This window comes from Pseudomonas sp. NMI760_13, assembly GCF_021283245.1.
Taxonomy (GTDB): Bacteria; Pseudomonadota; Gammaproteobacteria; order Pseudomonadales; family Pseudomonadaceae; genus Aquipseudomonas; species Aquipseudomonas peradeniyensis.
Window position 1 is genome coordinate 1 of sequence record NZ_JAJSRC010000031.1, and the last position, 56,497, is coordinate 56,497.

The window sequence follows — 56,497 nt, forward strand, 5'->3', positions numbered from 1 at the left end:
TGGTTGCGGGAGCCGGATTTGAACCGACGACCTTCGGGTTATGAGCCCGACGAGCTACCAGGCTGCTCCATCCCGCGCCTGTGAGATCGAATTCTACGGATTTCCTTCGTGGTGTCAAGTATTTAGTTCAAAAAAACCTTTTTTGTTCAAACCCTTAGCGCTTCAGATCGGGGTGCGCCTCAGTCGCGACGGGGCTTTCAGGCCGATCGTCCTGCACAGACTGTTTAGTGGTGGGGGCATGGGATACTATCTGTATGAATTTACAGTAGTGGCTGTCGTCCATGTCCCTGCGCAAGATCATCCATATTGATTGTGACTGTTTCTACGCCGCCATCGAGATGCGTGACGACCCGCGCCTGGTCGGTCGCCCCATGGCGGTGGGTGGGCAGCCGGGGCAGCGCGGGGTGATCGCCACCTGTAACTATGAAGCGCGTGCCTATGGCGTGCGTTCGGCGATGGCGTCCGGACATGCCATGAAATTGTGCCCGGACCTTGAGATCGTCAAGCCGCGCTTCGAGGCCTATCGCGAGGCGTCGCGGGAGATCCACACGATCTTTCGCGATTACACCGAGTTGATCGAGCCGTTGTCCCTGGATGAAGCGTACCTGGATGTCAGTGACAGCCAGTGGTTTGCCGGCAGCGCCACGCGGATTGCCGAGGACATTCGTCGGCGGGTGGCCCAGCAACTGCACATCACGGTGTCCGCCGGGGTGGCGCCGAACAAGTTCCTGGCCAAGATCGCCAGTGACTGGCGTAAACCCAACGGGCTGTTCGTCATCACTCCGGATCAGGTGGAAGAGTTTGTTTCCCACCTGCCGGTGGCGCGCTTGCACGGGGTTGGCAAGGTGACGGCGGACAAGCTCTCGCGCCTGGGGATCGACACCTGCCTGTCGCTGCGCGACTGGTCGCGGCTGGCGCTGGTTCGCGAGTTCGGCAGTTTCGGCGAGCGGCTGTGGGGGCTGGCGCGGGGGATCGACGAGCGTGCGGTACAGAACGACAGCCGGCGGCAGTCGGTGAGTGTCGAGAACACTTACGACCAGGACTTGCCTGATCTGAACAGCTGCCTGGAAAAACTGCCGGAGCTACTGGTCAGCCTGAACGAGCGGATAGCGCGGATGGACAGCAGCTATCGGCCCGACAAGCCCTTCGTCAAGGTCAAGTTCCATGACTTCAGCCAGACCACGATGGAGCAGGCGGGGGCGGGAAGGGATCTGGAGAGTTACCGTCAGTTGCTCAGCCAGGCGTTTGCCCGGGGTGGCAAGCCGGTGCGGTTGCTGGGGGTGGGGGTGAGGCTGCGTGATCTGCGCGGGGCGCATGAGCAGTTGGAGTTGTTCGACGATAAATAGAAGAGGGGCCGCCTTGCGGCCCATCGCGGGGCAAGCCCGCTCCTACAAAGCCAACACAGGACCTGTAGGAGCGGGCTCGCCCCGCGATGGGCTGCAAAGCAGCCCCTTTTCTGTTTACTGCACGCCTGGATCGGCTACCAGGCGCCCGGTGGCCTTGGTCAGGGTCTGCAGGAATTCCTGTTGCAGTTCCGGATCGTTGCGGGTCAGCTCGATCAGGCTCTGCTCCAGTTCACTGGCTTCTTCTTCCAGGCCCAGCTCCGACAGGCGCTTGACCCGATGCACCCACTGGCCGACATCATCGTCCTCGAGATCGTCGAAGATCAGCTCGTGAGCCTCGAGCAGCTTGCCACGCAGGTTGCCGCTGACCAGCAGGCTGGCGTCGCCGCGCACCTGGTTTTCCTCGTCGGCCACCTGCAGGTGCAGGGTGCCGATATGGTTGAGGTTCTGCTCGGAGAACGGGCTGTCGAGCAGGTTCAGGCGCAGCACACCGTTCTTGTCGGTGGTCAGCTCGTGGGTCATCTTGCCGGCTTTGACCTCAACCAGGCGCTCGTTCCACGGCAGGCTGATGGACTCCTCGCGCTTGCCCTTCTCGACCTCGTCGATACCGGCCAGGTTCTGCTGGGCGCGACCGTTGGACGGCACGTTCATGAACGGGTTGACGCCTGCCACGCCATAGCTGAGCCAGTCGTGGGTGACGCTGTCAGGCAGGTTGCCCAGGGCGAACACGTTGACCACGTTGGCGCCGATACCGGCCACCACCGCTACCGCACCAAGCGGGATCTCGTAGATCTCCCGCCAGGGTTGGTAGGGGGTGTAGCGGTCGTAGCGGCGGGTCACCTCGAACTCGGTGACCTCGAAGCGCTTGAGTTCATGGATGCGCACACGCCGTTGCGGAAGCTCCATCACCTTCGGCTCGCCGACGTCGATCTGCAGGCTGTGCTCGAGCAGCTTGCGCTCGACGCGCTCCTCATGGTCGCTGCGCTGGGACATCTGGTTGGCGCAGCCGCTGAGGAACAGGGCGCCGCACAGTGCGGCGCCCCCCAGGGTGTAGGTACTTCGCTTGGACATGATCACTCGCGTAACGGGTTATCAGCGGCGGATTTGGGCCTGCAGGAAGGACAGCGCGTCCGCGAGCGGCAGTGCCTGAGCCTCCGATTCGGTGCGGTGCTTGTACTCCAGGTTGCCTTCGGCCAGGCCGCGGTCGCTGACGACGATGCGGTGCGGGATGCCGATCAGCTCCATGTCGGCAAACTTGATGCCGGGGCTGGTCTTCTTGTCGCGGTCGTCCAGCAGCACTTCGAAGCCGGCGGCGGTCAGTTCGGCATACAGCTTGTCGGTGGCTTCGCGGACCACATCGGTTTCGTAGCGCAGCGGTACCAGAGCGATCTGGAACGGTGCCAGGGCGTCGTTCCAGATGATGCCTTTTTCGTCATAGCTCTGCTCGATGGCGGCAGCGACCACGCGGGACACGCCGATGCCGTAGCAGCCCATGGACAGCACGACAGGCTTGCCGTTCTCACCCAGCACCTGGCACTTGAGCGCCTCGCTGTACTTAGTGCCGAGCTGGAAGATATGGCCGACTTCGATGCCGCGCTTGATTACCAGGGTGCCCTGGCCGTCCGGGCTCGGGTCGCCTTCGACCACGTTGCGCAGGTCGGCAACTTGTGGAACCGGCAGGTCGCGCTCCCAGTTCACACCGAAGTAGTGCTTGTCGTCGATGTTGGCGCCGATGCCGAAGTCGCTCATCAGGGCGACCGAGCGGTCGATGATGCACTCCAGCGGCAGGTTCAGCGGGCCGAGGGAGCCTGCGCCGGCACCGATGGCGGCGCGCAGCTCGGCGTCGGACGCCATCACCAGCGGGTCGGCGACCTGCTCCAGCTTGGCGGCCTTGATCTCGTTGAGTTCGTGGTCGCCACGGACGATCAGGGCGACCAGCTTGCCTTCCTCGGCGCCATGCACGATCAGGGTCTTGACGGTCTTCTCGATCGCCAGGCCGAAGTTTTCCACCAGTTCGGCGATGGTCTTGGCATTCGGGGTGTCGACCAGGCGCAGCTCTTCGGTCGGGGCCGGGCGCACGGTTTCACGCGGGATGGCCTCGGCCTTCTCGATGTTGGCGGCGTAGTCGGAGCTGTCGCTGAAGATCACGTCGTCCTCGCCGGAGGAGGCGAGCACGTGGAATTCATGGGAGTAGCTGCCACCGATGGAGCCGGTGTCGGCCTGCACCGGACGGAAGTCCAGGCCCAGGCGGGTGAAGATGTTGGAGTACGCCAGGTGCATGCGGTCGTAGGTTTCCTGCAGGGAAGCCTGGTCGGCATGGAAGGAGTAGGCGTCCTTCATGATGAACTCGCGGCCGCGCATCAGGCCGAAGCGCGGACGGATCTCGTCACGGAACTTGGTCTGGATCTGGTACATGTTCAGCGGCAGCTGCTTGTAGCTGGACAGCTCGTTGCGCGCCAGGTCGGTGATGACCTCTTCATGGGTCGGGCCGACGCAGAAGTCGCGCTGGTGACGGTCTTTCAGGCGCAACAGCTCGGGGCCGTACTGCTCCCAGCGGCCGGATTCCTGCCACAGTTCGGCCGGCTGGATGCTCGGCATCAGCACTTCGAGGGCACCGGCGGCGTTCATTTCCTCGCGGACCACGGCTTCGACCTTGCGCATCACCCGCAGGCCCATCGGCAGCCAGGTGTACAGGCCGGAGGCCAGTTTGCGGATCATGCCGGCACGCAGCATGAGCTGGTGGCTGATGACCACTGCATCGGCCGGGGTTTCTTTCTGGGTGGCGAGCAAATATTGACTGGTGCGCATGGTGGGCCGTGTCGATTGCCTGAATGTGAAATGACCCCGCATTGTACGGGGGCGAAACGAAAGCGTACAGAATGCAGCACTGGCGCGGTTCTGTCAGCCAAGAAAAAGCCCGGCGATTGCCGGGCTTCTTCATTCGCGGAGCGATGCAAGCGCGGGCTTACAGGATGCTCAGCGGGTACTCGACGATCAGGCGCAGTTCGTCGATCGAGCTGGAGCCGTAGTAGACACCATCTGCGGAGCGGTAGGTGGCTTGACGTACGCGGAAGCTCAAGTCTTTGGCCGGGCCTTCCTGCAGGACGTATTTAACGTCGATATCGCGTTCCCATTCCGAGCCGTTATCGGTAGTGCGGGTCTTGGCGTCGGTACCGCGGGCGTAACGGGTCATGAAGGTCAGGCCTGGGATGCCGTACTCGGCAAAGTTCAGGTCGTAGCGTGCCTGCCAGGATTTCTCGTCTTCGGCGTTGAAGTCCGAACGGGCGATGGAGTTGGCCAGGAACACGGTACCGCCGCCGTCTACGCCATAGGCGTAATCGCCGTCGCCGCTGACTTTCTGGAAGGCCAGGGTGAAGGTGTGGGCGCCGATGTTGTACGCGGCCGAAAGGCTGGCGGCAATGTTGTCAAGTTTGTTGGAGCCGTCTGCCTTCTTGACCCAGGCGCCAGTCAGGTTCTGGCCAATGGACTTGGTGTCATAGATGTTGAAGTCAAACACCAGTCCTTGCTTGTCGCTGATCGGCAGTGCCCAGTTGACGTTGCCGTACCATTTACGGAAGTGATCCTCGACGTGCGAGTAGTAGACGCTGGTGCTCAGGCTATCGGTGATGGCGTAGGTGCCGCCCAGGACATCGGCTTCCTTGAGGCGGAAACTGTCACGGTTGGTTTCTGCTTGAGCGGTCAGGCTGGTGAAGCGACCGGCGTGCAGGGTGAGGCCTTTGATCTCATTGCTGGTGATCAGGCCGCCTTGAGCAATTTCGGGCAGCAGGCGGCTGTCATCGGTAGCAAACACCGGCAAGGCGGTGAACTGATCGCCGACCTTCAGCACGGTGTCGGAGATACGGAACTTGGCTGCTGCGCCAGCCTTCGAGTAGTCGTCCTGGGAGCGGCCGTCGAGAGCGGTGGGGAACAGGCCGGTGCCAGCGCGGCCTTTGCCGCTGTCCAGTTTCAGGCCAAGCATGCCGACGGCGTCGAAGCCTACGCCCACAGTGCCCTGGGTAAAGCCGGATTCGTAGGTACCGACAAAGCCCAGGCCGGTCTCTTCGGCGCGGCTCTGACGGTTACCCTCGTCATCCCGGTCGTTGTTGCGGAAGTCACGGCTGAAATACAGCATCCGGGTCTTGACGTTGAGTTTGCTGTCTTCAAGGAAGCCCTTGGACTCATCCTGCGAAGAGGCGACAGCCAGCTGCGAAGTCCCTGCCGCTACGGCCAGGGCGATCATGCTCCACTTCATCACGCGCATCGTGATTTGCTCCTTTGGTTTTTAGGAAGAGTACCGCCGCACCCGGGTATTTTAATTATGGGGCCGGCTCTTTCTTGTTATGTCGGCGAAAATGTATATCACGCGGACTATTCTTGGCGATATGGGCAGAAACAACCTTTCGGTAACTTTATGGCCATGTCGCTGTTGGTTGTCTCCATGTCGCAAATCACGCCTGTCATATAAGGGCGTACAACTCCAGCGCTGTCTCGAAACCGTCATATTTGTATAAATACAAAGTACGGCTTGTGAAACTCCCTGGTTTATCCGATGCCGCTGTTGTTATTTGTCGCGTTCACCCTGCGATGCAGGGGTCGTGCCGACTTGGCGTGAAGCGAATGCAACAAGCGTGCTCAAAATCGCGAACGCTTGATGAAATTTTCACATTTGCCTCGAAAAGACCTGGGAAACCTCCGCAAACACGGGCTGCGGCCGGTATGTCGGTGGGGTGCGATCCTCCCTTGCGTTTGCGTGTGAAGCTGCCTTCCAAGTCAAGGTGTTACCGTCGATTGTTTATCCTGGCTGTTTTATGTGAAGGATGTGTGGCGCTGGCCTGACGAGCGGCATCATTTTGGTGCGAAAAGTAGCGCAGTGTTACCGAAGCGGGGCGTTGATGTTGTCATTCGCGTGCCACAAATGCCCTGGGTCGACGTCGACGGGTGTGGCAGCGGTCGAAGCGGAGTATCCTTGCGCGCCTGTGCCCGACCGCTCGGAAGGGCTGAATCGCTTGTAAGGAGGTTTGCCGTGTTTACCCTCGATTCGCGTCTGCAGGAGGATTCCCTGGTGCTGGGCGACCTGCCGCTGTGCCGCCTGCTGCTGAGCAAGGATGCCAACTACCCCTGGTTCATCCTGGTGCCACGTCGCGCCGATATCAGCGAAGTGTTCGAGCTCGAGGACACGGACCAGCAGCAGCTATGGGTCGAGACGACTGCCTTGGCCGAAGCGCTGAAGGATGCCTTCGCCGCCGACAAGATGAATGTCGCGACCCTGGGCAACGTGGTCAGCCAGCTGCACATGCACGTGATTGTGCGTCGCCAGGGCGATGCCGCCTGGCCTGCCCCGGTGTGGGGCAAGGTGCCGGCCATCGGCTACACCCAGGAGCAGATCGACGGTATTCGCCAGCAAGTGCGCGCGCTGCTGGGCGAAAGCTTCAAGGAGGCGTGAGGATGTCGCAGGAGCTGGAAATGCGCATGATCGAGCTGGAGACCCGCCAGGCGTTCCAGGATGACAGCTTGCAGGCGCTCAATGATGTGATTGTCGAGCAGAGCCGGGCGATCGAACGCTTGCAATTGCAGATGGCGGAGCTGATCAAGCGCTACGAGGAGATGGCCGGCCAGCAGGGCGGCGGGGGAGAGGAAGCGCCGCCGCCTCATTATTGAGCACGGCGGCGGCAAAGGGTCAGCGGCGCGCGACGGCGACCACGTCTTCGGCCTGCAGGCCCTTGTCGCGGTGCATCACCGAGAACTCCACGCGCTGGCCTTCGACCAGAACCCGGTGGCCCTCGCCGCGGATGGCGCGAAAGTGCACGAAGATATCGTCACCGGAGTCGCGGGAGATGAAGCCGAAGCCCTTGGACGTGTTGAACCACTTCACGGTGCCGGTATCGCGATTGCCTGCGTCATGCGAGGTGCCCTGGGTGGAGCGGGCCTTTCGCGTGCCGCGAACGAAGCTGGCAATCAGGTGCAGGGCGCAGGCCAGGACAGCACAGGCCAGGGCTGGCAGGTTGCCCAGCTCCGGGCGGGCCAGCAGGGTGAGGGTCTGCAGCACCACGGCCAGCACCAGCAGCAGGCTGGCGGCGTGTTGCAGTTGCTGGCGCAGGCCTTTGTAGTACTGCGGCAGTACCGGGGCGATGACCAGGTTGATGAGCCCGAGCAGCGCCAGGTAGACGGCCTCGGGTTGTTGCAGGAAGGGTGTTGCGTCAGCTTTCAGGCTAGGTATGAGCGATAGCAGCAACGCCGCCAGGCCCGTCACCAGATGGACGATCTTGAACATTGGTTTGGCTCACATTGATAAGGCCGATCACAGGATGAGCTGGTCGCACGGTGCGCGTGAACGAGTAGGCGCGAAAACGTGGCGGGCCAGCCTATGCACCCGGCACTGACAATCCGCACGGGTGGCACAGTGCCTATTTAACAGCAAAGACGCAGGCTTCTCAAACCGGCTGGCACGGGCGGTCCTGTGCCGCATGCGCCAGCCGGAAACTCTTGTTAGAGTGTTTACTGCCCGCTTGATGATCAAGCCTTATGGAAAGGGGAGCTTCATGGCAATCGATATCGGTATCAGTGAAGAAGATCGCAAGTCCATCGTCGATGGGTTGTCCCGCCTGTTGTCGGATACCTACGTGCTGTATCTGAAAACCCATAACTTCCATTGGAACGTCACCGGTCCGTCGTTCCGCACCCTGCACCTGATGTTCGAAGAGCAATACAACGAGCTGGCCCTGGCGGTCGATTCGATTGCCGAGCGCATTCGCGCCCTGGGCTTCCCGGCGCCGGGTTCCTACGCCTTCTATGCCCGCCACTCCTCCATCAAGGAAGAGGAGGGGGTGCCGCCTGCCGATGAAATGATCCGCCAGCTGGTGCAGGGGCAGGAGGCGGTGGTGCGTACCGCGCGCAGCATCTTCCCGGTGGTGGACAAGGTCAGTGACGAGCCGACCGCTGACCTGCTGACCCAGCGCATGCAGGTCCACGAGAAAACGGCGTGGATGCTTCGAGTCCTGCTCGACGGGAACTGATTGCCGGTTGCTTGTCGTTCTACCCAGTGAATCCGGGCCCGATACCGCCAGCGGTATCGGGCCCGCGTGTTTGCGGGGAAGGGTTTGCCGCTGCTATCGGCCTGGCCGGTGGCGCTTCATGACGGTCATGGACCCATTCGGCTGACGAACGGGGTGTGGTTTCGTGACGATGGAGCGGTGCGATGGGCGATCCGATGCGTGGTATCGATGGTAATGCAAGGCAGGGGGGTGGCAACCCTCGTCTCGACCCGTTCAGGCGGGATTTCGACATGGCCCAGGCCGGGCCCGTGTCGCGCTCGGTGCGGCTCAACGGCTTTGCCACCTGCCTGCGCCTGGAGGTGGTCTACTGGCGCATCCTGGAGCGTATCGCCCAGGCCAACCGCTGTTCGGTGAGCGCCGTGTTGTCCTATGTGGATCGCGAGGTGCACCTGCGCCATGGCGGGGTGAGGAATTTCAGCGGCCTGGTCCGGGTGATCTGTGTCACTTGGCTGCAGGAAGCGCGAGACGCGCACTGATCGCCGGGCTGCGCTGCTCTCCTTTACCATATATAATCCCGCTCTTTGCTGCCTTGGGCAGCGTGCGATGTGGTTGACGAGAGACACCCATGCCCCTGTACGACTATCAATGTGCATCCTGCGAACACCAAATGGAGGTGTTGCAGAAGATCAGTGCCGCGCCGCTGACCGATTGCCCGGCGTGCCAGGCGCCGGCATTGAAGAAGCTGCTGTCGGTCCCCGGCTTTCGCCTGAGTGGCAACGGCTGGTACGAGACCGACTTCAAGACCGGGGCGAAAAAGAATCTGGCAGGCGGCGACAAGGCCGACTGAGTTGAATTGCACCCGCCAGGTCTTGCAGTATTAGCCCCTTGGGCGGCCAAGACCTCCACCGAACACACGAATCACGAGAAGCGAAACCACGATCATGATGCGCAGCCATTATTGCGGCCAACTGAACGAGTCCCTGGACGGCCAGGAAGTCACCCTTTGCGGCTGGGTCCATCGTCGCCGCGACCACGGCGGGGTGATTTTCCTCGACATCCGTGACCGCGAAGGCATGGCCCAGGTCGTGTTCGACCCGGATCGCGCCGAAACCTTCGCCGCCGCCGACCGCGTGCGCAGCGAATATGTCGTGCAGATCACCGGCAAGGTACGCAAGCGCCCTGACGGCGCGGTGAACGCCAACATGGCGTCCGGCGCCATCGAGATCCTCGGCTACCAGTTGAAGGTGCTCAACGAAGCGGAAACCCCGCCGTTCCCGCTGAACGAATACTCCGACGTCGGCGAGGAAACCCGCCTGCGCTATCGCTTCATCGACCTGCGTCGTCCGGAAATGGCCGACAAGCTGCGCCTGCGTTCGCGCATCACCAGCAGCATCCGTCGCTTCCTCGACGAGAACGGCTTCCTCGACGTCGAAACGCCGATCCTGACCCGTGCCACCCCTGAGGGCGCGCGTGACTACCTGGTGCCGAGCCGCACCCACGCTGGCAGCTTCTTCGCCCTGCCGCAGTCGCCGCAGCTGTTCAAACAGCTGCTGATGGTCGCCGGCTTCGACCGCTACTACCAGATCGCCAAGTGCTTCCGTGACGAAGACCTGCGCGCCGACCGCCAGCCGGAATTCACCCAGATCGACATCGAGACCAGCTTCCTCGACGAGTCCGAGATCATGGGCCTGACCGAAAGCATGATCCGCAAGCTGTTCAAGGAAGTGCTGGACCTGGAATTCGGTGAGTTCCCGCACATGACCTTCGAAGAAGCCATGCGCCGCTACGGTTCCGACAAGCCGGACCTGCGTATTCCGCTGGAACTGGTCGACGTCGCCGACCAGCTGAAGGATGTCGACTTCAAGGTCTTCGCCGGTCCCGCCAACGATCCGAAGTGCCGCGTCACCGCCCTGCGCCTGCCGGGCGGCGCCAGCATGCCGCGCAGCAAGATCGACGAGTACACCAAGTTCGTCGGTATCTACGGTGCCAAGGGCCTGGCCTACATCAAGGTCAACGAGCGCGCCAAGGGTGTCGAGGGTCTGCAGTCGCCGATCGTCAAGAACATCCCCGAGGCCAACCTCAACAACATCCTCGACCGCGTGGGCGCCGTGGATGGCGACATCGTGTTCTTCGGTGCCGACAAGTTCAAGATTGTCAGCGAGGCCCTGGGCGCGCTGCGTATCCGCCTGGGCCACGACTTCGAGCTGCTGACCTGCGAGTGGGCGCCGATGTGGGTCGTCGACTTCCCGATGTTCGAAGAGAACGAAGACGGCAGCTTCACCGCGCTGCACCACCCGTTCACCGCGCCGAAGTGCACCCCCGAAGAGCTGGAGGCCAACCCGGCCACCGCGCTGTCGCGTGCCTACGACATGGTCCTGAACGGCACCGAGTTGGGTGGCGGTTCGATCCGTATCCACCGTAAAGAGATGCAGCAAGCGGTATTCCGCCTGCTGGGCATCGAGGCGGCGGAACAGGAAGAGAAGTTCGGCTTCCTGCTCGACGCCCTGAAGTTCGGCGCGCCGCCTCACGGTGGCCTGGCCTTCGGCCTGGATCGCCTGGTCATGCTGATGACCGGCGCCCAGTCGATCCGTGAAGTGATCGCCTTCCCGAAAACCCAGAGCGCCGCGTGCGTCATGACTCAGGCCCCAGGCCTGGTCGATGCCAAGGCCCTGCGTGAGCTGCACATCCGTCTGCGCGAGCAGACCAAGGTCGAGTGATCGACCGGGGCGCCTCGGTCACGGGGTGCCCCCGCGCTTGAGGCGCAGGATTCTTCACGTTCCGCCCTTCGGGGCGGAACCTGTTTCTGTTTCAAGGATTCGGAGTCGTTATGGCTGGTCATTCCAAGTGGGCGAACATCAAGCACCGCAAAGAGCGCCAGGATGCCAAGAGAGGCAAGGTCTTCACCAAGTGGATCCGCGAACTGACCGTCGCGGCCAAGCAGGGCGGCCCTGACCCGGCCTCCAACCCGCGCCTGCGCCTGGCGCTGGACAAGGCCCTGGGGGCCAACATGAGCCGCGACATCATCGATCGCGCCGTGGCCCGTGGTGCCGGCACCAACGAAAGCGACAACGTCGAAGAGCTGAGCTACGAGGGCTATGGCCCGGGCGGCGTGGCGATCATGGTCGAGGCCATGACCGACAACCGCAACCGTACCGCCGCCGCCGTGCGTCATGCCTTCACCAAGTGCGGTGGCAACCTGGGCACCGACGGCTCGGTGGCCTACCTGTTCGAGCGCAAGGGGCAGATCAGCTTCGCCGCTGAGCTTGCGGTCGACGAGGACGCACTGATGGAAGCCGCGATGGAGGCCGACGCCGACGACGTGGTGGCCAACGACGACGGCTCCTTCGAGGTGTTCACCTCGTTCAACAGCTTTTATGCCGTGCGCAATGCGCTCGAAGAGGCTGGCTTCAAGGCCTCGGACGCCGAGATCGTGATGCAGCCGACCACCAGTGCCGAGCTGGACAAGGATGGCGCGGAGAAGGTGCTCAAGCTGATCGACATGCTCGAGGACCTGGATGACGTGCAGAACGTCTACTCCAATGCGCAGATCTCCGATGAGATCATGGAAAGCCTCGGCTAAGGTGTTCTGGCGATCCTTGCCGGTTCTTTGAATTTGTCAGCGCCTGTCCCGGCCCTTTCGCGGGTAAACCCGCTCCCACAGGTACTGCACCGACTCTGAACGTGGTGCAGTACCTGTGGGAGCGGGTTTACCCGCGAAGGGGCCGGCACAGTTTGCCGAGATGCATCAATTTTTCCACAGGCACTATGACTCTGATTCTTGGTATCGACCCCGGCTCGCGCATCACCGGCTTCGGCGTGGTCCGCCAGACCGCCCGTGGTTGCGAATATGTGGCCTCGGGCTGTATCCGCACCGGCGGCGGCGAGCTGCCCGAGCGACTGCAGATCGTCTTTCGTGGCGTGAGCGAGATCATCCGTGAGCATGGCCCGGTGACCATGGGCATCGAACGGGTGTTCATGGCGCGCAATGCCGATTCGGCGCTCAAGCTGGGCCAGGCCCGGGGCGCGGCTATCGTTGCCGCGGCCGAGGCGGGCCTGGAGATCGCCGAGTACAGCGCCAGCCAGGTCAAGCAGGCCGTGGCCGGTACCGGCGGGGCCAATAAGGAACAGGTGATGATGATGGTCATGCACCTGCTCAAGCTGACCCAGAAGCCGCAGATCGACGCCTCCGACGCCCTGGCCATCGCCCTGTGCCATGCCCATACCCGTTCCAGCCTGATTCCCCATGGGCTGGCGACGGCGCGGCGGCGCGGCGGGCGCTTGCGTCTGTAACCGCTTCATGCGCTGATACACATTTTGTCCGGGTGGCGCGCGCTCCCGGCGCATTTGCTGATAGGGTGGACCGGTTTTCGACCGGCGCCCGAGAGGAAGGAACGGAACGTGATTGGACGTTTGCGTGGCACCCTGGCGGAAAAACAGCCGCCGCACCTGATTATCGACGTCAACGGCGTGGGCTATGAGCTCGAAGTGCCGATGACCACCCTGTACCGCCTGCCCAAGGTCGGCGAGGCAGTGACCGTGCACACCCACCTGGTGGTACGCGAAGACGCCCACCTGCTCTATGGTTTCGCGGAAAAGCGCGAGCGCGAGCTGTTCCGCGAGCTTATCCGCCTGAACGGCGTAGGGCCGAAGCTGGCGCTGGCGCTGATGTCCGGCCTGGAAGTGGACGAGCTGGTGCGCTGCGTGCAGGCCCAGGATGCATCGGTCCTGGTGCGTGTGCCCGGTGTCGGCAAGAAAACCGCCGAACGCCTGCTGGTCGAGCTCAAGGACCGCTTCAAGGCGTGGGAAACCTCCCCGGCGATGTTCACCCTGGTCTCCGACGGCCCGCTGCCGGCTGCCAGTGAATCCTCGGCCGAGGCCGACGCGGTCAGTGCCCTGGTCTCCCTGGGCTACAAGCCGCAGGAAGCGAGCAAGGCGATTGCCGCGATCAAGGACAAGGCCGGTCTGAGCAGCGAGGAACTGATCCGTCGCAGCCTTAAAGGGATGATTACCAAGTGATCGAGACCGACCGCCTGATCGCCGCCAGTGGGCGCGACCGCGAAGAAGTCCAGGACCGCGCGATCCGCCCGCTGCGCCTGGACGACTACATCGGCCAGCCGGTGGTGCGCGAGCAGATGGCGCTGTTCATCCAGGCCGCGCGCGGGCGCAACGAATCCCTCGACCATACGCTGATCTTCGGCCCGCCCGGCCTGGGCAAGACCACCCTGGCCAACATCATTGCCCAGGAGATGGGCGTGTCGGTCAAGAGCACCTCGGGCCCGATCCTCGAGCGCCCGGGCGACCTCGCGGCAATGCTGACCAACCTCGAACCTCATGACGTGCTGTTCATCGACGAGATCCACAGGTTGTCGCCAGTGGTCGAGGAAGTGCTCTATCCGGCGATGGAAGACTTCCAGCTGGACATCATGATCGGCGAAGGCCCGGCCGCGCGCTCGATCAAGCTCGACCTGCCGCCGTTCACCCTGGTCGGCGCCACCACCCGCGCCGGCATGCTGACCAATCCGTTGCGTGACCGCTTCGGTATCGTCCAGCGCCTGGAGTTCTACAGCAACAAGGACCTGGCAACCATCGTCAGCCGTTCGGCTGGTATTCTCGGGCTGCCGATGGACGACAAGGGTGCCTTCGAGATCGCCCGTCGGGCGCGGGGCACGCCGCGGATCGCCAACCGCCTGCTGCGGCGGGTGCGCGACTTTGCCGAAGTGCGTGGCAAGGGCGAGATCACCAAAGCCGTGGCGGACATGGCGCTGAACCTGCTGGATGTCGACGAGCGTGGCTTCGATCACTCCGACCGGCGTCTGCTGCTGACCATGATCGAGAAGTTCGACGGCGGCCCGGTGGGGCTCGACAACATTGCCGCGGCGATCGGCGAAGAGCGCCACACCATCGAGGACGTGCTCGAGCCCTATCTGATCCAGCAGGGCTACATCATGCGTACCCCGCGAGGCCGCGTGGTGACCCGACACGCCTACCTGCATTTCGGCCTGAACATCCCCGGGCGCTTCTGCGAAGGTGGCGAATATGCCGCCCAGGACGACGAATGACAGATCGAATCGGGAATTTCGTGGTCCTAGCGCTGGCACGCCGCAGGCTCGCTGGCAATAGGACATTATTGATGAAAAAACAGTTACCGCTGCGGATTGGCAAGTTCAGGAGTAACCACTAGAGTATGCGCGCGCAAAATGGGCTGGAACCGTTCGCACACCGCTGTCGCGTCTATTACGAGGATACCGACGCCGGCGGCGTGGTGTATTACGTCAACTACCTGAAATTCATGGAGCGCGCCCGCACCGAGCGGCTGCGTCACCTGGGGTTCTCCCAGGCCCAGCTGGCGCAGGACAACCTGCTGTTCGTGGTCCATTCCAGCGAGGCGCGCTACCACGCGCCGGCCCGCCTGGACGATGAGCTGCGGGTGACCGCGCAAGTGCTTGAACTGAATCGTGCCAGCCTGCGCTTCGTGCAGCAGGTGTGGCGAACACAGGATGAAGTGCTGCTCTGCGAAGGGCAGTTCCTGGTGGCCGCTGTGCGCGCCGACACTTTCAAACCCCGGGCCATTCCCCCAGCGCTGCGCGACGCGTTCCTGGCGGACGGCACGGGTACTCAATCGAACGCAGGAGAATAAGCGTGGAAGCAAACGTCGTCGACCATACCTCCATGTGGAGCCTGGTCGCCAATGCCAGTGTCGTGGTTCAGCTGGTAATGCTGACCCTCGTGGCAGCCTCGGTGACCTCTTGGATCATGATCTTCCAGCGCAGCACCATGCTGCGCGCCGGTCGTCGTGCACTGGACGCTTTCGAAGAGCGCTTCTGGTCGGGCATCGACCTGTCCAAGCTGTACCGCCAGGCGGGTAGCAACCCCGACCCGGATTCGGGTGTCGAGCAGGTGTTCCGCGCCGGCTTCAAGGAGTTCTCGCGCCTGCGCCAGCAACCGGGCGTCGACCCGGACGCGGTCATGGAAGGTGTCGGTCGTGCCATGCGCGTGGCTATCTCCCGTGAGGAAGAAAAACTCGAGCAGAGCCTGCCGTTCCTGGCCACCGTCGGTTCCACCAGCCCGTACATCGGCCTGTTCGGTACCGTGTGGGGCATCATGAACTCGTTCCGCGGCCTGGCCAGCGCCCAACAGGCGACCCTGGCCACCGTGGCTCCCGGTATCGCCGAGGCCCTGATCGCCACCGCGATCGGCCTGTTCGCCGCGATCCCGGCCGTTATCGCCTACAACCGTTTTGCCGCGCGCAGTGAAGTGCTGATTGGCCGCTACTACACCTTCGCCGACGAGTTCCAGGCGATCCTGCACCGCAAAGTACACACCAGCGAAGAGTGATCAGGTAGAAACCCATGGCCCGAGTTCGCCACAAACGCAAGCCGGTCGCCGAGATGAACGTGGTGCCCTACATCGACGTGATGCTGGTACTGCTGGTCATCTTCATGGTGACCGCCCCCATGCTCAACCAGGGCGTGAAGGTGGATCTGCCCAAGGTTTCCAGCGAAGCCCTGCCGCAGGACAACAACGTCCAGGTCCTGACCATCTCGATCAAGGCCGACAAGACCTACTACTGGAACCTTGGTAGCGAAGTAGACACCGACAAGCAGATGGACAAGGCCATGACCTTGCCGGAAATGACCGGTGCGGTGACCAAGATCATCGCCGCCGGCCGTGACCAGGGCAAACAGACCCAGGTCTTCATCCGTGGCGACAAGGCCGTCGACTACGGCGCGGTCATGGGCGCCATGGGCGGGTTGCAGAAGGCCGGTGTCGGTAACGTTGGCCTGATTACCGAGGCGCCCTGATGCAGCAGCGAGAGCCATCCGCCTCGGAAAGCTACTTCTGGCCCAGTGTCTGGGCCATCGGCCTGCATGTGCTGGTGTTCGGCATGCTGTTCGTCAGCTTTGCCATGACGCCCGAGCTGCCGCCGTCCAAGCCCATCGTCCAGGCCACGCTCTATCAGCTCAAGTCCAAGAGCCAGGCGACCACCCAGACCAATCAGAAGATTGCCGGGGAAGCGAAGAAAACCGCCTCGCGCCAGACCGAGGTCGAGCAGCTGGAACAGAAGAAGATCGAGCAGGAGGCCGTGAAGGCCGCGGAACAAAAGAAAGCCGACGCCGCTCAAAAGGCCGAGGAGGCTCGCGAAGCCGCCGAGGCGAAGAAAGCCGAGGCCGCCGAGCAGAAGAAAGCCGCCGAGGCCAAGAAAGCCGAGGAAGCGAAGAAGGCCGCTGAAAAGCAACAGGCTGACATCGCCAAGAAGAAGGCTGAGGAAGAGGCCAAGAAACAGGCCGACGAAGAAGCCAAGAAACAAGCTGCGGAAGAGGCGAAGAAGAAAGCCGCCGAAGACGCGAAGAAAAAAGCTGCCGAGGACGCCAAGAAGAAAGCGGCGGCCGAGGACGCGAAGAAGAAGGCAGCTGAAGAGGCCAAGAAAAAGGCCGCGGCAGACGCCCAGAAGAAAAAGGCACAGGAAGCGGCCCGCAAGGCGGCGGAAGACAAGAAGGCCCAGGCGCTTGCCGAGCTGCTGTCCGACACCACCGAGCGGCAGCAGGCGCTGGCCGACGAGCAGGGTGACCAGGTGGCCGGCGACTTCGACGACCTGATCCGCATGCGCGCGGCTGAAGGTTGGGCGCGTCCGCCATCTGCGCGCAAGGGCATGACGGTAGTTCTGCAGATCAACATGCTGCCGGACGGCACCATCACCAACGTGAGTGTGGCCAAGTCCAGCGGTGACGGCCCGTTCGACAGCTCGGCCGTGGCCGCGGTGAAGAACATTGGTCGGTTGACCGAGATGCAGGGCTTGAAGCCGAGCGATTTCAATCCGTATCGTTCATTCAAGATGACATTTACACCTGAGGATCTAGCGTTGTGATTAAACGTCTGAGAGGACTCCTGGTCTTGCTCTGCTGCGTGGCAGGCATGGCCATGGCAGAGGAAAAGAACATCCTGGTCACCAGCGGTAGCGACCGGGCAACCCCCATTGCGGTAGTACCGTTCGGCGTGCAGGGCGGCAGCGTGCTGCCCGAGGACATGGCCGACATCATCAGCAACGACCTGCGCAACTCCGGCTACTATGGTCCGATCCCGCGGCAGAACATGATCAGCTTGCCAACCCAGGCCAGCGAAGTGATCTTCCGTGACTGGAAAGCCCTGGGCGCCCAGTACGTCATGGTCGGCAGCATCGTCCCGGCAGGCGGTCGCCTGCAGGTGAGCTATGCGCTGTTCAACGTCGCCACCGAGCAGCAAGTGCTGACCGGCAGCGTTGCCGGCGGCGTCGACCAGCTGCGCGACATGGCCCACTACATCGCCGACCAGTCGTTCGAGAAGCTCACCGGTATCAAGGGTGCGTTCTCGACCCGCATGCTGTATGTGACTGCCGAGCGTTTCTCGACCAACAACACCCGCTACACCCTGCAGCGTTCGGACTACGACGGTGCCCGTGCAGTGACCCTGTTGCAGTCGCGTGAACCGATCCTGTCGCCGCGTTTCGCGCCGGATGGCAAGCGTATCGCCTATGTCTCGTTCGAGCAGAAGCGCCCGCGCATCTTCATCCAGCACATCGACACCGGTCGTCGCGAGCAGATCACCAACTTCGAGGGCCTGAACGGCGCCCCGGCCTGGTCGCCTGATGGCACCCGCCTGGCGTTTGTGCTGTCCAAGGACGGCAACCCGGACATCTACGTGATGAACGTGGCTTCGCGCCAGATCACCCGCGTGACCGCAGGCCCTGGCATCAATACCGAGCCGTTCTGGGGCAAGGATGGCAACACCCTGTACTTCACCTCCGACCGTGGCGGCAAGCCGCAGATCTACAAGCAGTCGGTTGGTGGCGGTGGCGCCGAGCGCGTGACATTCGTGGGTAACTACAACGCCAACCCGAAACTGTCGGCGGACGAGAAGACCCTGGTGATGATTCATCGCCAGCAGGGTTTCACTAACTTCAAGGTGGCCGCTCAGGACCTGCAACGTGGAAGTGTAAAGATTCTCACCGAGACCAGTCTTGATGAGTCTCCCACTGTTGCGCCAAACGGCACCATGCTAATCTACGCCACCCGCCAGCAGGGCCGGGGAGTCTTGATGCTCGTGTCGCTTAACGGCCGCGTGAGGCTCCCACTTCCTACCGCTCAAGGCGAAGTCAGAGAACCGTCCTGGTCCCCTTACCTGAACTGATTGCGGCGTAACACGTTTTGCTTAACACACTGGGGTTTCATTAGGAGTTTCACGATGGAAATGCTGAAGTTTGGTAAATTCGCTGCGCTGGCTCTGGCCATGGCTGTAGCTGTAGGTTGCTCCTCGAAAGGCGGTGACAACGCTGGTGAAGGCGCTGTTGATCCGAACGCTGGCTACGGTGCCAACACTGGCGCTGTTGACGGCTCCCTGAGCGAAGAAGCCGCCCTGCGCGCAATCACCACCTTCTACTTCGAATACGACAGCTCGGACCTGAAGCCAGAAGCCATGCGCTCCCTGGACGTTCACGCCAAGGACCTGAAGTCCAACGGCAACCGCGTTGTCCTGGAAGGCAACACCGACGAGCGCGGCACCCGCGAGTACAACATGGCTCTGGGTGAGCGTCGTGCCAAGGCCGTTCAGCGCTACCTGGTTCTGCAGGGCGTTTCCCCTGCTCAGCTGGAACTGGTTTCCTACGGCGAAGAGCGTCCAGTTGCCACCGGCAACGACGAGCAGTCCTGGGCTCAAAACCGTCGCGTAGAACTGCGTAAGTAAGTTCTTATGCGTATGTGCCGTCGTGCTGTAACCGTCCTCGCACTCAGCCTGCCCCTTTCGGCGTGGGCTGCGGTTCCCGTAGTAGATGACAACGCGGGTGGCTATCCACCCGCGGGTTATGGCACGAGCGGCGCCTATGCCGGAGCAGGGGCTTCGGCCCCTGCTTCTGCAAATGGCCAGCTGTTCATGCAGCTGCAGCAGATGCAGGACCAGATTTCCCGCCAGCAAGGCATCATCGAAGAGTTGCAGAACGATGTGTCGCGCATGAAGCAGGAAAACCTCGAGCGCTACCAGGATCTCGACCGCCGCCTCAGCAGCGGTGCCGCGCCTGCCGCGACTCCAGACAATTCCTCCACCGGTGGCGCGAACAACGCAGCCACGGGTGCCGCTGCCGGCGCCAGCGCCGCGCAGCCACCGGCCGCCAGCAGCGAGCCGGGTGATCCGGCGAAAGAGAAGCTGTATTACGACGCCGCTTTCGACCTGATCAAGCAGAAGGACTTCGACAAGGCCAGCCAGGCCTTCAACGCCTTTCTGCGCAAGTACCCCAACAGCCAGTACGCCGGCAATGCCCAGTACTGGCTCGGCGAGGTCAACCTGGCCAAGGGCGACCTGCAAGGCGCCAGCCAGGCGTTCGCCGAAGTCGGCCAGAAGTACCCGAAACACAGCAAGGTGCCGGATTCGCTGTACAAACTGGCCGATGTCGAGCGCCGCATGGGCCACACCGACAAGGTCAAGGGCATCCTGCAGCAGGTCATCACCCAGTACCCCGGCACCTCCGCCGCGCAACTGGCCCAGCGCGACCTGCAGAAGCTCTGAGCGACCCGTTGATGAAGAAACCCGCGCCTGTCGCGGGTTTTTTCGTTAGAATCACTGCCCTTTTTTCTTAAACACGCTGCCGCGGATAACGCCATGTCGAGTCCGCGACAGTGCCTGACGGAGGCGGACAGCCTGTTCAGCTGTCACGCCCGTGGCGATCATGCAAGACACATTACGCATCACCGAAGTGTTTTACTCGTTGCAGGGTGAAACGCGAACGGCCGGGCTGCCCACGGTTTTCGTGCGCCTGACCGGTTGCCCCCTGCGCTGCCAGTACTGCGACAGTGCCTACGCCTTCAGTGGCGGCACTATTCGCACCCTCGACTCGATCCTCGAGCAGGTCGCCGGCTTCAAGCCGCGCTACGTCTGCGTGACCGGCGGCGAGCCGCTGGCCCAGCCCAACGCGCTGCCGTTGCTGCAGCGCCTGTGCGATGCCGGTTACGACGTGTCGCTGGAAACCAGCGGCGCCCTCGATATCAGTGGTGTCGACACCCGGGTCAGCCGCGTGGTCGACCTCAAGACCCCGGGCTCGGAAGAATCCCATCGCAATCGCTACGAGAACATCGAGCTGCTGACCGGCAATGACCAGGTCAAGTTCGTCATCTGTTCCCGCGAGGACTACGATTGGGCGGTTTCCAAGCTGATTCAGTACAACCTGGCCGAGCGCGCCGGGGAAGTGCTGTTCTCGCCCAGCCACCATCAGGTGAGCGCCACCGACCTGGCCGACTGGATCGTCGCCGACAACCTGCCCGTGCGTTTCCAGCTGCAGCTGCACAAGCTGCTGTGGAACGACGAACCCGGACGTTGAGGAGAAAAAAGACATGACTGACAAACGCGCGGTAATCCTGCTGTCCGGTGGCCTGGACTCGGCCACCGTGGTGGCCATGGCCAAGGCCGACGGCTACCAGTGCTACACCATGAGCTTCGACTACGGCCAGCGCCACCGCGCCGAGCTCAATGCCGCAGCGCGGGTGGCCCGTGACCTGGGCGTGATCGAACACAAGGTGATCGGCCTGAACCTCGACGGCATCGGTGGCTCGGCCCTGACCGACAGCAGCATCGATGTGCCCGAGGCGCCGAGCGAGGGGATTCCGGTCACCTACGTGCCGGCTCGCAACACCGTGTTCCTGTCCCTGGCCCTGGGCTGGGCGGAGGTGCTCGAAGCCCGTGACATCTTCATTGGTGTCAACGCCGTGGACTACTCCGGTTATCCGGACTGCCGCCCGGAATTCGTCGAGGCCTTCGAGCGCATGGCCAACCTGGCCACCAAGGCCGGTGTGGAAGGGCAGGGCTTCCGTATCCAGGCGCCGTTGCAGAACTTGAGCAAGGCGCAGATCGTCCAGGCGGGCATCGCCCGTGGCGTGGACTACAGCCTGACCGTTTCCTGCTACCAGGCTGATGACGACGGGCGTGCCTGCGGCAAGTGCGACAGCTGCCGTCTGCGTGCCGACGGCTTCAAGGCGGCCGGCATAAAGGACCCCACCCGGTATTTTTGAATTTTTTGCGATGGGGTGTTGATTTCCTCTGAGAAATCAGTAATATACGCGCCATCCAACGGGTCGTTAGCTCAGTTGGTAGAGCAGTTGGCTTTTAACCAATTGGTCGTAGGTTCGAATCCTACACGACCCACCATATGCAGTACGAAAGAGCCCGCCTTCATGGCGGGCTTTTTCATGCCTGTCGAAAAGTGCCCTGGCCCACTGTCAACGATTCAACCGCCGCGCATCGAAGGCATCACGCGCCTGGTAGGCAGTGTAGGTGGCCTGCGCGGCCACCAGGCCGGCCAGGCCGAAGGTACGTTCGAGGCCGAACTGGCTGAAACCGCTCGGGATCGGCAGGCGACGGGCGATGGCGTCCGCCAGCACTTCGCCAGCGACCGTGGTCGGGGCCATGCCGTGGCCGCCGAAGCCAACCGCGTGCCAGATGCCGTTGTCGTCCTGGCCGATCTGCGCCATCTGGTGGCGTCCGTAGCTCATCAGGCCGCCCCAGGAGTATTCCAGTTCCACGTCCTCGAGTTGCGGGTAGACGCTCACCAGGTCTGCCTTGAGCAGCCTGGCGATGGCCTGCGGCCCGCGATCGAGGATGGAGATGCGTCCGCCCCATAGGATCCGGGTGTCTTTTAGCGGGCGGTAGTAATCGAAGGCGAAGCGTGTGTCGTAGATGGCCGACTGGCAGTTGATGGCCTCCGACAGGCGATCGCCCAGTGGTGGGGTGGTCACCACGTAGGTGGCGATCGGCAGCACGGCGCGTTCGATCGGGGCATAAACGCCGCGGCTATAGCCCCCTCCGGAGAACACCACTTCCTCGGCATGGACTTCGCCCTGGCCGGTGCGCACGATGTAGCCGCCAGCCTTCTTCTCGATGCCGGTCACCGGCGACTGCTCAAAGATCGTCACCCCGGCCTGGGACGCGGCCTGGGCGAGGCCGCAGACGTACTTGAGCGGGTGGAAGTGGAAGGCGTTGCGCTCCAGCAACCCGCCGTAATAGCGCTCGGTCCTGAGCTGTTCCTTCAGCTCGCCGGGTGCGATGTATTCCCAGTCGACGCCATAGGCCTGCTTCATCAGCTGGCGCGGTTTCTCCAGGCGCGACGGGTCGTTGAACCAGTTGGCGAGGATCACGCCCTGGTCGACCAGGTCGCAGTCGATGGTGTAGCGGCGGGTGCGTTCGCGGATCAGGTCGACGGCGTCGAGTGTCAGCCGATACAGCTTGCGGGCCTCGTGGGCGCCCAGCGCCGATAGCAGGTCGGCGTTGCCGAGGCTGTAGCCGCCGAAGACGAAGCCGCCGTTGCGTCCCGAGGCGCCATGGCCGACACGTTGCGACTCGAGCAGGGTCACATCGCTCACTCCGCGCTCGGCAAGCCCGATCGCGGTCGACAGGCCGGCCAGGCCGCCACCCAGGATGCAGACGCGGGTATCGGTGCGGCCGCTTTGGGCGGGGTAGAAGGTTCTGCTGGCGGTGGCTTCGTAGTAGGAGTCGAAGGTGCTGTTCATCAGGGTCCCGGAGCAGTGGTGGGCGGACCGGAGCGGGTCCGCCAATGGAGTGTTCAGGCGGGCTGCTGGCTGGCCGCGAGCGCATCGCCGGCGGGCTCTGCCTTGCTGCGTTCGGCCTTGCGCATCTCGATGCTGGAGAAGTCCATTTCCCTGTAGCGCACCACCCTGGAACCTGTCATCAGCTTGTGCCCGAACCAGACCACCACGAACAGCACCAGACCGACGTAGGTGGCGAAGGCGCCGATCCAGTCGATCTGCCCGCCGATGAATGCCTGGTAGTTCTGTCCGAGCATCACCACCATGCACAGGCCGAAGGCGAACAGTGGGCCGAACGGGAAGTACTTCGACACATACGGCAGTTTCGCCAGGTCGTTGCCATGGAACAGGTAGCCGCGGCGGAAGCGGTAATGGCTGATCGCGATACCCAGCCAGGCGATGAAGCCAAGCATGCCGGAGGTGTTCAGTAGCCACAGGTAGAGCTTGCCGGGGCTGAACAGGAAGCTCAGCAGGCACAGGCCGGCGACTGCGGCGGTGGCCAGCAGCGCCCAGACCGGCGTGCCGCTGCGAGTTACCCTGGCGAAGATGGCCGGCGCCTTGCGCTCCAGCGCCAGGCTGTAGAGCATGCGCGAGGAGGCGTACATGCCCGAGTTGCCGGCGGACAGCACCGAGGTCAGGATCACCGCGTTCATCACGGCGGCGGCGGCAAGCATGTCGGCCTTGGTGAAGATCAGGGTGAACGGGCTAATGGTGACGTCCGACAGTCCGTCCTTGAGCAGCCGTGGGTCGGTGTAGGGGATCAGCAGGCCGATCACGACGATGGTCAGCACGTAGAACAGCAGGATGCGCCAGAAGATCTGGCGTACGGCCTTGGGAATATTGCGCCCCGGGTTTTCCGTTTCGCCGGCGGCGATGCCCACGAACTCGGTGCCCTGGAACGAGAAGCCGACGATCATCGCCACGCCGATCAGCGCTGGCAGGCCGCCGGCGATGGGCGCGTCGCCGATCTGCCAGAGATGGGCGCCGCCGTCCTGGCCGCCTTCGAGGATGCCCAGCAGCATCAGCACGCCCACGGCGATGAAGATGATGATGGTGATGACCTTGATCAGGGCGAACCAGAACTCGGCCTCGCCGAAGAAGCGCACCGAGGCGACGTTGAGGGCGAACAGCAGTACCAGGAAGGCCGCGCTCCAGATCACCCCGGGGGTGTCCGGGAACCAGTAGAGCATGATGATCTGCACGGCCACCAGGTCCACGGCGATGGTCACGGCCCAGGAGTACCAGTAGTTCCAGCCCAGGGCGAAGCCGAAGCTTTCTTCGACGTAGCGCGAGGCATAGGTGGAGAACGAGCCGCTGACCGGCATGCACGCGGCCATTTCGCCGAGGCTGGTCATCAGGAAGTAGACCATCAGGCCGATCACCGCGAAGGCCAGCAGCGCGCCGCCGGGGCCGGATTGGGCGATGGTGGCGCCGGAGGAGACGAACAGGCCGGTGCCGATGGAGCCGCCGATGGCGATCATGTTCAGGTGGCGGCTGGTGAGCGTGCGTTTGAGGTGTCCGGAAGGCGGGGTTGCGGCAGTCAAACTTGCGTTGTTGTTCGAATGGGTCATGGGCAACCTATTGGATCTGCATTCGGGTGAGTTGTTGTTTTTGTTGTGATCTGACCACTTCCAGTTGCAGGTGACGGGCGCGGTTTGGGCGCCGGTCGGCCGGCGGCTTCTCCAGTGCCGCGGCGGTCGCGATTGCATTGATTGAAATCAGTATTGGCGTTGAAAGGTGTTCGCAACAAACGACAATTAGTTGCCATATCATTCCGTTTTGGAATGTTTGATTTCGTCGTTTTGATGATGTGCCAATGCGGGTGTTTGCACGTACTCATTTGAATTGCCCATGATTACTGGGGTGTATTGACGTCATTGTGGAGTGGAATATTGTCGTTTTGTAATTGTCATGAAATGTACGAAACAATATGGCAGAAATTTATTCATCATTGATGCAGCAAAAAACCGATACCTGGGGGCCAGATATCGGTTCTTGGGGGGCGTGTCCCTTCAAGCGGAGGGACTGGTGTGAGGGGCGGCCTTGTCGCGGGCTGTCAGCCTTCGTCAGGGCGAACCGTGCTGCTGCTGGCGGTCCGCTGTTGCTGTTTCGCCCGGGTGTCGGGCAGGTTGTCGAACGCGTGCAGCCCGTTTTTCGCGTACGGGTCGCCGATCCAGCGTGGGCTGGCGGTGAACGCTTCGTTGACCAGGCTCTTGGCCGGCTCGTAGCGGTCGTAGCTCAGGCCCGCCAGGTCGGACAGGGTGTGGATCAGGTGTGCGCTGCTATAGGGGCGGTTGGTCATCGACTGCAGGTCGCGCGGGTGCCCCGCCTGCCAGCTGGGCGAGGTCCAGAGCAGGAAGGGGATGGTGTACATCGGCCGGGTCGGGTCGGCCTCGTTGCGGCCGAGGCGATCGTGATTGCCGGAGCTGTAGACGTCCTCGCCATGGTCGGAGAGGTACAGCAGGAAGCCGTTCGGTGTGCTGGCCGAATAGCGCTTGATCAGGTCGGACACGACGAAGTCGTTGTAGCGCACGGCGTTGTCATAGAAGTTGTAGGTCCGTACCTGGTCGGGGGACAGCGCCGCCGGCGCGCCGGTGTTGTCCTTGAAGTGGTCGAAACCGGCCGGATAGCGGTAGCGGTAATCCATGTGCGTGCCGAGCAGGTGGACGATGATCAGCTTCTTGCCGGCCGGGTCCTGCAGGGCTTTTTCGAAGGGCTCCAGCACCACGCTGTCGTACTGGCTGGCGTTCTGGTTGCGCTGGTTGTTCAGGTAGACCGGCACGTCCGTCTGCTGCGAGAAGGTGGTGAGCATGGTGTTGCGCTTGGTCATCGTCTGCTGGTTGGTGATCCAGAAGGTCTTGTAGCCGGCCTGTTTCATCAGGTTGATCAGCGATGGATCGGTGAGGAAGCGGTCGGGGTGCTGTTGATCGCCGAAGGTGAGGATCTGCTGCATCACCTCGATGGTGTACGGGCGTGGCGAGACGACGTTGCGGAACACGGTGAGGCCCTTGTCGCGGGCGGCCAGGGCATCGAGGTTCGGTGTGGTGTCGCGGTTGTAGCCGTACAGGTGCATGTGTTCGCGGGTGGTGGACTCGCCCAGTACCAGCACCAGGGTGCGCGGCGCGTCGCCGCTGTTGTCCTTGAGGTCCTGCAGCGGCGGCAGGGCGGCATTCTGTTCCAGCAGGGCCTGCATGTTGTCGAGCTGCTGGCGGTACTGCCGGTAGCCGACCACCAGTTGCCAGGGCACCGCGGCCGCCATGCGCTGTTCGACCTTTTCCTGGGCGTCGGCGAAGCTGCGTTGCTGGGAGACCATCTGTTTGTAGAACGGGTAGCCCAGGGTCGCTGTCAGCAACAGGACGACCACCGGCAGGCGGCTGTACCGTGGCAGGGTGACCGGGCGTATGCGTCGCCACAGCAGCACGGCGATCGCGCTGTAGAGCAGCAGCCCCAGGCACAGCCAGATACTGAAGTACTGGCTGAAGTATTCCCCGGCTTCGGCGGTGTTGGACTCGAACATCACGAAGATGACGCTTTGCGAGAACTCCTGGCGGTAGATGCCGAAATAGCTCAGGCCGACCAGCGAGCTGGCCCACAACACCAGCCCGATCAGGGCGGCGAGGGGGCGGGTCAGGCGTGGCAGCAGCAGTACTGGGGCCAGCCACAGGCTGCTGAGGAACAAGGCGTCGCGAAAGCCGGCAAAGCCGGTGGTGCCGCTGAACAGCAGCAGGGCCTGGGTGACGCCGGAGAAGTACCAGAAGAACAGCAGGAGCCAGCCGAGGCCAGACCAGTCGATGGATTTGCTAGCGGGGGGAGTTGTACGGGACACGTGTGCCTCAGAGAGCGGTTGCCTGCCGGATCGGTTGGCAGGCGACGCTAAAGGGGGGAGCGTGAAAAGATCGTCAACAATTCATGAAAGTCCCGGAGAGACCGACGAGTGAGATACAAGTAACTTACTCTTGTTATTCGCTCTTGTAGTTGCTGTTTGCTTTTGCTTCTAAGCGCGCGGTAGATCAGGCAACACCAATTGCGACTTCAGGAGGCCGAGCGGAGTTCTTGCGAAGGGAGGTGACGGGCATGGATGCCCGTCAAGCGCTGCGCCCCAGGATGGGGCGTTCAGCGCGGTCCTCCCGGGAGCAAGAACGGAGCGAGGGAACCCCGGAGCGAAGCGTAGGGGCCGGATGATGGAGCGAGGATTTTTTGGTTCCTTTTTGATCCTTCAAAAAGGGACCCGCCGTAAGGGCGGAAAGGTGACTATGCGTCACCATCGCAAATGAATGCGCATATAGATTTCAAAACAGACTATTTAAAAGTCAAAGTCAAAGTCAAAGTCAAAGTCAAAGTCAAATGCGGTCGGCGTCGGTTTTAATAGTTGTAAGTGCATTCATTTGCGATGTCGACGCATAGTCACCTTTTCGCCCTTACGGCGAGTTCCTTTTTGAAGGATCAAAAAGGAACCAAAAAATCCTCGCTCCATTCATCCGGCCCTACGCTTCGCTCCGGGTACCCTCACTCCGGCCTTGCTCCCGGGAGGGCCGCGCTGCAGGGCCCATCCTGGGCCCCAGCGCTTGACGGGCATCCATGCCCGTCACCTCCCTTCGCAAGGCCTGCGTTCGGCCTCCTGAAGTCGCGAAGTTACGGGCGGCGCCTGGGCTGACGCAGCTGTCGCTAGTGGGGAAGGGGTTAACCTTGCGATCAAGATCAAGATCAAGATCAACCAACGGCTACACTCGGAACTGCTCCATCAATACCTGCTGCTGGTTGGCCAAACGGTTCAGTGCCTGGCTGATCCGCGCCGATTCGTCGGCCTGACCTGCCAACGACTCGGTCACATCACGTATCCCCGCCACGTTACGGTTGACCTCCTCGGCCACGGCGCTCTGTTCCTCGGCCGCCGAGGCGATCTGCAGGTTCATGTCGGTGATCACCGCCACCGCCTCGCCGATCCGCTGCAGCGCCGGCAACGTCTGCTCCATCTGCGCGGCGCTGTCCTGGGCCTGACGCTGGCCGGCGTGCATCGCGCCGACCACGTCCTGGGTACCTTGTTGCAACCCCTCGATCACCTGGCGGATCTCCTCCACCGAGACCTGCGTACGCTGGGCCAGGTTGCGCACCTCGTCAGCGACCACCGCGAAACCACGCCCGGCTTCACCGGCGCGGGCGGCCTCGATGGCGGCGTTGAGCGCCAGCAGGTTGGTCTGCTCGGCGATGGCGCGAATCACCTCGAGCACCGAGCCGATCTGCTCGCCACGGCTTTCCAGGGCGCGGGCCTCGTCCATGGCCGCGTTCATGCCGCCGGCCAGCTCGCCGATCGCCTCGCGAGTGGCGGCCACCCGTGCCAGGCCATCACGGGTCGCCTGGTCGGCGCCGCGCGCCGCTTGTGCCGCCTGGGCGGCATTGTGGGCGACGTCGTGGGCCGTGGCGCTCATCTCGTTGGCGGCGGTGGCCACCTGCTCGATCTCGCGGTGCTGTTGCTGCATGCCGTCACTGGTCTGGCTGGCGATCAGCGCCGACTGGTCGGCGGTGCCGCGGGCCTCCTGCAAGGAGCCCTTGAGCTGGGCGATCACCGGCTGGAGCTTGTCGAGGAAACGGTTGAACCAGCCGGTCAGCTGGCCCAGTTCGTCGTTGCGGGCATAGTCCAGGCGTCGGGTCAGGTCGCCTTCGCCACTGGCAATGTCCTTCAGGCGCGCGGCCACGGCCAGGATCGGCCGGGTCACGCCACGGGCGGTCAGCCACACCAGCAGCAGCCCCAGCACGGCAGCGCCCAGGCCGATCAGCAGGCTGACCAGGTTGGCGCTCTGGTTCTGGCTGTCCAGGCGTTGGTTGAGGGCGACGGCGGGGGCCTGCAGCACCTGTTCGGGCAGCTCGAGCAGGACCTGCCACGGCGCCGCGCCGGGGATCGGGGCGAAAGGCCGGGAAATGCGCATGGTGCCGCCGTCCAGACGCTCGACCGCCTGCCCGGCGCGCAGCGAGTCGGCCAGGGCGGTGGCGCTGGCGCCGAAGGCCTGCTGCACGGTCTTGCTCAGCTGGCTGGCGTCCTGGCTGTGGCCGGCGAGCAGGCCCGAAGGGCTGACGATGCTGACCTGGCCCTGGCCATCGAACAGCTCCTGGCGGCCGGCCAGGCTCAGTTGCTGCAGATTGTCCAGGCCGATGTCCAGGCCGACCACGCCCACCACCTTGCCGTTTTCCAGCAGCGGCAGGGCGATGCTGGTCATCAGCACCTGGTGGCCGTTGACCTCGTCGAAGTACGGGTCGAGCACACAGGCCTTGGCGGTCTCCAGCGGGCAGGTCAGCCAGCGGTTGTAGGGCGAACCGTTGGCGCCGATGCTGGTGTCGGCGAGCATCGACTCGGGCATCGCCTCCACCTCGAGGTTGCCGGTGCCGGGCTGCGACCAGTACAGGGAGAAGCGGCCGCTGTCGTTGCTGGCGTTGTCGACCTGGCCGACGAAGCGGGCGTCCTGCTGGTCCAGGGCATTGGGCTGGAACACCAGATACAGGCCGATCAGGTCGGCGTTGCCAGCCAGGGCGGCACGGGCCTCGCGGCTGAGTTCCGTGCGCAGGTCGGCGCCGCCACGGGCCTTGAGTGCCTGCACCAGGCGGGCGAAGCCGTTGCCGTACTGGTAGGCGTCCATGAAATAGCGCTGGATTCGCAGGGCCTGGGTCTCGCCGTGGGCCTGCAGGCGCAGACGGGCGCTGTGGTCGAGCAGCTCGGTGTTGGCCTGGAACACCTGCTCGGCGCTGCGTCGGGCCTGGGTGAGCGAAGTGGCCACCAGCAGGGCGACGATGGCCAGCAGGCACAGGCCGGCAAGCAGGGTGATCTTCCACTGGATGGAGAGACGGCGCAGCAACATGGGCTTTTCCTTCTCGGGCAAACAGGACGCCCGCGGTCAGGCGGGCGTCGGCGGGGTCAGTCGGCGATGCAGTTCGGTGGCGCTACCCTGAAGGCCTTGGTCAGCCAGGCCAGGTAGAGCACGCCAAGCAGGGCCCAGACACCGCCGAACAACAACGAGTGTTCGTTCAGGTCCAGCCACAGCGAGACGATGATGCAGAAGCCTATCGTCGGCGCCACCAGATACTTGAGGTTGTTCGTCAGGCCCTTGTTCCGGCCCTCGCGGATGTAGCAATGGTTGATCACCGACAGGTTGACGAAGCTGAAGGCCACCAGCGCGCCGAAGTTGATCACCGAGGTGGCGGTGACCAGGTCGAAGAAGATCGCCGACAGCGAGATCAGGCCGACCACGGCAATGTTCAGCACCGGGGTCTTGTAGCGCGGGTGCAGGCGGGCGAATACCCCGGCCGGGATCACGTTGTCGCGGCCCATCACGTATAGCAGGCGCGACACGCTGGTCTGCGAGGCCAGGCCCGAGGCGATGGTGTTGATCACCGTGCATGCGATGAACACCGATTGGAACAGCTTGCCGCCGACGTACAGGGCGATTTCCGGCAGGGCCGCTTCCTGGTCATGGAAGCGCGCCATGGTCGGGAAGTAGGCCTGGATGAAGTAGGACACGCCGATGAACACCACGCCGCCGATCAGCGCGGTGAGGAAGATCGCCCGGGGGATGGTCTTGCCCGGGTCGCGGGTCTCTTCCGACAGGCAGGTCACCGCGTCGAAGCCCAGGAACGAGAAGCACAGGATGGTCGCGCCGGCGGCCAGGGCGGCGAACTGGGTCTGGTCGTCGGCGAACGGCACCAGGCTCCAGGCGGTGCCCAGCCCTTCGCCGTGGTCCAGGCCACGCCAGCACAGGTAGATGAATACACCGATGATCGCCACCTGCACGGCGACGAACAACAGGTTGAAGTGCGCCACCAGGTTGACGCTGCGCATGTTGATCAGGCTGATCAGGGTGACGAAACCGGCCACCCACACCCAGGCCGCTACCTCGGGGAACATCGCCGAGAGGTAGAGCTTGGCCAGCAGCGCGTTGACCATGGGCAGCAGCAGGTAGTCCAGCAGCGACGACCAGCCCACCAGGAAGCCCACGTGCGGGTTGATGGCGCGCTGGGTGTAGGTATAGGCCGAGCCCGATTGCGGGAAGCGCCGCACCAGGGTGCCGTAGCTCACGGCGGTGAACAGGATACCGGCCAGGGCCAGGAGGTAGGCGCTGGGCACGTGCCCGGCGGTGATGCCGGAGACGATGCCGAAGGTGTCGAACACGGTCATCGGGGTGAGGTAGGCCAGGCCGATGATCACCACATGCCAGAGACGCAGGGACTTGCGGAATTGGGCGTTGCCGGGGGCGCTGTGGTCAGGCTGCATGCGGGCGCTGCTCCTTGATCGAAACAACGGGCACGGCGTATGACGGGCACGACAAGGTCGAGCGGATGGGCTCCATGTTGTTCACCTTTTATGTTGGAGCTGCGGGGTGCGCGAAATAAACAACGATGGTCGTTTGAGTGTCAAGTTAAACATGACAGAGTGCCAAGTGTATGGAAGGTGAATCGGTTTATTTGGCCGTTATGCATTGCTTTTGGCCGATTGAGCAGATCGTAAGTCGATTTTGATGTTCGTAAAAATTGACAATTTTTCTTTGGCAAACCAAGTGCCCGGCTGTGCGTCGACACACAAAATGCCTCACGCATTACCGCGTGGGCCGGGTGCCAATGGTATTCTTGCCATCTGCGCGCGGCCTCGTTTCCGTGGACCGCTCAAACGACCTCCTTATGGACAGCAATCGGTTCTATTCATGAAGAAATCAGTAGGCATCCTTTCCGGTCTGGCCGTGGCCATCGCCGTCGCAACCACCACTGGCGCCTGGTACACCGGCAAGCAGTTGCCCGCGGAGCTGGAGCGTTCCGTCGCCCGCGGCAACGAAGAGCTGAAGAAAGCCCTGGCCGGCAACGGCGGCAGCATGACCATCGAGCTGGTCTCGCTGGACCAGCACTTCTTCACCAGCACCGCGCACTACCGCCTGAAGGCCGAGAACGTGCAGCTCGGCGAAGCCGAGGCATTGAACTTCCAGGTGGGCGTGACCGACCAGATCGAGCACGGCCCGTTCCCCTGGTCGCGGGTCAAGGCCTTCAAGCTGATGCCGGTCATGGCCACCAGCAACAGCACGCTGGACAAGGATGACTTCACCAGCGGTTGGTTCGCCGCCGCCGGCGACAAGCCGCCGGTCACCGCCCAGGTCAGCCTCGGCTATGGCGGCAGCGTCGACAGCGACATCCGCCTGGCGCCAGTCACGCTCAAAGAGGACGGCGGCAATGTCCTGGACTTCTCCGGCCTGCAGCTCGCGCTGCGCGGCGACCGCGAAGGCAAGGCAGTGGAGATCCACAGCAGCGCCGAGCACCTCGAGCTGAACTTCGTCGACGAGCAGCAGGCGCCGGTGAAGATCCTGCTCAACGGCTTCAAGGCCGGTGGCAAGCTCACTGAGACCGCCCACGACATGGTCTATGTCGGCAACTTCGACCTGGCCCTGGCCGACACCCAGGTGACCTTCGGGCCGAAGCAGGAAGTGCTGGTGCTCAAGGGCCTGCAGCAGAACAACTTGTACAACGCCGAGGGCGAGGCCAAGGACAAGCTGGCCGGGCGCCTGGAATACAAGGTCGACGACATCAGCTACGCCGGCCGCAAGGTGGGCAGCGCAGAGATGGTCCTGACCATGAAGTCCATCGACATTCCGGCCATGCAGGCGCTGATGGAGTGGTACCAGACCCAGCTGCCGCAGATGCAGCAGGCCGCCGCTGATGGCGAGGCTCCAGCGCTGGAAATGAGCCCCGAGGAGCAGGCCAAGGTCCAGGGCGACCTGCAGAAGCTGCTGGTGGCCAAGCCGCAGGTGGCGGTGGAGAAGCTGGCGTTCAAGACCGCCAATGGCGAGAGCCACTTCAATCTGGCGATGGATTTTGCCAGCCCGAGCTCGTTCGACCTGCCGCCTGACCAGTTGGGCAAGCAGCTGCTGACGCAACTGAAGGCCAAGCTCAGCGTTTCCAAGCCGATGGTCGCCGACCTGGCCACCTTGCAGGCGCTGCTCGAGGGCGAGACCGATGCCCAGGCCATCGCCCAGCAGTCCAGCCAGGCCGGTGAGATGGTCGGCATGATGGCGCTGCAGAGCGGCATGGCCACGGTGCAGGGCAGTGATGTGGTGTCGAGCCTGCAATACGCCGACGGCATGGTCGACTTCAACGGCAAGAAGATGACCGTCGAAGAGTTCGCCATGCTGATCAGCGGCCACCTGGCGGCACTCCAGCCGCAGGGCTGATCGCTGGCTCGCGGTCCCTTTCGCGGGGCAAGCCCGCTCCCACGAAGTCGCCATGAACTGGATGGCTTCGTGGGAGCGGGCTTGCCCCGCGACTGCATTGGGGCGGCCAACGCAAAAACCCCTTTTGCATCCCTCCGATTGCCTGTAGCCTTCGCGTCCGATAAGAATCCGCGCCCGCAGAGGGGCCGAGACGCTGGCCGTCCGGCACCATTAGCCGATCTGCCAGGGCCGGGTGATACACTCGACTGACGCGCTCAAGCGCCCCGCAGGTCCAGCGATCATGACCCAGATTTCCGAACGCCTGTTGGTCCAGGCCCACCTCGATGCCAAGCAGCCCAACCCGCTGACGCCCGCGCAGGAGGCCGAGTACCGTGCGGCCATCGCCGCCGAGCTGAAAAAGCAGAACGCCGTGCTGGTGGCCCACTACTATTGCGACCCGGTGATCCAGGCCCTGGCCGAGGAAACCGGCGGCTGCGTGTCCGACTCGCTGGAGATGGCGCGTTTCGGCAAGAACCACCCGGCGCAGACCGTGGTGGTGGCGGGTGTACGTTTCATGGGCGAAACCGCGAAGATCCTCACCCCGGAAAAACGTGTGTTGATGCCCACCCTGGAGGCGACCTGCTCCCTCGACCTGGGCTGCCCGGTCAAGGAGTTCTCGGATTTCTGCGACCAGCATCCCGAGCGCACCGTGGTGGTTTACGCCAACACTTCCGCGGCGGTGAAAGCACGGGCCGACTGGGTGGTGACCTCCAGCTGCGCCCTGGAGATCGTCGAAAGCCTGATGGACAACGGCGAGACCATCATCTGGGGGCCGGACCAGCACCTGGGCCGCTATATCCAGAAGCAGACCGGGGCCGACATGCTGCTGTGGGACGGTGCCTGCATCGTTCACGAAGAGTTCAAGTCGCGCCAGCTGGCCGACATGAAGGCGCTGTACCCGGACGCGGCGATCCTGGTTCACCCGGAGTCGCCGGAAGCGGTGATCGAACTGGCCGACGCGGTGGGTTCCACCAGCCAGCTGATCAAGGCGGCGCAGACCCTGCCGAACAAGACCTTCATCGTCGCCACCGACCGCGGCATCTTCTACAAGATGCAGCAGCTGTGTCCGGACAAGGAATTCGTCGAGGCGCCGACCGCCGGCAACGGCGCGGCCTGCCGCAGCTGCGCGCATTGCCCGTGGATGGCGATGAACACCCTGGAACGCACGCTCGACTGCCTGCGCAAGGGCAGTAACGAGATCTTCGTCGAGCCTGCGCTGATTCCCAAGGCGATCAAGCCGCTGAACCGCATGCTCGACTTCACCCAGGCGGCGCGGTTGAAGTTATCAGGCAACGCCTGACATCACCTTGTAGGAGCGGCCTTGCGCCGCGAAAGGGCCGCAGAGCGGCCCCAGGATGTTCAGGGTCACGCAAAAAACAGGGGCCGCTCTGCGGCCCTTTCGCGGCGCAAGGCCGCTCCTACAGGGTTATCGGTTCTGACGCCTAGCGGCCCATCATCTCCTTGACCATCCGCTGCTGCTCCATGATCTCGCGCTGGCGCTGGTCGATCTGCGAGGCCAGCGGGAAGTTGCTGCCCGAGCGGCGCTTGGCGTAGTCGAGCTGCTGGATCGCCTGGTCGAAGTCGCCAACCAGGGTGAAGTACTCGGCGCGGGCGCGGTGCAGGCCGATGGTGTTGCCCGACAGCCCTCGCACTTCGGCGACGTCGTACCACACGTCCGGGTCGTCCGGGCGGTTCTTGACCAGGTCGTCCAGCACCTTCTCCGCCTCGGCCGGCTTGTTCTGCTTGATCAGCAGGTCGGCGCGCACCTGTTTCAACGGATAGTTGGCCGGGTACAGCGCCTGCATGCGCTGGGCGCGTTGCTGAGCGTCGGCCAGGCGGTTGTTGGTGATGTCCAGGTCGATCTGCGCGAGGTTGTAGGTAATGTCGTTGGGCGCCTTGGCCAGCAGCGGCTTGAGGTTCTCCCGCGCTTCGTTGAGCTGGCCACCCTTGATCTGTGCCAGCGCCAGGCCATAGCGCGCGGCGTCCATCTGGGGATTCTCGTCGAGCTGGGCGCGGAAGCGCTTGGCGGCCAGGCCCGGGGTGCCTTCATAGGTGAGCTGTACCCGTGCACGAATCAGCTGGTAACGCAGGCTGTCCTCGACGCCCCCCTTGGGCGCCTGCTCGGCACGGTTACGGGTATCGGCTACCCGCGACTCGGTCACCGGGTGGGTAAGGAGGAATTCAGGCGGCTTGGCGTCATAGCGGTACTGGCGCGCCAGGCGTTCGAACATGCTGGGCATGTTGCGTGGGTCGTAACCGGCCTTTTCCAGGTTCTGGATACCAATACGGTCGGCTTCCTGTTCGTTCTGTCGGGAGAAGCGCCGCTGCTCCTGGATCGCCGCCGCCTGGGTGCCGGCAATCACACCGATGCCGGCATCGCCGCCACCGCCGGCGGCCAGGACGATACCGGCAAGCAGCGCGGCCATCATGGGCAACTGCATGCGCTGCTGGGCTTCGACGCCACGGGCGAAGTGGCGCTGCGACAAGTGCGCCAGTTCGTGAGCCAGCACCGAAGCATACTCGCCTTCGGTCTGCGCATTGAGGAACAGACCGCCGTTGACCCCGACGATGCCGCCGGGCGCGGCGAAGGCGTTGAGTTCCTTGCTGTCGATGAGGATGAACTCCAGGCGCCGGTCCTGCAGCTGGCTGGTCTCGGCCAGTTTGTACACGCTGGTCTCGACGAAGTCCTTGAGCTGCGGGTCGTTCAGCTGGTTGACTTGGCCGCGCAACAGGCTCAGCCAGGCGCGACCGAGCTGGTGTTCCTGTTGCGGCGAGACGATCGCGGAGCTGGCGTCGCCCAGTGACGGCAGGTCGTCAGCGTGGCCGGGAAGGGCCATCAGGCAGGCCAGCGTCAACAGGGTAGGGCGCAGTAGATTCATGCAGAAGCTCGCGTCGGTCAAAAGCCTTACTGTAGCCGGGTCGCGCGATGCCGACCAGTGGCGGTATCCTACCAGACCTTTCTGTCCATACCCCGGAGACGCGCCCGATGAGTGACACCCCGACCAGCGACGCCGAGCTTGACGCCAGCGGGCTGAACTGCCCGTTGCCGCTGCTCAAGGCCAAGATGGAACTCAATCGCCTGGCCAGTGGCGCGGTGCTCAAGGTGATCGCCACCGACGGCGGCTCCCAGCGCGACTTCCGCACTTTCGCCCAGCTGGCCGGTCATACGCTGCTGCACGAAACGGCCGAGGCCGGCGTGTACACCTACTGGCTGCGCAAGGCCTGAGTCTTTCCCAAGGATCGTCAATGTTCAAAGTGCTTCGCGACTGGATGCAGCGCTACTTCTCCGACGAGGAGGCCGTGGTGCTGGCGGTCCTGCTGTTCCTGGCCTTCACCGTGGTGCTGACCCTGGGCGGCATGCTTGCGCCAGTGCTGGCGGGCATGGTCCTGGCGTTCCTCATGCAGGGGCTGGTCAATGCCCTGGAGCGTTTGAGGGTGCCCTCCAGGCTGGCGGTCTGGATGGTGTTCGCCCTGTTCATGGGCGCCCTGGCGGTGTTCATGCTGGTGCTGGTGCCGCTGCTCTGGCATCAGCTGATCACCCTGTTCAACGAACTGCCGGGGATGCTCGGCAAGTGGCAGTCGCTGTTGCTGCTGCTGCCCGAGCGCTATCCGCACCTGGTGTCGGACGAGCAGGTGCTGCGCGCCATCGAATCGGTGCGCGGCGAGATCGGCAAGTTCGGCCAATGGGCGCTGACCTTCTCGCTGTCGAGCCTGCCGTTGCTGGTCAACGCCATGATCTACCTGGTGCTGGTGCCGATCCTGGTGTTCTTCTTCCTCAAGGACCGCGAACTGATCGGGCGCTGGGTCAGCGGCTATCTGCCGCGTGAGCGCACGCTGCTCAACCGGGTGGGCGATGAGATGAACCGGCAGATCGCCAACTATATCCGCGGCAAGGGCATCGAGATCCTGATTTGCGGGATCGCCACCTATATCGCCTTCATCAGCCTGGGCCTGAACTATGCCGCCTTGCTGGCGCTGCTGGTGGGCCTGTCGGTGGTGGTGCCCTATGTCGGCGCGGTGGTGGTGACGGTGCCGGTGACGCTGATCGCGCTGTTCCAGTGGGGCTGGGGCGACCAGTTCATCTACCTGATGGCGGTGTACGCAATCATCCAGGCGCTCGATGGCAACGTGCTGGTGCCGCTGCTGTTCTCCGAGGCGGTGAGCCTGCACCCGGTGGCGATCATCTGCGCGGTGCTGCTTTTCGGCGGGCTGTGGGGGTTCTGGGGGATCTTCTTCGCGATCCCGCTGGCGACGCTGTTCAAGGCAGTGTTGGACGCGTGGCCGCGGCAGGACAGGTCTGTGGCGCCGATGTTGTAGGTCTGGGGCTGCTTTGCAGCCCTATCGCGGCACAAGGCCGCTCCTACAGGGGAACGCGATTCCTGTAGGAGCGGCCTTGTGCCGCGATAGGGCGCAAAGCGCCCTCAAGATCTCAAGCCTTATCGAGATTCTGCGCGGCCGCCAACACCGCATCCACATGCCCCGGTACCTTCACCCCGCGCCATTCCTGGCGCAGCACACCGTCCTTGTCGATCAGGAAGGTGCTGCGGTCCACGCCCAGGTATTCCTTGCCGTACAGCTTCTTCAGCTTGATCACGTCGAACAGTTGGCACAGCGCCTCGTCCTTGTCGCTGATCAGCTCGAAGGGAAACGCCTGCTTGGCCTTGAAGTTTTCGTGCGACTTGATGCCATCGCGCGACACGCCGAACACCACGGTGTTGGCCGCCTGGAACGCCGCGTGCTGGTCGCGGAATCCCTGGCCCTCGGTGGTGCAGCCCGGGGTGCTGTCCTTGGGGTAGAAGTACAGCACCACCTGCTGGCCCTTCAGGTCAGCCAGGCTGACGGTCTGGCCGCTGGTGGCCTGGACCTGGAAATCGGCGACGGGTTGGTCGAGTGCTACGGCCATGGGGGTTTCCTTACATGGGGTTCTGTGGGCGCCACGGTTCGATCAGCGCGTCCAGGTTCAGAGCGTCGGCGAAGTCGAGGAACTGGTCGCGCAGCCAGCTGATCTGGGTGCCGGCCGGCAGGATCACGGTGAACTGGGCGTTGAGCATGCTGCTGCCGGTTTGCGGCGCGAGGTAGGTGTCGCAGGTCATCGCTTCGAGCTCGACGCGGTGGTCGAGGAAGAACTGGCACAGCTCGTTGATGATGTCCGGGCGATAGGCGGCGCTGACGTAGGCCACGTAGGGCAGGGCCTGCGGGCGCACTTCCTGATCGGCGCTGCGCACCACGTCCAGGGTCAGGCCGTGCTTCTTGCCCAGGCCCGGCAGGGTGGCTTCGAGGCGGGCCAGGGCATCCCAGCTGCCGCCGACCTGCAGCACCAGGGCGCTGGTCTCGCCGTGGCGCGACAGGCGCGAGGTGACCACCGCACAGCGGTTGTCGAAGGCCGCGCGGCTGAGAACGTTGGCCAGCTCCATGGGGTTGGGGCCCAGGGCGCTGATGACGAGGAATTGTTCGCGAACGGTGGGGGTGGACATGCAGCATTCCTAAAGCGATGAGCGGTCGATGCAGGACGGGGGCAAAGCCTCCTTTTTCAGCAGGGCCCGGGCCGGTTTTGGCGGCTGTGGACGCAGGCCGGGAGCACTGTCGACGGCCCGGCGGGCCGTGCTGCACCGATCAAAGGATCAAGGGTAGCGAAAAGCGGCGCGAAGGGGAATGCTCCGCCCGCCTGCTTCGCTTGTGCAAGGCCGATGGCGCCAGTACCATTACCGCTCTCTTTTTCCGGCAGGAGCAGTTACATGATTGCGGGCAGTATGGTGGCATTGGTCACTCCCATGGATGCACAAGGGCGTCTGGACTGGGACAGCCTCGACAAGCTTGTAGACTTCCACCTGGAAAACGGCACCCACGCGATCGTAGCTGTCGGCACCACCGGCGAGTCCGCCACGCTGGATGTCGAAGAACACATCCTGGTCATCAAGCACGTGGTCGAGCGGGTCAAGCACAGCAAGAAGCGGATCCCGGTGATCGCCGGTACCGGTGCCAACTCCACTGCCGAAGCCGTGCACCTGACCAAGAACGCCAAGAATGCCGGCGCCGACGCCTGCCTGCTGGTGGTCCCGTACTACAACAAGCCGACCCAGGAAGGCCTGTACCAGCACTTCAAGCACATCGCCGAAGCCGTCGACATCCCGCAGATCCTCTACAACGTGCCCGGCCGCACCTCCTGCGACATGCAGGCCGACACCGTGATCCGTCTGTCGAAGGTCAAGAACATCATCGGCATCAAGGAAGCCACCGGCGACCTGGTCCGTGCCAAGGCCATCCTGGACGGCGTCGACAAGGACTTCATCGTCCTGTCCGGCGACGATCCGACCGCCGTCGAGCTGATCCTGATGGGCGGCAAGGGCAACATCTCCGTCACCGCCAACGTCGCCCCGCGCGAAATGGCCGACCTGTGCGAGGCCGCCCTTGAGGGCAATGCCGAGAAGGCCCGCGCGATCAACGAAAAACTCATGCCGCTGCACAAAGACCTGTTCTGCGAAGCCAACCCGATTCCGGTGAAATGGGCGCTGGTGCAAATGGGCCTGATGCAGCAGGGCATTCGCCTGCCACTGACCTGGCTGAGCGAAGGCTGTCACGAAAAAGTCCGTACTGCCTTGCGCCAGTCCGGCGTACTGGTTTAATCGAGGAAGTACACCGCATGAAGCGACTGGCTGGTCTTTCCGCTCTCGCCCTGATCATCTCCAGCACCAGCGGGTGCGGCTGGCTGTGGGGCGAGGATGGCTATTTCCGCGACCGTGGCAGCGACTACCTGCAGGCGCAACCGACCGCGCCGATGCAGCTGCCGCCGGACGCCAGCAACGTCAAGCGCCTGGATCCGCTGCTGCCGATCCCGCGCAACGTGGCCGATGATCGCGCCACCGGCGAGTTCGAGGTACCCCGTCCACAGCCGCTGTCGGCCACCGCCGGCATCAGCGATTTCAGCCTGCAGCGCAGCGGCAACAGCCGTTGGGTGCTGGCCCAGCGCTCGCCCGCCGAAGTCTGGCCGGTGACTCGCCAGTTCTTCGAGGACAACGGTTTCCGCATTGCCGAAGAACGTCCGCAGACTGGCGAATTCAACACCACCTGGCAGCGTTTCGACGAGCTGTCGGCCTCCCTCGGCCAGCGCCTGGCCAGCACCTCCAGCAGCCCGGACAGCGAAGTCCGTGTGCGGGTGCGCATGGAGCCCGGCGTGCAGCGCAACACCTCCGAGGTGTATGTGGTCAGCGTCGAGCGTCCGGCCGGCAGCACTGCCGAGCCTGACTTCCCGTCCGCCTCCAGCAACACCGGCACCGACGCCCTGCTGGTCGACGAAATGCTTGCCAGCATGAACCGCAGCGCCGAGAAGGGCGGTTCGGTCTCGCTGCTGGCCGCGCGCGACTTCGATGCCCCGAGCCAGGTCAGCCTGAGCGAGGACGGCAGCGGCAACCCGGTGCTGTTCCTGGGTTCGGACCTGGACCGCGCCTGGTCCGGCGTCGGCCGCGCCCTGGAACAGGGCGAGTGGCGTGTCGAGGACATCAACCGCAGCCTGGGCCTGTATTACATCAACCTGTCCGAGAAGCCTGACGACAAGCAGAAGGAGCCTGGCTTCTTCAGCCGCCTGTTCGGCAGCGAGCCGAGCAAGGAAGAGCGTGAAGCCCGTGCCGAGCGCTACCAGGTGCGCCTGAGCAAGGTCGGCGACAACGTCCAGGTGACCGTCGAGAAGAACATCAACACCGTGGCCCCGGCCGATGTCGCCCGCCGCGTGCTGAGCGCGATCCAGGACCACCTGGGCTAAGTGCGCTTCGCGGTTCTAGGAAGCGGTAGCCAGGGAAACGGCACGCTCATCGCCAGTGGTGAAACCTTCATCCTGGTCGACTGCGGCTTTTCCCTGCGCGAGACCGAGCGGCGCCTGGCGCTGCTCGGGGTGTCGGCCGCGCAACTGAGCGCGGTGCTGGTGACCCACGAACATGCCGACCACGTGCATGGGGTGGGGTTGCTCTCGCGCCGCTACAATGTACCGGTCTACCTCAGCCAGGGCACATTGCGCGGCATGCGCAAGCCGGTCGAGGTGGCCGGTTTTCTCGGTTGTGGCGATGTGTTGCAGATCGGCGATCTCAAGGTCAGCGCGGCACGGGTCGAGCATGATGCCTACGAGCCGCTGCAGTACGTGATCAGCGATGGTCGTCGACGTTTCGGCATGCTCACCGACCTGGGCAGCTACGACGCCCGGCTGTTGGAGCGCTATCAGGGGCTCGATGCCCTGCTGATCGAGGCCAACCACTGCCGCGACCTGCTGGCCCGTGGGCATTACCCGCATTTTCTAAAGCTGCGGGTCGGCGGCAGCCAGGGACATTTGAACAACCACCAGGCCGCGAGCCTGGTGGCCGAGTTGGGCTGGCAGAACCTGCAGCACCTGGTGCTGGCCCACCTCAGCAGCAAGAACAACCTGCCACATCTGGCCCGCCAGTGCTTCGTCGACGCCCTCGGGTGCGATCCGGACTGGCTCCAGGTGGCGAATCAGGAACATGGGCTCGACTGGCGCCAAATCGCCTAGCCCACCCACTCAAGCAAGCGGAGCCCATCATGGAAAAACGCGACGAACTCTACCGCGGCAAGGCCAAATCGGTTTACCAGACCGACGACGCCGACCGCTTGATCCTGCTGTTCCGTAACGACACCTCGGCGTTCGACGGCAAGCGCATCGAACAACTCGACCGCAAGGGCATGGTGAACAACAAGTTCAATGCCTTCATCATGCAGAAGCTCGAAGAAGCCGGCGTGCCGACTCAGTTCGACAAGCTGCTGGGCGACAACGAGTGCCTGGTGAAGAAACTCGACATGATCCCGGTCGAGTGCGTGGTGCGTAACTACGCCGCCGGCAGCCTGGTCAAGCGCCTGGGCGTGGAGGAGGGCATCAAGCTGGAGCCGTCCACCTTCGAGCTATTCCTGAAGAACGACGAGAAGGGTGATCCGTTCATCAACGAATCCCACGTTGTCGCCTTCGGCTGGGGCACCGCCGAGCAACTGGTCGAGATGAAGAAGCTGTCGCTGAAGGTCAACGAAGTGCTGAGCAAGCTGTTCGACGACGCAGGCCTGCTGCTGGTCGACTTCAAGCTGGAGTTCGGCGTGTTCCACGGCCAGATCGTTCTGGGCGACGAATTCAGCCCGGACGGCTGCCGCCTGTGGGACAAAGAGACCCGCAAGAAGATGGACAAGGACCGCTTCCGCCAGGGTCTGGGTGACGTGATCGAAGCCTACGAAGAAGTTGCCAAACGCCTGGGCGTGCCGCTGTAAGCGGCGCGTTCACGCAAGCGCCTGATACCACGCGAATTTTTTTCAAAAAAGGTTTGCCAGAAACGAAATCGCTGGTATGATGCGCGCCATTGGAGAGATGCCGGAGTGGTCGAACGGGACGGATTCGAAATCCGTTGTACTGGCAACAGTACCTAGGGTTCAAATCCCTATCTCTCCGCCATACGCGAAGTAGTCGAAGCCCCTGAAAACGTTGAAGTTTTCAGGGGCTTCGTCGTTTCAGGGTGGCGCATGAGGGCAGTTTTAGGGCAGATGGAGCGGTTTGCCTTTACTCGTCGGCAGCGATGTGAACTGAGCCGGGGGCCTCTATCGCGAGTGATGACAGGGGCGGGATAGCGATGTCGCCTTTACCTGTTTGATAGAACGTCACGCTCAGAGCCGCCACCGTTACGCCCAGCGCAACAGCGGTAAGCATGGCTCCCCAGATATTCAGCTTCAGACTCCCCAATCGATCGATGTCGCGGCGCACACCTGCTATCGAGTCGTCCAAGCGCTTGTCGCGCTCACTCTGGGCAACGAGAAAACCATCGATTTTCGACGCGATGGCTTCTACCCGCGCGTCCATCTTGATCTCGATGGTCTCGAGCTTGGCGTTGAGTTCGTCACGGGGCAGGTCATTCATGGTTACGGTATCAATCTTCTCTGATGGCGAGTCATGTCTACCCAGGCTCATGCCTGCTGCATAAAGCCGTTGAAAATAGTTGGCCCAGGGCGCCTGCAGCCGGCTGTCTGGCATATCGTTTTGAGGCATCTACGTCCTCCGCTTCGAATAGCGCCTGAAGCACCACGCTCTGCTCGTCCATGGTCTTCGATGCTGTTGGGCATCGTCCATACGGCTTGTGGGGCATCTGCAATGTTCTTGATGGTGCTGTCGATGTGGCAGCGATGAACAGAGCCTAGAGCGGTACCTGGTCAACGGCAATGCTTCGGCGGGCCTGGAAGCCCTATTCGGAAATGGACTACTCGCAACAGGGCGATAGGCTGGTATAGCCAAATGCCACCGTTTGCGTACCTGCCGCGCCTTGTAGAGAATCGCACCCTTTGCCTCGAAAGGATGCGTGCAATGAAGTTCGAAGGGACTTTCCAATACATGGGCAATCACGGGATCGTCTTCAACGTCTCGCAGATCACCCTGACCGACAGCGAGCGTGGACGCTTGCGCGAGCTGCATTTCGGTGAGGCGAGAAGCGCCCATTACGAGGTCAACAGCAAGGTTGTCGAGACCTACGACAGGATGCTGGCCAAGGGGCTGCCCTGCGTGATGAAGATCGGTATCTCCAAGCCGCTGACCCGCCAGCAGGGCGATACCCTCAATGCCCAGCGCACCAAGGTCGCCAACCTTGCCGCCTCGGCGTTCGCTGCCGCCGCGAGTTCTGTGGCATCGCCCTATGTTGGCGTGCCGGTGGGCGCTGGGGTGCGTGCCTATGCCAATGACATCCTGCCCACCTACCATGCCGGCGATGTACTGGTCAGCATCGAGGCGCAGGTCAATGGCGGCATCGGGCCGCAGCACACCACCTCGACCCTGATCATCAAGACCTGAGGGAGACGCCTGTGTCCGAAATTACCTATGCGGTCATCGCCCTGGTGCTCTACGGCTTGCTGGATCGGTTTCTCAGGCCTTACGCGCTGCGCAAGTGGCTCGGGGTGGCGTTGGCGGTGGTTGGTGTCGTCGGTTGCATCCTTGTGAGCCAGACCCGTTCGTTCGGGTTGGACCTGGGATTGCTGTCGGTGCTTGCCACGGGGGTGGGCGTGGGCCTGTTCGTGAGGCGGCGGCGATTCGAGCAAGTTGGTTGATACGATAAAGATCCTTGCCGGTATCTTGGTTGAGGTTTTTCAAGGTGTTCGACGTTAGCGTTGCAGCGCCTATCAGATCGAGCGCCGCCCGCGCGGCGCAAGGTGTCGCGAAAGGGCTGCAAAGCAGCCCCGGCAAGTCCAAGCCGAACGCCAATTATCAACACCTTAAAAGGGTTGCTCCTAGAGCAACTCGCGGTTGCCGCCTGCATCTTGGGTAAGCTGATTCGCATCGATGGTCTTGGCGACTTCGCCGATGGTCTGCGTCAGCGTCTGGGCATCATTGCTCTGCATGGCTTCTGCCAGGAAAGCGGCAATAGTTTTGGGGTGGTCGAGGAAGCGGGAAGCCTCGAAGCGGGTGGTGTTGCTCAGTTCCAGGTCAAGGATTGGCATAACGCTAGAATCGGCTTTTCTACTCATCTTCTTTTACCTCGCAGTGCGCATCGAGAATGTCTTCCGCACGCGTGATGTCTTTGTCTTGATCTGCCCGGTGTGGGAAGGTGATTGGACCAAGCGTCAAGCCTGGCGGCACTAAGCTTCGCTTCAAAGCCGTGACGGCCTGAGGCTAGAGAGCGATTTGGTCGGTTGCAATGCTTTGAAGGAAGGGGACATCCGACTCGGAAAAGGACTACGGGCAGAGGGAAGTCCATGCTTTTCAGTCGGGATTGGCATCAGTCCCAGGGAATCAAGCTATTTCCGGTAAGGGCAATCTGTGTGAACTACGCCAACCTGTAACGTTTTAGCAAGTAGTTCATTGCACTTAGTTGCCGTGCCGACAACTTGTTAGTTGAACCCCGTCAACTAGTGCATCTGTACTAACGCCTTTCGCTCACACCCCCTTTTCCCGTATGATCCGCGCGCCATCAGTTTGATGGTGGATCATGGACTAAAGGATTTTTATGAAAAAGCTGATCAAAGCTACTGTCGCTGTTGCTGTCGTTTCGGGCGTTGCCCTGCTGTCCGGCTGCACCGGCCAGGTCTACAACCAGCCTAAGAACTGCTCGTACGACTACCTGTTCCACCCATCGGTTTCCATCTCCAAGATCATCGGCGGCTGCGGCCCGATCGATAAACTGCCTCAGCAGCAGTAATCTTGGAAATACCCTGATCGGGTCGTTCACGGCCTGATCCAAGACCCCCGGCCATGGATGTGGCCGGGGGTTTTTGTTTTCCGGGGCGTGGTGGCTTGTCGCGTGGCAACCTGTCGTCTTGACGCCCTGGCGCGCGTTTGTTTGTGCTGGCAATTCGGTTACAATCCGTAAATCGTTTCAGCCTTGTCGGTCAATCCGACCAAAGGCTGGCGCGTCCAATGTCTCTCTGGCTGCTGAACAATGATCACAACAAGCCTGCGCTGAAGAACATGGAATACCTGGGCCAGCCACAGGCCCACCCTCCGTTCTACTGACTGGAATCGATCAATGTTCAAGAAAGCTGGCAAGACCTTGCTGGGTCTGGCAGTCGCGGCGAGCTTCATGCAAGCGCACGCCGAAGACACCAAGAAAGTCGACGTGCTGCTGGTTGGCGGCGGCATCATGAGTTCCACCCTGGCGGTCTGGCTCAACGAGCTGGAACCGAGCTGGTCGATGGAAATGGTCGAGCGCATGGACGGCGTCGCCGAAGAAAGCTCCAACGGCTGGAACAACGCCGGTACTGGCCACTCCGCGCTGGCCGAGCTGAACTACACCCCGATGGACAAAGATGGCAAGGTCAACATCACCAAGGCCATCGAGATCAACGAGTCGTTCCAGATCTCCCGCCAGTTCTGGTCCTGGCAGGTACGCCAGGGCGTGCTGAAGAACCCGCACTCGTTCATCAACACCACCCCGCACATGAGCTTCGTCTGGGGCGATGACAACATCAAGTTCCTGAAGCAGCGCTACGACGCCCTGCAGGCCAGCCCGCTGTTCCGTTCGATGCAGTACTCGGAAGACCACGCGCAGATCGCCAAGTGGGTCCCGCTGATGATGGAAGGCCGCGATCCAAGCCAGAAGCTGGCCGTGACCTGGAGCCCGATCGGCACCGACGTCAACTTCGGTGAGATCACCCGTCAGTTCGTTGGTCACCTGAAGACCAAAGAGAACTTCGACCTGAAGCTGTCCAGCGAAGTGCAGGACATCACCCGCAACGAAGACGGCTCCTGGCACGTCGAGTACAAGAACCTGAAGGATGGCACCGAGCACGCCACCGACGCCAAGTTCCTGTTCATCGGTGCCGGCGGCGGCGCGCTGAAGCTACTGCAGAAGTCGGGCATCCCGGAAGCCAAGGAATACGCAGGCTTCCCGGTGGGCGGCTCGTTCCTGGTGACCGAGAACCCGACCGTTGCCATGCAGCACATGGCCAAGGCCTACGGCATCGCCTCGACCGGCGCGCCACCCATGTCGGTTCCGCACCTGGACACCCGCGTGCTGGACGGCAAGCGCGTGATCCTGTTCGGGCCATTCGCCACCTTCTCGACCAAGTTCCTGAAGAACGGCTCGTACCTGGACCTGCTGAGCAGCACCACCACCCACAACGTCTGGCCGATGGCCCGTGTCGGCATCGATCAGTACCCGCTGGTCGAGTACCTCGCCGGCCAGCTGATGCAGTCCGACGACGACCGTTTCGCCGCCCTGCAGACCTACTTCCCGAACGCCAAGAAGGAAGACTGGAAACTGTGGCAGGCCGGTCAGCGCGTGCAGATCATCAAGCGTGATGCCGACAAGGGCGGCGTGCTGAAGCTGGGCACCGAGGTCGTGGCTTCCGAAGACCGCACCATCGCCGGCCTGCTGGGCGCCTCGCCAGGTGCCTCGACCGCCGCGCCGATCATGCTCAACGTGCTGGAAACCGTGTTCAAGGAGAAGGTCGCTACCCCTGAGTGGCAGGCCAAGATCAAGGAGATCGTCCCGAGCTACGGTACCAAGCTGAACGATTCGGCCGCCGCCACCCAGAAAGAGTGGGACTACACCGCCGAAGTCCTGCAGCTGGAGAAGCCGCCGGTGATCGACCAGAGCGTCAAGACCAGCGTGGCGCCAGCCGCACCGGTCGAGAGCAAGCCTGCGAACGACATGGCGCTGTAAGGCCAGACGGTTGCCGGACTTGCCCGGCAACACCCACCACGAGCGTCGCCACCGGCGGCCTCGTGGTTTTTTTATGCCTGAGAATCGGGCAAGGGATTGACGCCTACCCCTGTAGGAGCGGCCTTGTGCCGCGAAAGGGCTGCGAAGCGGCCCCAGCATCTCGGCGTTGAGCAACGATCGCCGGGGTCGCAATGCGGCCCTTTCGCGGCACAAGGCCGCTCCTACAGGGATTGCGCAAGGCTTGAGGTTGGCGTGGCCGGGTGCACCTCAACGCTGCTCGAGAATACTGCCCAGCAACCCCGGAAAGCGGCTTTCGAGTTCTTCGCTGCGCAGCGAGTTCATATGCGTGGTGCCGACATTGCGGGTGTGCACCAGCCCGGAATCGCGCAATACGCGAAAGTGATGGGACATGCTCGACTTGGGCCGGCCGCCGTCCAGCTCGCCGCAGCTGGCTTCGGCGACGCCGGCCAGGCGACGGACGATTTCCATGCGCACAGGGTCGCTCAGGGCGTAGAGCAGGCGCTCCAGCGTCAGGTCTTCGGGGTTGGGGTGGGTATAGGCTCGCATGGACGACATGATAACGGGGGTTTCACAAATTGCCATAGTTCGAATATGATCGAACAATCGTATCCAACCCCGTCCCTGGAGTTACCTCATGGCCGCCTTGTTCGAACCCTATACCCTCAAAGATGTCACCCTGCGCAACCGCATTGCCATTCCGCCGATGTGCCAGTACATGGCCGAGAATGGCCTGATCAATGACTGGCACCAGGTGCATTACGCGAGCTTGGCCCGTGGTGGCGCCGGCCTGGTGGTGGTCGAGGCCACCGCGGTGTCCCCGGAAGGGCGCATCACCCCCGGCTGCGCCGGCATCTGGAACGACGCCCAGGCCCAGGCCTTCGTGCCGGTGGTCAAGGCGATCAAGGCTGCCGGTTCCGTGCCAGGCATCCAGATTGCCCACGCCGGCCGCAAGGCCAGTGCCAATCGCCCCTGGGAAGGTGACGACCATATCGCCGCCGACGATGCCCGTGGCTGGGACACCATCGCCCCGTCCGCCATCGCCTTTGGCGGCCACCTGCCGAAAGTGCCCAAGGCCATGACCCTGGACGATATCGCCCGGGTCAAGCAGGACTTCGTCGATGCCGCGCGCCGTGCCCGCGATGCTGGCTTCGAGTGGATCGAACTGCACTTCGCCCATGGCTACCTGGGCCAGAGTTTCTTCTCCGAGCACTCCAACCAGCGTACCGACGCCTATGGGGGCAGCTTCGACAACCGTACGCGTTTCCTGCTGGAAACCCTCGCTGCGGTACGTGAAGTGTGGCCGGAGAACCTGCCGCTGACCGCTCGCTTTGGCGTGGTGGAATACGATGGCCGTGACGAGCAGACCCTGCAGGAGTCCGTTGAACTGGCCCGTCGCTTCAAGGCCGGCGGCCTCGATCTGCTGAGCGTCAGTGTCGGCTTCACCATTCCCCAGACCAACATCCCATGGGGCCCGGCATTCCTGGGGCCGATCGCCGAGCGGGTGCGCCGCGAGGCGAAGCTGCCGGTGACCTCGGCCTGGGGCTTTGGCACGCCGGAGCTGGCCGAGGGCGCGTTGCAGGCCAACCAGCTCGACCTGGTGTCGGTGGGGCGTGCGCACCTGGCCGACCCGCACTGGCCGTATGCTGCAGCCAAGGCCCTGGGCGTGGACAAGGCGGCGTGGACGCTGCCGGCGCCTTATGCGCATTGGTTGGAGCGTTATCGCTGATATCGCATGGGGCCGCTCTGCGGCCCTTTCGCGGCACAAGGCCGCTCCTACACGGAACGCATCCCCCTGTAGGAGCGGCCTTGTGCCGCGAAAGGGGCGCAAAGCGCCCCCCGGCAATCTCAGAACCGATCCAACCGGTATGCCTGTTCCACCTCGCCCCCCCCATCCAACCGCCCCACCCACTCCGCCGTCACCGCCGCCTGGGTCAACCCCAGGTGCTGATGCCCGAACGCCAGCAGCACCTTGCCATCGGCCACCCGGTCGATCACCGGCAGCGAATCCGGCAACGAAGGCCGGAACCCCATCCACGGCGTTGCCCCCTCGGCATCCAGCTCACGCCGGAACAAGCCCTTGCTCAACCGATGCAGTTGCCATGCCCGCTGCATGCTCGGCGGCGCCTCGAGCCCGGCGAATTCCACCGTGCCGGCCAGGCGCAGGCCGTCGGCCATGGGCGTCATGATGAACTTGCGCTCCAGCGAGGTGACGGCGAATGGTAGGCGCTGGTGTTCCGCCGGCAGCATCAGGTGGTAGCCGCGCTCGGTATCCAGCGGTACCTGCCGACCGGTCAGGGCGGCCGTGAGCCTGGCCGAATGTGCCCCGGCACTGATCAACACCTGGCGGGCCTCGAGGGTGCCCTGGTCGCTGGCAAGGGTGATGCCCTGGCCATGCACCCGGCCGCCATCGACCTCGGCATGCAGGAAGCGCACGCCGCTGGCCCTGGCGGCGCTGAACAGGTCGCAGACCACCTGATAGGGGTCGAGGAAGTGACCGGTGCGCGGGAAGAACAGGCCGCCCAGGATCGACGGACTCAACTGCGGCGCCGCTTCGCTTACCGCCTCGGCCGACCACAGGTCCACGGGCACGGCCTGTGCCTGCAGGCGGGCGCGCAATGCCGCGAGCGCCTGGCGCGATTCGTGGCGTTCGAACACCAGCAGCGAACCGTCTTCCTTGAGCAGGTGGCTGCGGTCGATGGATGCAAGCAGCCGTTGCCAGGCGCCGAGGCTGCTTTCATTCAGCGCACGAAGGCCCGCCACGCTGCGCTGGAATGGCGCCGGTCGCAGGTTGAGCAGCAGGCGGGTGAACCAGGGCAGGGCCCGTGGCAGGTACTTCCAGTCCAGGCGCAGCGGGCCCATCGGGTCCAGCAGCATGGCCGGCAGGCGCTTGAGAAGCGACAGGTCGGCGATGGGAAACACCTGCTCGGTGGCCAGGTGCCCGGCATTGCCAAACGAAGCGCCGTGGCCTGGCGCCTGGCGATCGATCAGCAGCACCCGGCGGCCCTGGCGGGCCAGCTGCAGGGCGCAGGCGACGCCGACAATGCCGGCGCCGACCACGGCGATATCCGTGTCAGTGGCGGTCATGATTCAGCCTTCCCGCCGGCCATCGAGCAAGCGGCGCAGGTGCAGCGGGTTGCCCTGTTGCAGCGCATCGGGCAGCAGAGCATCGGGGAAGTCCTGGTAGCACACCGGGCGCAGGAAACGCAGGATCGCCGCAGTGCCTACCGAGGTGCCGCGGGTGTCGGAGGTGGCCGGGAACGGGCCGCCGTGGACCATCGCGTCGCACACCTCGACCCCGGTCGGCCAGCCGTTGACCAGAATCCGCCCGGTCTTGCGTTCGAGGGTAGGCAGCAGCTGGCGGGCGCAGTCGAGGTCGGCGGCGTCCAGGTGCAGGGTGGCGGTCAGCTGCCCTTCCAGGTGTTCGGCGACTTGGCGGACCTGTTCATCGCTGTCGCAAGCGACCAGCAGCGAGGCGGAGCCGAATACTTCGGCCTGCAGTGCCGGGTCGGCGAGAAACGCCTGGGCCGAGGTAACGAACAGGTGCGCCTGGCATTGGTTCGGGCCTTGATGGGGCTGACCGCTGGCGATCTGTCGGGCATTGCGGTTCTCAGCCAGTGCGGCGACGCCATTGGCATAGGCGCTGGCAATGCCGGGTGTGAGCATGGTCTGCGCCGCAGTTTGCCGGACATGCTCGGCGGCAGCATTGATGAAGCGTTCGAGGGCCGGCCCCTGACGGGCGATCAGCAGCCCGGGGTTGGTACAGAACTGGCCGGCGCCTTGGGTCAGTGAAGCGACGAAGGCTTGCGCCAGAGGTTCCGCTCGGGCTTGCAGGGCGGCTTCGAAGAGGAACACCGGGTTGATCGAGCTCATTTCGGCATAGACGGGGATTGGCTCCGGACGTGCCTGGGCGGCCTGGCACAAGGCGAGGCCGCCGCTGCGCGAGCCGGTGAAGCCGACGGCCTTGATGCGCGGGTCGCTGACCAGACCGATACCGGCCTCACGGCCGGCGCCGTACAGCAGTGAGAACACGCCTTCGGGCAGCTCGCACTGCGCGACCGCCCGAGCCACGGCCTGGCCTACCAGTTCGCTGGTGCCGGGGTGCGCGCCATGAGCCTTGACCACCACCGGACAACCGGCGGCCAGTGCCGAGGCGGTGTCGCCGCCGGCCACCGAGAAGGCCAGCGGGAAATTGCTGGCGCCGAACACCGCCACCGGGCCCAGGGCAACCTGTCGTTGGCGCAGGTCGGGGCGTGGCAGTGGCTGGCGCTCGGGCAGGGCGTTGTCCACCCGTACATCCAGCCATTCACCGGCCCGTACCACGCAAGCGAAAGTGCGCAGTTGCGCGCAGGTGCGGCCGCGCTCGCCCAGCAGTCGAGCCTTGGGCAGGCCGGTTTCGGCATTGGCGCGGTCGATCAGGGCATCGCCCAGGGCTTCGATCTGCTCGGCGATGGTGTCGAGAAAGTGGGCACGTTGTTCGAGGGTGGTTTCGCGGTAGGCATCGAATGCCGCCCAGGCCAGGGCGCAGGCTTGGGTTACCTGTTCGGCGCTGGCGCCGGCGTAGGCGGGTTCGAGGACCTGGTTGCTGGCCGGATCGATGGCGTGGATCGCGTCGCGGTTGCCGGGCACGGCATGCTGGCCGATCAGCAGATTGCCTGTCAGGGTCATGGGGCGTCCTTTGGAATCAAGTGTGGGAGCGGAGGGCGTGGGAGCGGGCTTGCCCCGCGAACACCGGCGAAGCCGGTGCCAGGTACTGCATCGCCTGCTTCGCGGGGCAAGCCCGCTCCCACCAGGGTCCTCGTTATCAGGCGATGTTCTGCTCGGCCGACCAGCTGGCGTACCAGGTGCGGAACAGCGCGTACTGCTGTTCGGCGTAGTGGCGCTGGGCGTCGGTGAGGGCGTCGGTTTCGTTGAAGTGCAGGCGGTACTCGGTGTCGCCGTTGAGCACCATCAGGTGCTTGTAGTACAGCACCAGGTCGCAGCCTTCATCGAACGACGACAGCACCGCCAGCGCCGATTCCAGCTCCCGGGCCTGGCGTCGGGCCTTGGCATCGCCCTTGGCGGCGCGCTTGCTCAGGCTGACCAGTTGCAGCACTTCACGGGGCAGCGCGTTGCCGATGCCGGTGATGGCGCCGGTGGCGTTGCAGTTGACGAAACCGTGCACCACTTGCGTGTCGACGCCGACCATCAGGGTCACGTCATCATCCTGGGAGGTGATGTGCTCGGCGGCGTAGCGCAGGTCGGCGGCGCCGCCGAATTCCTTGAAACCGATCAGGTTGGGGTATTCGCGGCGCAGGGCGAAGAACAGGTCGGCGCGGGTGGCGAAACCGTAGTAGGGGCTGTTGTAGATCACCGCCGGCAGCTTCGGCGCGGCGGCGAGGATCGCCGAAAAGTGATGCTGCTGGGCGGTCAGCGAGGCGCCGCGAGACAGCACCCGGGGGATGACCATCAGGCCGGCGGCGCCGACCTTGGCGGCGTGGGCGGCGTGGGACACCGCTTCACGGGTGTTCACCGCGCCGGTGCCGACGATGGTCGGGATGCCGGCGGCCACCAGGCGCGCCACGCCCTCCTGGCGCTCGGCCTCGGTCAGCAGCGGCCAGTCGCCCATCGAGCCGCAGTACACCACCGCGCTCATGCCGGCGTCGATCAGTTCGCGGCCCTTGCGCACCAGGGCGTCGAAGTCCGGCTTGCGCTCGGCGGTGCAGGGGGTCATCAGGGCGGGCATGGTGCCGGTGAAGATGTTGTCGGTCATTGTTGTCACTCCTGGCGGTATTCAGTGGGAAATGAAGGGGTCAGATGCCCCAGGCGAACGGATCCTGCTCGTCGATCAGCAGGGTGCTGTCGGCGGTCATGTGGGCGCGGCCGGTGATGAACGGGCGAATGCGTTCACCGTCGCGCTCGTAGCGGCCGTGGAACTGGCTGCCGGTGATGCTGGCCTGGACCCAGGTCTGGCCTTCGGCGAGCTTGCCGTCGGCGGCCAGGCACGCCAGCTTGGCGCTGGTGCCGGTGCCGCAGGGCGAGCGGTCGTAGGCCTTGCCGGGGCACATGACGAAGTTGCGGCTGTCGGCGTTGGCGTCGTCGGCGAACAGCTCGACATGGTCGATCGGGGCACCGTGTTCGCCGGTGATGCCCTGGGCCTCGAGGGCCTTGAGCAGGGTCCAGGTGTAGTCGGTGAGAGCTTCGCGGTTGTCCAGTTCGATGCGCTGGCCGTGGTCGGAAACCAGGAAGAACCAGTTGCCGCCCCAGGCGATGTCGCCATGCACCAGGCCATGGCCCGGCACGTCCACCGCCACCTGCCGGCGGTAGCGGTAGGACGGCACGTTGCCGACAGTGATGGCGCCGTCGTCATGCAGGGTGGCGCTGACCTGGCCGACCGGTGTGTCGATCTTGTGCATGCCCGGTTCGATCAGGCCAAGGTGGCGCAACGAGGCGACCAGGCCGATGGTGCCGTGGCCGCACATGTTCAGGTAGCCGGCGTTGTTGAAGAAAATCACCCCGCAGGTGGCATCCGCAGAGATCGGCGGGCAGTACAGCGCGCCCACCAGCACATCGTTGCCGCGAGGCTCCAGCAGGCAGGCGCGGCGCCAGCGGTCGTGCAGCTCGCGCAGTTCGTCGCGTTGCTCGGCCATGCTGCGGCCGTGCAGGGGCGGGAAGCCTTTCATCACCAGGCGGGTCGGTTCGCCGCCGGTATGGGAGTCGATGACGTGGATCTCTTTCATAGGTCAGTTCGTTCCAAAGTGTGGGGCAATCGTGGGAGCGGGCTTGCCCCGCGATGAGGTCGCTTGCCCTGAATCGCGGGGCAAGCCCGCTCCCACGAGTTCCCGTCAGTTCTCAGGAGGCCAGTGCAGCCGGCTCGTGCCCGCGATTGGCTTCGGTACCCGCTTCGCTTTCATCCTCGCCATCGAGCCGCACCAGCCGGGCCGGCACGCCGGTGGCCGCGCCCCAGTAGTAGATGCCCAGGGCACTGGCGGCGACGATCACCGTGTCCAGCGGATGGCCGATCACACCCAGGCCGCCGAAGCTGCCCAACCAGGAGAGGAAAATGGTCACGGCGTAGAAGCCGATCAGCCAGGCCGACGAGCGCACCTGTTGGCCCAGCGACAGGTGTTCGGTGGGCACGAAGCGGCGGCACAGCAGGTACAGCACGAACATCACGATCTGCAGCGCCAGCAGCCAGGACACGGTGTTCCAGCCCGACCAGTAGACGATCAGCGCGGCGATGATGAACGACAGCGGGCCGAGCACGCCCATGCCCATGACCCGGAACGGCCGGGCCATGTCCGGGGCATTGCGGCGCAAGGCGGCGACCGACACCGGGGCCACCGCGTAGCTCAGCACCAGGGCGGCGGACACCACGTTGATCAGCGCTTCCCAGGACGGGAACGGCAGGGTCCAGAACACCGCCAGGCCGAAGGTCAGCCACAGCGCCGGGCGCGGAATGCCGGACTGCTCGTCGATGCGGGTGAAGTACTTGAAGAAGGTGCCGGTCTGCGCCCAGCCATAGATTACCCGTGGGGTGGCATTCATGTAGATGTTGCCGCAGCCGCTGGGCGAGATCACCGCGTCAGCCACCACCAGGTAGGCCAGCCAGCCGACGCCCAGGGCCAGGGCGATGTCACGGTAGGGCAGGGCCAGCTCCTTGGTCACTCCGGCCCAGCCGTTGGCAATCATCTCGGTCGGCACGCTGCCGAGGAACGCCAGTTGCAGCAGTGCATAGATCGCGGTGGACAGCAGCACCGAGAGAATCAGCGCGATAGGGATGGTGCGCTGCGGGTTCTTCACCTCGCTGGCCACCGAGATGATCGGCGTGAGCCCCAGGTAGGCGAAGATGATGCCGCCGGCCGACACCGCCATCTCCACGCCGGAAAGGCCGAACGGCGCGAAACCCTGGACCTCGAAGTTCTCCGGTTTGAAGAAGGTGAACAGCACGCCGATCACCAGCAGCGGCACGATGAACTTGAACACGCTGACCAGGTTGTTGGCCTTGGCGAAGGTCTTCACGCTGCGGTAGTTGAGCAGGAAGAACAATCCGAGCAGGGCGAACTGCACCAACCAGCCGAGCACCGTAGGGTCGCTGGAGCCGGTCTTGGTCAAGGCCGGGAACCAGGCTGCGGCGTACTGGCGTGAGGCGACCACCTCGATGGCGATCAGGCTGGAGAAGGCGATCAGGGTAATGAAACCCATCAGGTAGCCCAGCAGCGGGCCGTGGGAATACACCGGGTAGCGTACCACGCCGCCGGCCCGTGGCAGGGCGGCGCCGAGCTCGCAGTAGACGATGCCCAGCAGCAGCACCGCAAAGCCGCCGAGGAACCAGGAGAGGATGCCGGCCGGGCCGGCGATGGCCGAGACGTGGCTGGCGGCGAACAGCCAGCCGGAGCCGAAGATGGCGCCCAGGCCGATGAAGGTGAGGTCCAGCAGGGACAGCTGTTTCTTGAATTTGCCTGACATGGTTGCGCCTTTTTGTAGGTTTTGGATAGGCAGGTCTGATGTCACGATGCGGCGGCATGCGCCGCGTTCTAGTAAGTCATGGGGCGGCTTGCGTGGGGCATAGAGTGGACCGATCGGGGCGTCGGTTCTTGATGGTTTTCTGCAAGGTGGGTGACGAAATCGGCACAGTCGAAGAAAAGACTGGCGAGCTGGGGCGGTGGCTGGATAGGCTGGATTGCATAGCCGGCAAGGGCTGGAGAGATGCAGTGGCAATACCGGCCTCTTCGCGGGACAAGCCCGCTCCTACAGGTATTGCGCGTGCTTCGAGATCGGCGCGATTCCTGTAGGAGCGGGCTTGTCCCGCGAAGAGGCCGGCCCTGCCACCGGAGACCTGATTGAATGTCACACGACTCACTGGCAACCCTGTACCAGACCCTCGACCAGCACCGCCCCGAATCCCTCGAGGCCCTGCTCACCGGTGTGGTCTGGCTGCTGCCCATGCTCGACGTGATCGCCAATGCGGCGATCTTCATCAAGGACGACCAGGCCCGCTACGTCCTGGCCAACCGCACACTGGTCCAGCGCTGCGGCCTGAAGCACCTGCAACCGCTGCTGGGCAAGACCAGCGCCGAGGTGTTCCCGGCGCGCCTGGGCCCCGGCTACACCGAGCAGGACCGCCGGGTGCTGGAGCAGGGCCTGGTGCTGGAGGACCAGCTGGAGTTGCACCTGTACGGCAGTCGCGAACCGGGCTGGTGCCTGACCCACAAGCGTCCGCTGTACGATCCGGCGGGGACGATCATC

Annotated in this window: 53 protein-coding genes, 3 tRNA genes and 2 pseudogenes (1 of these 58 cut by a window edge); 36 read left to right on the forward strand and 22 right to left on the reverse strand. The window is 63.6% G+C overall.

Annotated features, from left to right (window positions below):
- Positions 1-77, reverse strand: a tRNA-Met gene (locus tag LU671_RS24295).
- Positions 78-287: 210 nt separating this feature from the next.
- On the opposite strand from LU671_RS24295, the gene dinB reads away from it, so the two are divergent.
- Positions 288-1,346, forward strand: coding sequence for a DNA polymerase IV (dinB, locus tag LU671_RS24300; protein ID WP_203652607.1), 1,059 nt, complete (start codon positions 288-290; stop codon positions 1,344-1,346).
- Positions 1,347-1,460: 114 nt separating this feature from the next.
- Here dinB and LU671_RS24305 read toward each other — a convergent pair whose 3' ends face one another.
- From LU671_RS24305 to LU671_RS24315, 3 genes are all read right to left on the reverse strand, one after another.
- Positions 1,461-2,414, reverse strand: coding sequence for a hypothetical protein (locus LU671_RS24305; RefSeq protein ID WP_203651239.1), 954 nt, complete (start codon positions 2,412-2,414; stop codon positions 1,461-1,463).
- 21 nt (positions 2,415-2,435) lie between these two features.
- Positions 2,436-4,151: a proline--tRNA ligase gene (locus tag LU671_RS24310; protein ID WP_203651240.1), complete on the reverse strand. Its 1,716-nt coding sequence runs from the start codon at positions 4,149-4,151 to the stop codon at positions 2,436-2,438.
- A gap of 157 nt (positions 4,152-4,308) precedes the next feature.
- Complete coding sequence (locus LU671_RS24315) at positions 4,309-5,604, reverse strand: OprD family porin (RefSeq protein WP_232857158.1); 1,296 nt, start codon at positions 5,602-5,604, stop codon at positions 4,309-4,311.
- 762 nt (positions 5,605-6,366) lie between these two features.
- Here LU671_RS24315 and LU671_RS24320 point away from each other — a divergent pair.
- Complete coding sequence (locus LU671_RS24320) at positions 6,367-6,786, forward strand: HIT family protein (RefSeq protein WP_232857159.1); 420 nt, start codon at positions 6,367-6,369, stop codon at positions 6,784-6,786.
- A 2-nt stretch (positions 6,787-6,788) separates the two neighbouring features.
- Entirely contained in the window at positions 6,789-7,001 is a 213-nt protein-coding gene (locus LU671_RS24325; protein WP_232857160.1) for a SlyX family protein, read from the forward strand.
- A gap of 19 nt (positions 7,002-7,020) precedes the next feature.
- On the opposite strand, the gene LU671_RS29480 is transcribed toward LU671_RS24325, so the two are convergent.
- Positions 7,021-7,614 carry a cold-shock protein gene (locus LU671_RS29480; RefSeq protein ID WP_269806812.1) on the reverse strand — a complete coding sequence of 198 codons (594 nt, stop codon included), beginning with the start codon at positions 7,612-7,614 and terminating at the stop codon, positions 7,021-7,023.
- A gap of 268 nt (positions 7,615-7,882) precedes the next feature.
- Here LU671_RS29480 and LU671_RS24335 point away from each other — a divergent pair, with 268 nt between their 5' ends.
- The 18 genes from LU671_RS24335 (at position 7,883) to LU671_RS24420 (ending at position 21,499) form a co-directional block, all read left to right on the forward strand.
- Positions 7,883-8,356 (forward strand): Dps family protein, encoded by a 474-nt coding sequence (locus LU671_RS24335; RefSeq protein ID WP_084854477.1) that lies wholly within the window; start codon positions 7,883-7,885, stop codon positions 8,354-8,356.
- Positions 8,357-8,538: 182 nt separating this feature from the next.
- Positions 8,539-8,871 (forward strand): ribbon-helix-helix domain-containing protein, encoded by a 333-nt coding sequence (locus LU671_RS24340; RefSeq protein WP_203651244.1) that lies wholly within the window; start codon positions 8,539-8,541, stop codon positions 8,869-8,871.
- Positions 8,872-8,960: 89 nt separating this feature from the next.
- A complete protein-coding gene (locus LU671_RS24345) occupies positions 8,961-9,182 on the forward strand; it encodes an FmdB family zinc ribbon protein (RefSeq protein ID WP_050704473.1) in 222 nt (73 codons plus the stop codon).
- A gap of 94 nt (positions 9,183-9,276) precedes the next feature.
- A complete protein-coding gene (aspS, locus tag LU671_RS24350) occupies positions 9,277-11,052 on the forward strand; it encodes an aspartate--tRNA ligase (RefSeq protein WP_203651246.1) in 1,776 nt (591 codons plus the stop codon).
- Between the two features lie 110 nt (positions 11,053-11,162).
- Entirely contained in the window at positions 11,163-11,915 is a 753-nt protein-coding gene (locus tag LU671_RS24355; protein WP_050704475.1) for a YebC/PmpR family DNA-binding transcriptional regulator, read from the forward strand.
- Between the two features lie 185 nt (positions 11,916-12,100).
- On the forward strand, positions 12,101-12,625 hold the full coding sequence (gene ruvC / locus LU671_RS24360) for a crossover junction endodeoxyribonuclease RuvC (RefSeq protein WP_050704476.1): 525 nt from the start codon (positions 12,101-12,103) through the stop codon (positions 12,623-12,625).
- 108 nt (positions 12,626-12,733) lie between these two features.
- A complete protein-coding gene (ruvA, locus tag LU671_RS24365) occupies positions 12,734-13,351 on the forward strand; it encodes a Holliday junction branch migration protein RuvA (protein WP_232857161.1) in 618 nt (205 codons plus the stop codon).
- The gene (ruvB, locus tag LU671_RS24370; RefSeq protein ID WP_203651256.1) at positions 13,348-14,394 is read left to right on the forward strand and encodes a Holliday junction branch migration DNA helicase RuvB; all 1,047 of its coding nucleotides are present in this window, start codon (positions 13,348-13,350) and stop codon (positions 14,392-14,394) included. The genes ruvA and ruvB overlap by 4 nt, the downstream gene beginning before the upstream one ends.
- Positions 14,395-14,519: 125 nt before the next feature.
- A complete protein-coding gene (gene ybgC / locus LU671_RS24375) occupies positions 14,520-14,972 on the forward strand; it encodes a tol-pal system-associated acyl-CoA thioesterase (protein WP_232857162.1) in 453 nt (150 codons plus the stop codon).
- 2 nt (positions 14,973-14,974) lie between these two features.
- Positions 14,975-15,670 (forward strand): protein TolQ, encoded by a 696-nt coding sequence (gene tolQ / locus LU671_RS24380; RefSeq protein ID WP_023628695.1) that lies wholly within the window; start codon positions 14,975-14,977, stop codon positions 15,668-15,670.
- A gap of 14 nt (positions 15,671-15,684) precedes the next feature.
- The gene (gene tolR, locus LU671_RS24385; protein WP_011535155.1) at positions 15,685-16,137 is read left to right on the forward strand and encodes a protein TolR; all 453 of its coding nucleotides are present in this window, start codon (positions 15,685-15,687) and stop codon (positions 16,135-16,137) included.
- A complete protein-coding gene (tolA, locus tag LU671_RS24390) occupies positions 16,137-17,201 on the forward strand; it encodes a cell envelope integrity protein TolA (protein ID WP_232857163.1) in 1,065 nt (354 codons plus the stop codon). Before tolR ends, tolA begins: the two co-directional genes overlap by 1 nt.
- 47 nt (positions 17,202-17,248) lie before the next feature.
- Positions 17,249-18,499 carry a Tol-Pal system beta propeller repeat protein TolB gene (tolB, locus tag LU671_RS24395; protein WP_050704479.1) on the forward strand — a complete coding sequence of 417 codons (1,251 nt, stop codon included), beginning with the start codon at positions 17,249-17,251 and terminating at the stop codon, positions 18,497-18,499.
- Positions 18,500-18,553: 54 nt separating this feature from the next.
- A complete protein-coding gene (gene pal / locus LU671_RS24400; RefSeq protein WP_011535152.1) occupies positions 18,554-19,051 on the forward strand; it encodes a peptidoglycan-associated lipoprotein Pal in 498 nt (165 codons plus the stop codon).
- Positions 19,052-19,057: 6 nt separating this feature from the next.
- On the forward strand, positions 19,058-19,867 hold the full coding sequence (gene ybgF / locus LU671_RS24405; RefSeq protein WP_050704480.1) for a tol-pal system protein YbgF: 810 nt from the start codon (positions 19,058-19,060) through the stop codon (positions 19,865-19,867).
- Between the two features lie 160 nt (positions 19,868-20,027).
- Complete coding sequence (gene queE, locus LU671_RS24410; RefSeq protein ID WP_050704519.1) at positions 20,028-20,675, forward strand: 7-carboxy-7-deazaguanine synthase QueE; 648 nt, start codon at positions 20,028-20,030, stop codon at positions 20,673-20,675.
- Between the two features lie 13 nt (positions 20,676-20,688).
- Positions 20,689-21,363, forward strand: coding sequence for a 7-cyano-7-deazaguanine synthase QueC (queC, locus tag LU671_RS24415; RefSeq protein ID WP_203651270.1), 675 nt, complete (start codon positions 20,689-20,691; stop codon positions 21,361-21,363).
- Positions 21,364-21,423: 60 nt separating this feature from the next.
- A tRNA-Lys gene (locus LU671_RS24420) sits at positions 21,424-21,499 on the forward strand.
- 71 nt (positions 21,500-21,570) lie between these two features.
- On the opposite strand, the gene LU671_RS24425 is transcribed toward LU671_RS24420, so the two are convergent.
- The 6 genes and pseudogenes from LU671_RS24425 to LU671_RS24445 form a co-directional block, all read right to left on the reverse strand.
- Positions 21,571-22,857, reverse strand: a complete 1,287-nt coding sequence (locus tag LU671_RS24425; RefSeq protein WP_232857164.1) for an NAD(P)/FAD-dependent oxidoreductase — start codon at positions 22,855-22,857, stop codon at positions 21,571-21,573.
- A 53-nt stretch (positions 22,858-22,910) separates the two neighbouring features.
- Positions 22,911-24,464: an amino acid permease gene (locus LU671_RS24430; protein ID WP_203651272.1), complete on the reverse strand. Its 1,554-nt coding sequence runs from the start codon at positions 24,462-24,464 to the stop codon at positions 22,911-22,913.
- Positions 24,465-24,949: 485 nt separating this feature from the next.
- Entirely contained in the window at positions 24,950-26,719 is a 1,770-nt protein-coding gene (locus LU671_RS24435) for a phosphoethanolamine transferase CptA (RefSeq protein ID WP_232857165.1), read from the reverse strand.
- A gap of 895 nt (positions 26,720-27,614) precedes the next feature.
- Positions 27,615-28,370, reverse strand: coding sequence for a methyl-accepting chemotaxis protein (locus tag LU671_RS29800; RefSeq protein ID WP_442964147.1), 756 nt, complete (start codon positions 28,368-28,370; stop codon positions 27,615-27,617).
- A 102-nt stretch (positions 28,371-28,472) separates the two neighbouring features.
- Positions 28,473-29,741 (reverse strand): annotated as a pseudogene (locus LU671_RS29805) (PDC sensor domain-containing protein); the annotation flags it as partial.
- A gap of 56 nt (positions 29,742-29,797) precedes the next feature.
- Positions 29,798-31,150 (reverse strand): APC family permease, encoded by a 1,353-nt coding sequence (locus LU671_RS24445; RefSeq protein ID WP_232857167.1) that lies wholly within the window; start codon positions 31,148-31,150, stop codon positions 29,798-29,800.
- A gap of 427 nt (positions 31,151-31,577) precedes the next feature.
- Between LU671_RS24445 and LU671_RS24450 the strand changes: the two genes are divergently transcribed.
- Both LU671_RS24450 and nadA read left to right on the forward strand, forming a co-directional pair.
- The gene (locus LU671_RS24450) at positions 31,578-33,089 is read left to right on the forward strand and encodes a YdgA family protein (protein ID WP_232857168.1); all 1,512 of its coding nucleotides are present in this window, start codon (positions 31,578-31,580) and stop codon (positions 33,087-33,089) included.
- A gap of 280 nt (positions 33,090-33,369) precedes the next feature.
- Positions 33,370-34,428 carry a quinolinate synthase NadA gene (gene nadA, locus LU671_RS24455; protein ID WP_203651281.1) on the forward strand — a complete coding sequence of 353 codons (1,059 nt, stop codon included), beginning with the start codon at positions 33,370-33,372 and terminating at the stop codon, positions 34,426-34,428.
- 142 nt (positions 34,429-34,570) lie between these two features.
- Here nadA and LU671_RS24460 read toward each other — a convergent pair whose 3' ends face one another.
- Positions 34,571-36,007 carry a M48 family metalloprotease gene (locus LU671_RS24460; RefSeq protein WP_203651283.1) on the reverse strand — a complete coding sequence of 479 codons (1,437 nt, stop codon included), beginning with the start codon at positions 36,005-36,007 and terminating at the stop codon, positions 34,571-34,573.
- Positions 36,008-36,114: 107 nt separating this feature from the next.
- Between LU671_RS24460 and LU671_RS24465 the strand changes: the two genes are divergently transcribed.
- Together LU671_RS24465 and LU671_RS24470 are read left to right on the forward strand one after the other, a co-directional pair.
- Complete coding sequence (locus LU671_RS24465) at positions 36,115-36,354, forward strand: sulfurtransferase TusA family protein (protein WP_028692991.1); 240 nt, start codon at positions 36,115-36,117, stop codon at positions 36,352-36,354.
- 20 nt (positions 36,355-36,374) lie between these two features.
- Complete coding sequence (locus LU671_RS24470; protein ID WP_232857170.1) at positions 36,375-37,445, forward strand: AI-2E family transporter; 1,071 nt, start codon at positions 36,375-36,377, stop codon at positions 37,443-37,445.
- Positions 37,446-37,557: 112 nt separating this feature from the next.
- Here LU671_RS24470 and LU671_RS24475 read toward each other — a convergent pair whose 3' ends face one another.
- Positions 37,558-38,031 carry a peroxiredoxin gene (locus LU671_RS24475; protein ID WP_232857172.1) on the reverse strand — a complete coding sequence of 158 codons (474 nt, stop codon included), beginning with the start codon at positions 38,029-38,031 and terminating at the stop codon, positions 37,558-37,560.
- Between the two features lie 10 nt (positions 38,032-38,041).
- Positions 38,042-38,602, reverse strand: a complete 561-nt coding sequence (locus LU671_RS24480) for a glycine cleavage system protein R (RefSeq protein ID WP_028692994.1) — start codon at positions 38,600-38,602, stop codon at positions 38,042-38,044.
- 261 nt (positions 38,603-38,863) lie between these two features.
- Here LU671_RS24480 and dapA point away from each other — a divergent pair, with 261 nt between their 5' ends.
- The 5 genes from dapA to LU671_RS24505 all read left to right on the forward strand — a co-directional run bounded on the left by dapA (position 38,864) and on the right by LU671_RS24505 (position 42,564).
- A complete protein-coding gene (dapA, locus tag LU671_RS24485) occupies positions 38,864-39,751 on the forward strand; it encodes a 4-hydroxy-tetrahydrodipicolinate synthase (protein WP_203651288.1) in 888 nt (295 codons plus the stop codon).
- Positions 39,752-39,768: 17 nt separating this feature from the next.
- A complete protein-coding gene (gene bamC, locus LU671_RS24490) occupies positions 39,769-40,884 on the forward strand; it encodes an outer membrane protein assembly factor BamC (RefSeq protein WP_232857173.1) in 1,116 nt (371 codons plus the stop codon).
- Positions 40,885-41,643: an MBL fold metallo-hydrolase gene (locus LU671_RS24495; RefSeq protein ID WP_232857174.1), complete on the forward strand. Its 759-nt coding sequence runs from the start codon at positions 40,885-40,887 to the stop codon at positions 41,641-41,643. It abuts the gene before it with no gap.
- 29 nt (positions 41,644-41,672) lie between these two features.
- Positions 41,673-42,383, forward strand: a complete 711-nt coding sequence (gene purC, locus LU671_RS24500; protein ID WP_016392503.1) for a phosphoribosylaminoimidazolesuccinocarboxamide synthase — start codon at positions 41,673-41,675, stop codon at positions 42,381-42,383.
- 91 nt (positions 42,384-42,474) lie between these two features.
- Positions 42,475-42,564 (forward strand) — tRNA-Ser (locus tag LU671_RS24505).
- A 105-nt stretch (positions 42,565-42,669) separates the two neighbouring features.
- On the opposite strand, the gene LU671_RS24510 is transcribed toward LU671_RS24505, so the two are convergent.
- A complete protein-coding gene (locus LU671_RS24510; protein ID WP_232857175.1) occupies positions 42,670-43,152 on the reverse strand; it encodes a hypothetical protein in 483 nt (160 codons plus the stop codon).
- A gap of 312 nt (positions 43,153-43,464) precedes the next feature.
- Between LU671_RS24510 and LU671_RS24515 the strand changes: the two genes are divergently transcribed.
- Complete coding sequence (locus tag LU671_RS24515) at positions 43,465-43,944, forward strand: hypothetical protein (RefSeq protein ID WP_186715496.1); 480 nt, start codon at positions 43,465-43,467, stop codon at positions 43,942-43,944.
- A gap of 11 nt (positions 43,945-43,955) precedes the next feature.
- On the forward strand, positions 43,956-44,198 hold the full coding sequence (locus LU671_RS24520; RefSeq protein ID WP_232857176.1) for a hypothetical protein: 243 nt from the start codon (positions 43,956-43,958) through the stop codon (positions 44,196-44,198).
- Between the two features lie 183 nt (positions 44,199-44,381).
- On the opposite strand, the pseudogene LU671_RS24525 reads toward LU671_RS24520, so the two are convergent.
- Positions 44,382-44,615: pseudogene (locus tag LU671_RS24525) on the reverse strand (helix-turn-helix domain-containing transcriptional regulator); the annotation flags it as partial.
- A gap of 479 nt (positions 44,616-45,094) precedes the next feature.
- On the opposite strand from LU671_RS24525, the gene LU671_RS24530 reads away from it, so the two are divergent.
- Together LU671_RS24530 and mqo are read left to right on the forward strand one after the other, a co-directional pair.
- A complete protein-coding gene (locus LU671_RS24530; protein ID WP_023630554.1) occupies positions 45,095-45,286 on the forward strand; it encodes a DUF4223 family protein in 192 nt (63 codons plus the stop codon).
- Between the two features lie 327 nt (positions 45,287-45,613).
- The gene (mqo, locus tag LU671_RS24535) at positions 45,614-47,251 is read left to right on the forward strand and encodes a malate dehydrogenase (quinone) (protein WP_198744485.1); all 1,638 of its coding nucleotides are present in this window, start codon (positions 45,614-45,616) and stop codon (positions 47,249-47,251) included.
- A gap of 267 nt (positions 47,252-47,518) precedes the next feature.
- On the opposite strand, the gene LU671_RS24540 is transcribed toward mqo, so the two are convergent.
- A complete protein-coding gene (locus LU671_RS24540) occupies positions 47,519-47,854 on the reverse strand; it encodes an ArsR/SmtB family transcription factor (protein WP_052896291.1) in 336 nt (111 codons plus the stop codon).
- Between the two features lie 52 nt (positions 47,855-47,906).
- Here LU671_RS24540 and LU671_RS24545 point away from each other — a divergent pair, with 52 nt between their 5' ends.
- Positions 47,907-48,998 carry an NADH:flavin oxidoreductase/NADH oxidase gene (locus LU671_RS24545; protein ID WP_232857177.1) on the forward strand — a complete coding sequence of 364 codons (1,092 nt, stop codon included), beginning with the start codon at positions 47,907-47,909 and terminating at the stop codon, positions 48,996-48,998.
- A 119-nt stretch (positions 48,999-49,117) separates the two neighbouring features.
- Here the strand turns inward: LU671_RS24545 and LU671_RS24550 are convergent, their stop codons facing one another.
- The 5 genes from LU671_RS24550 to LU671_RS24570 all read right to left on the reverse strand — a co-directional run bounded on the left by LU671_RS24550 (position 49,118) and on the right by LU671_RS24570 (position 55,717).
- Positions 49,118-50,356 (reverse strand): NAD(P)/FAD-dependent oxidoreductase, encoded by a 1,239-nt coding sequence (locus tag LU671_RS24550; RefSeq protein WP_232857178.1) that lies wholly within the window; start codon positions 50,354-50,356, stop codon positions 49,118-49,120.
- Between the two features lie 3 nt (positions 50,357-50,359).
- Positions 50,360-51,937 carry an aldehyde dehydrogenase (NADP(+)) gene (locus LU671_RS24555; RefSeq protein WP_232857179.1) on the reverse strand — a complete coding sequence of 526 codons (1,578 nt, stop codon included), beginning with the start codon at positions 51,935-51,937 and terminating at the stop codon, positions 50,360-50,362.
- A gap of 136 nt (positions 51,938-52,073) precedes the next feature.
- Entirely contained in the window at positions 52,074-53,021 is a 948-nt protein-coding gene (locus LU671_RS24560; RefSeq protein ID WP_232857181.1) for a dihydrodipicolinate synthase family protein, read from the reverse strand.
- A gap of 40 nt (positions 53,022-53,061) precedes the next feature.
- Positions 53,062-53,988: a 4-hydroxyproline epimerase gene (locus LU671_RS24565; RefSeq protein ID WP_232857182.1), complete on the reverse strand. Its 927-nt coding sequence runs from the start codon at positions 53,986-53,988 to the stop codon at positions 53,062-53,064.
- 112 nt (positions 53,989-54,100) lie between these two features.
- A complete protein-coding gene (locus LU671_RS24570) occupies positions 54,101-55,717 on the reverse strand; it encodes an APC family permease (RefSeq protein ID WP_232857183.1) in 1,617 nt (538 codons plus the stop codon).
- Between the two features lie 378 nt (positions 55,718-56,095).
- Here LU671_RS24570 and LU671_RS24575 point away from each other — a divergent pair, with 378 nt between their 5' ends.
- Positions 56,096-56,497, forward strand: the 5' portion of a protein-coding gene (locus tag LU671_RS24575) for an AraC family transcriptional regulator (RefSeq protein ID WP_232857185.1). 369 nt of this gene lie beyond the right edge of the window; the window shows 402 of its 771 coding nt (coding positions 1-402); its start codon is at positions 56,096-56,098; its stop codon lies beyond the right edge, outside the window.

Coding starts and splice junctions, on each gene's coding strand:
- LU671_RS24305 (WP_203651239.1), bottom strand. CDS start 2,414: ATGTCCAAGCGAAGTACCTACACCCTGGGGGGCGCCGCACTGTGCGGC.
- LU671_RS24310 (WP_203651240.1), bottom strand. CDS start 4,151: ATGCGCACCAGTCAATATTTGCTCGCCACCCAGAAAGAAACCCCGGCC.
- LU671_RS24315 (WP_232857158.1), bottom strand. CDS start 5,604: ATGCGCGTGATGAAGTGGAGCATGATCGCCCTGGCCGTAGCGGCAGGG.
- LU671_RS24325 (WP_232857160.1), top strand. CDS start 6,789: ATGTCGCAGGAGCTGGAAATGCGCATGATCGAGCTGGAGACCCGCCAG.
- LU671_RS29480 (WP_269806812.1), bottom strand. CDS start 7,614: ATGTTCAAGATCGTCCATCTGGTGACGGGCCTGGCGGCGTTGCTGCTA.
- LU671_RS24335 (WP_084854477.1), top strand. CDS start 7,883: ATGGCAATCGATATCGGTATCAGTGAAGAAGATCGCAAGTCCATCGTC.
- LU671_RS24340 (WP_203651244.1), top strand. CDS start 8,539: ATGGGCGATCCGATGCGTGGTATCGATGGTAATGCAAGGCAGGGGGGT.
- LU671_RS24345 (WP_050704473.1), top strand. CDS start 8,961: ATGCCCCTGTACGACTATCAATGTGCATCCTGCGAACACCAAATGGAG.
- aspS (WP_203651246.1), top strand. CDS start 9,277: ATGATGCGCAGCCATTATTGCGGCCAACTGAACGAGTCCCTGGACGGC.
- LU671_RS24355 (WP_050704475.1), top strand. CDS start 11,163: ATGGCTGGTCATTCCAAGTGGGCGAACATCAAGCACCGCAAAGAGCGC.
- ruvC (WP_050704476.1), top strand. CDS start 12,101: ATGACTCTGATTCTTGGTATCGACCCCGGCTCGCGCATCACCGGCTTC.
- ybgC (WP_232857162.1), top strand. CDS start 14,520: ATGCGCGCGCAAAATGGGCTGGAACCGTTCGCACACCGCTGTCGCGTC.
- tolR (WP_011535155.1), top strand. CDS start 15,685: ATGGCCCGAGTTCGCCACAAACGCAAGCCGGTCGCCGAGATGAACGTG.
- tolA (WP_232857163.1), top strand. CDS start 16,137: ATGCAGCAGCGAGAGCCATCCGCCTCGGAAAGCTACTTCTGGCCCAGT.
- tolB (WP_050704479.1), top strand. CDS start 17,249: ATGGCCATGGCAGAGGAAAAGAACATCCTGGTCACCAGCGGTAGCGAC.
- pal (WP_011535152.1), top strand. CDS start 18,554: ATGGAAATGCTGAAGTTTGGTAAATTCGCTGCGCTGGCTCTGGCCATG.
- ybgF (WP_050704480.1), top strand. CDS start 19,058: ATGCGTATGTGCCGTCGTGCTGTAACCGTCCTCGCACTCAGCCTGCCC.
- queE (WP_050704519.1), top strand. CDS start 20,028: ATGCAAGACACATTACGCATCACCGAAGTGTTTTACTCGTTGCAGGGT.
- queC (WP_203651270.1), top strand. CDS start 20,689: ATGACTGACAAACGCGCGGTAATCCTGCTGTCCGGTGGCCTGGACTCG.
- LU671_RS24425 (WP_232857164.1), bottom strand. CDS start 22,857: ATGAACAGCACCTTCGACTCCTACTACGAAGCCACCGCCAGCAGAACC.
- LU671_RS24430 (WP_203651272.1), bottom strand. CDS start 24,464: ATGACCCATTCGAACAACAACGCAAGTTTGACTGCCGCAACCCCGCCT.
- LU671_RS29800 (WP_442964147.1), bottom strand. CDS start 28,370: ATGCAGCAACAGCACCGCGAGATCGAGCAGGTGGCCACCGCCGCCAAC.
- LU671_RS24445 (WP_232857167.1), bottom strand. CDS start 31,150: ATGCAGCCTGACCACAGCGCCCCCGGCAACGCCCAATTCCGCAAGTCC.
- LU671_RS24450 (WP_232857168.1), top strand. CDS start 31,578: ATGAAGAAATCAGTAGGCATCCTTTCCGGTCTGGCCGTGGCCATCGCC.
- nadA (WP_203651281.1), top strand. CDS start 33,370: ATGACCCAGATTTCCGAACGCCTGTTGGTCCAGGCCCACCTCGATGCC.
- LU671_RS24460 (WP_203651283.1), bottom strand. CDS start 36,007: ATGAATCTACTGCGCCCTACCCTGTTGACGCTGGCCTGCCTGATGGCC.
- LU671_RS24465 (WP_028692991.1), top strand. CDS start 36,115: ATGAGTGACACCCCGACCAGCGACGCCGAGCTTGACGCCAGCGGGCTG.
- LU671_RS24470 (WP_232857170.1), top strand. CDS start 36,375: ATGTTCAAAGTGCTTCGCGACTGGATGCAGCGCTACTTCTCCGACGAG.
- LU671_RS24475 (WP_232857172.1), bottom strand. CDS start 38,031: ATGGCCGTAGCACTCGACCAACCCGTCGCCGATTTCCAGGTCCAGGCC.
- LU671_RS24480 (WP_028692994.1), bottom strand. CDS start 38,602: ATGTCCACCCCCACCGTTCGCGAACAATTCCTCGTCATCAGCGCCCTG.
- dapA (WP_203651288.1), top strand. CDS start 38,864: ATGATTGCGGGCAGTATGGTGGCATTGGTCACTCCCATGGATGCACAA.
- bamC (WP_232857173.1), top strand. CDS start 39,769: ATGAAGCGACTGGCTGGTCTTTCCGCTCTCGCCCTGATCATCTCCAGC.
- purC (WP_016392503.1), top strand. CDS start 41,673: ATGGAAAAACGCGACGAACTCTACCGCGGCAAGGCCAAATCGGTTTAC.
- LU671_RS24510 (WP_232857175.1), bottom strand. CDS start 43,152: ATGCCTCAAAACGATATGCCAGACAGCCGGCTGCAGGCGCCCTGGGCC.
- LU671_RS24515 (WP_186715496.1), top strand. CDS start 43,465: ATGAAGTTCGAAGGGACTTTCCAATACATGGGCAATCACGGGATCGTC.
- LU671_RS24530 (WP_023630554.1), top strand. CDS start 45,095: ATGAAAAAGCTGATCAAAGCTACTGTCGCTGTTGCTGTCGTTTCGGGC.
- mqo (WP_198744485.1), top strand. CDS start 45,614: ATGTTCAAGAAAGCTGGCAAGACCTTGCTGGGTCTGGCAGTCGCGGCG.
- LU671_RS24540 (WP_052896291.1), bottom strand. CDS start 47,854: ATGGCAATTTGTGAAACCCCCGTTATCATGTCGTCCATGCGAGCCTAT.
- LU671_RS24545 (WP_232857177.1), top strand. CDS start 47,907: ATGGCCGCCTTGTTCGAACCCTATACCCTCAAAGATGTCACCCTGCGC.
- LU671_RS24550 (WP_232857178.1), bottom strand. CDS start 50,356: ATGACCGCCACTGACACGGATATCGCCGTGGTCGGCGCCGGCATTGTC.
- LU671_RS24555 (WP_232857179.1), bottom strand. CDS start 51,937: ATGACCCTGACAGGCAATCTGCTGATCGGCCAGCATGCCGTGCCCGGC.
- LU671_RS24560 (WP_232857181.1), bottom strand. CDS start 53,021: ATGACCGACAACATCTTCACCGGCACCATGCCCGCCCTGATGACCCCC.
- LU671_RS24565 (WP_232857182.1), bottom strand. CDS start 53,988: ATGAAAGAGATCCACGTCATCGACTCCCATACCGGCGGCGAACCGACC.
- LU671_RS24570 (WP_232857183.1), bottom strand. CDS start 55,717: ATGTCAGGCAAATTCAAGAAACAGCTGTCCCTGCTGGACCTCACCTTC.